The sequence below is a fragment of the Phytopseudomonas straminea genome, assembly GCF_900112645.1.
Taxonomy (GTDB): domain Bacteria; phylum Pseudomonadota; class Gammaproteobacteria; order Pseudomonadales; family Pseudomonadaceae; genus Aquipseudomonas; species Aquipseudomonas straminea.
This window is the reverse complement of the sequence record NZ_FOMO01000008.1, coordinates 1-57,671: the sequence shown is the minus strand read 5'-3', so window position 1 is coordinate 57,671 and position 57,671 is coordinate 1. Positions and strand designations below refer to the sequence as shown.

The following is a 57,671-nucleotide window of genomic DNA, read 5'->3' as shown; positions in this document are numbered from 1 at the left end:
AAAGGCCTGGGCAACGGCGTGCCCATCGGCGCCTGCCTGGCCAAGGCTGGCGCCGCCGATCTGTTCACGCCCGGCAGCCATGGCAGCACCTTTGGCGGCAACCCGCTGGCCTGCCGCGCAGCCTGTACGGTGGTGGACATCATCGAGCAGCAAGGCCTGGTGCAAAACGCGCGTGAACAGGGGCTGCACTTGCTCGAACGGCTGCGCGAGGCGCTGAGCGGACACCCGGCGGTGGTGGCCGTGCGCGGCCTGGGCCTGATGATCGGCATCGAGCTACGCAAGCCGATCCCCGACCTGGTCACGCTGGCCGCTCGCGATCACGGCTTGCTGATCAACGTGACACGGGGCCAGACCATCCGGCTTTTGCCACCCCTGATCGTGGGTGCGGCGGACGTCGAGGCGATCGTGCAGGGCATCGCCGATACCCTGAAGGGCGCCGAGGACGTTCGCGAATGAGCGCCTCAGAACAACGGCCGCGCCGCCAGTTCCAGGCCGAGCAGGATCAGGAACGCCATGAAGCACTGCCGAAAGCGCACGGGGCTGATCCGTGCGCGCAGCCGCTGGCCCAGCCACATGCCGAGCAACGCCGGGACGATGGCCGCGGTTGACGTGCCGAGCTGCCTGACCTGAAACGCGCCGTGCCAGTAGAGGCCGATGGCGAGCGCCAGGGTGGACACGCTGAAGGACAGGCCCAGCGCCTGCACCAGCTCGTCGCGGCTCAGGTTCAGCGAGCCCAGGTAGGGCACCGCCGGCATCACCAATACGCCGGTCGCGCCGGTCACCACACCCGTCGCCAACCCCACCACTGGCGATAACCAGCGCTCCAGCCGCGCCGACACGCGCAAGGCCGGTGCGAGCAGAGCGTAGAGCGCGTATACGATCAGCGCGATGCCCAACCAGAACCCCGACCAGAGCGGAGTGGCCACCACCAGCAAGGTCGAAGCGGCCAGCGTGCCGAGCACGATGCACAGCATCATCGGCCACAGCCGGCGCAGCAGTGGCGCCAGTGCAGGGCCGCTGAACAGTTGCCAGAGGTTGGTCACGAAAGACGGCACGACCAGGATCGCCGCTGCTGCCGCAGGCGCCATCACGGTACCCAGTAACCCCATGGCCACGGTCGGCAGGCCCATGCCTGTCACGCCCTTGACCAGCCCGGCGGCGAGAAAGGTGCCGAGCAGAAACAGCAAGTAGAAGGTGGCGTCGTGCATGGGGCAAGGCTCGATTGAGTGACCTGTGCAATTGAAGCCGCTCAGGGGACTCGGCACAATGCGGAAAACTCAGTGCAGCCTTCGGCAAAACCAGAGGCAGAGAGGCTCCGATGCGACTCGATCTGGCAGATTTGCAGCTGTTCCTGTGCATCGCCGATGCCGGCAGCATTACCGCGGGTGCGCAGCGGGCGAACCTCGCACTGGCCTCCGCCAGCGAACGGCTGCGCAAGATGGAACGTGCCGTCGGAGTAGCCCTGCTGGAGCGCCGCGCCCGCGGCGTGACCACCACCGAGGCTGGTGAGGCGCTGGCCCATCATGCACGGCTGATACTGCGCCAGCAGGACACCTTGAAGGGTGAGCTGCTGGACTACGCAGCCGGCGCCCGAGGCACCCTCCATCTGTACGCCAATACCGCCGCGCTGACGGTGTTCCTGCCCAACCTGCTGGCGCCGTGGCTGGCCGAGCGGCCGCGCCTGCGCATCGAACTCAAGGAGCGCACCAGTGTGGATATCGTGCGCAACGTGGCCAGCGGCCTGGCCGAGGCGGGCATCGTGTCCAGCGCCGTCAGTGCCGAAGGCCTGCACCTGCAGCCGGTGGCCAGTGACCATCTGGTACTGGTCGCCGCGCCCCATCACCCGCTGGCCGATCGCCGCAGCCTGGCGTTCGCCGAGGTGCTCGGCGAAGCGTTCGTGGGGTTGGCCCAGGGCAGTGCGCTGCAGGATCACATCAACGAGCACGCACGGGTGGCCGGTCGGCCACTGGATGTGCGCATTCGCATGAACAGTTTCGAGGCGCTTTGCCAGATGGTCGCCCATGGCATCGGCCTCGGCATCCTGCCCCTAGGCATCGCCCGGCTGCACAGGCGCCGCCATGGCCTCAGGGTGATCGCCCTGAGCGACGCCTGGGCCCGGCGCGAGCTGTGCCTGTGCTTCAGGGATTGGAGCGAGTTGTCGATGCCGATGCGCAGCCTGCTCGGCCATCTGGGTGGCCATCCAGGCCCCGCTGAAGCGGGCTGGCCTGCAGGCAGATAACCGCCGAAATACGTCGATTGCTTCCCCGGTAAATACGCCTCCGCATCCACTATCGGTGGGCTTTTCAGCCCACTGCAAGGCAAAGAAAAATACGTTTTTTTTACGCGCCTGATGGTTTTTCGCCCTCGATAATTCGCCCACTTCCCAACGACTTTTCACACCTCGGGAATTTCTATCCGGGGAGCGAGCGATGAATCATCTCCATGCCAACTCCCAGCCTCAGTCACTGGTCTGCCGCGTCGACGTGGCAGGAAGCTCCGATGAATGAGGCGCCGCGTGTGCTGCTGATCGACGATGACAAGTCGGTGCGCAAACAATTGCGCACCGGCTTGGCGAGTCAGTCGTTCACCGTGCTGGAAGCCGCTACTGGTGCCAGGGGCCTGACGCTGGCGGCCAGCCAGGCGCCACACCTGATCATTCTCGATGCCAGCCTGCCGGACATGGACGCCAGCCAGGTGCTGCGCGAGTTGCGTGCCTGGTCGACGGCGCCATTGCTGGTGCTGTCAGCACGCGAAGGCGAGGAGGAGAAGGCGCGCTTGCTCGACCTGGGTGCCACGGACTACGCCGCCAAGTCCGTCGCCATTCAGGAATTCGTCGATCGCGCCCGGGCGCTATTGAGCAATGCGGCTCAGGCCCTGGTGCTGCAACCCGCCGTGCGTTCGGGGCATCTGCACGTCGACCTATCCCGACGCCTCGTGACCCTGCGTGGCGAAGAGGTGAGCCTGAGCCGAAAGGAATATGCCGTGCTGGAAATTCTGGCCCGTAACCACGGGCGCATCATCGCCGCCGAACATCTGATCCGCCTGGTGTGGGGTGCCAGCCACCTGGGCGACAGCCGCAGTCTGCGCACGGTCGTCGGCCGGCTTCGCCACAAGCTCCAGAACGGCGCCGGCAGCGTGCGGGTGATTCAGACCATCGTGGGCGTCGGCTACCGCCTCAACGCCAAGGAGTGTTGAGTGCAGCGCACAGCAACCACCGGCATACCTGAGACAGCGGGACGCCTTATCGGCTACGCCCGCGCCAGCCGCGACGAGCCGGATGCGCAGGCGCAGGTGCTCGCGCTCAAGGCCGAAGGCTGCGCTGAGCTTTACGTAGAGCAAGGCCAGAACGCCTGGCGCAGCCGACCCGAGCTGGCGCGCCTGCTGGATGCCATCCAGCCCGGCGACACATTGATGGTCACCCGGCTCGACCGCTTGGCGCGTAGTACGCGGGACCTGCTGGAGATCGCCGAACACATTCACGCCACCGGTGCACGGCTCGCCAGCCTCGCCGAGCCCTGGGTCAGCGGTAATGCCGCGGTGCTGGCGGTGTTCGCCGGCATCGTTGCCTTCGAGCGCTCACTGATCGTCGAGCGCACCAGCCTCGGCCGGGAAGCCGCCAAGGCGCGCGGCGTGCAATTCGGCGCCAAACCCTGCCTGGCCGAGGAGCAGATATGCCTCGCCAACCAGATGATCGCGCAGGGCAGCTCGGTCAGCGAGGCCGCCAGCAAACTGGGCGTGCACCGTTCGACGCTTTACCGGGCACTGGGGCGAGTGAAACAGGCGGCACGCTGAGCGTATATCCACTTGCCGTGCCTCAGCGTTCGGATGCGTGACTAACGCACCGGCCCGGCCGCTTGGTTTTACCGGTAGAGCAGGGCGGTGCTGCCTTGCATCGCCCGGCGATCAGGCGTTCTCGTTACCCGAGCGGATAAACGAATAACGGTCGATATCGGTCCGCAGCTGCCAGCCCTGGCTTTGCCAGTAATCGGCCGCTGCCTGGTTGGTCCTGAGAACGTCCAGATGGCACTTGTGAACGCCGACCGCCTCCAGGCTCGCCAAACAACGTTCCACCAAGGCATTGGCGATTCCCTGGCGCCGATAGTCCGGGAGCACCAGCAGATGCTGCAGATACCCGCGCCGCCCGTCATGCCCGCACATCACGCAGCCGCACAGCACGCCCTCGACCGCGGCCACGAAACTCATACTAGGGTTACGCTGCAGATACCGCGCGGTCGCTTCTCGCGAGTCGGCATCGCGTAGCGAAATCCCGGGTGTCGAGCGCATTAGGGCGATGACGGCATCGTAATCGGCCAGGGTCATTTTGCGGATTCTGAGCATTGGGGCGGCCTCGGTCTAGGATGTTGTGACGGCGGTGTGGCATTGATGAGTGGCGGTGGGGGGTCAGAAGATGCGCGTTTGGCGGAAGTAAGCTCTAGCTCTCGTCTGCTTTCGGCCAGAAGTGGACATTCGAGGTCGGAAGGTTCTCTCCGTGCGCAATGAAATAGCCTGCAATGCTGCCGGGTTGAATCACCCCTGAGAGCCACGTTAAAATTCTGCTCACTATGGCGTGTGCTGCGTGCGCCCGGGGTTAGCCCCGTATACGGAGAACGATTAGTCGTTTTCCGTGAGGCTTTCCAGAGACATGCAGCAGTCCAACTTTTCATGGCAACGCCCCGCTTCTTTGAAGCTCCGCTGGGTACATCCTGCCAACTCAACATTCCGCATTCATACCGCTGACCAGCGTACTTCCTGGCCAGCGTTTCGCTGTATCCGCTATTTAACGGCTGCGTGCTCTGCGCGATACAGCGCCAGTTTTCATTCGCTAAAGGAGAATCCTGCGTGACCCAATCGTCATCCTCCCTAAGGCAGTCGGCGCTCAAGCGCTTTCTCGCTAGCGAGGCATCCGGTGGCGTACTGCTGATGATCGCGGCCGCAGCCGCCGTGATCGTTGCCAACAGCCCGCTTGCCAGCACCTACTTGCACCTTCTCCATGCTGAAACAGGCCCTATGCTCAGCGACAAGCTAGGCCCTATGACTCTGCATCTGTGGGTCAATGACGGCCTCATGGCCATCTTCTTTCTGCTGGTTGGCCTGGAAATCAAGCGCGAGCTGGTAGATGGACGTCTATCTTCTTGGGAGCAGCGCCGGTTGCCGGCCTTGCCAGCTCTGATGGGTATGGCAGTGCCGGCAGTAATCTATCTGACGCTAACCCAGGGCGACCCTCTGTTGACTAATGGCTGGGCCATTCCCGCCGCTACCGACATCGCTTTTGCCATCGGTGCCCTGGCTCTGCTGGGGCGCCATGCACCGCTATCTCTCAAGCTGATGCTGGTTTCCGTGGCTATCATCGATGACATGGGTGCAGTGGCCATCATTGCAGTCTTTTACACCTCCTCAATCAACCTAATGGCGCTGCTCGCAGCAGCAGTGACCATCGGCGTGCTGTTCGTGCTCAATCGCATGCGAGTGATGGTGCTCTGGCCTTATCTGATCGGCCTGGCCCTGCTTTGGTACATGACTCTTCTCTCAGGAGTGCATGCCACCATTGCAGGCGTCGTGGGTGCATTTCTGATTCCCTACATACCTTCACTTGGAGAGCCGGACGCCGCTAACTCGCCCTTGCACCGCTTGGAGCACGGCATCGCACCATGGGTGGGCTTCTTGATCGTCCCCGCCTTTGGCTTCGCCAACGCAGGAGTATCCTTCGCAGGCTTTTCCATGGCGGACCTTCTCGCGCCACTGCCGCTTGGCATCGCAGCAGGACTTTTTATCGGCAAGCAACTAGGGGTGTTCGGCGGCGTACTGCTGGCGGTGAAATCAGGTTTGGCGGCCAAGCCTCGCGGCTGCACTTGGTTGCAGATCTATGCGATATCGATGCTCTGCGGGATTGGCTTCACCATGAGCCTTTTCATCAGCGGCCTCGCTTTCCCTGGCCACCCTGAGTTAGTCGAGGAATCCAAAATCGGAATTATGCTGGGCTCGCTGCTATCCGCCGCTGTGGCTTGCCTGATCTTGCGCCTTGCACCCAAAGCGCAGGATCAGTTGCAGGAGGAGGAGCAACAGAAAGTCGAGATTCAACAGGACGGAGACGTGCAACGGATCTGATCCCGATGCCGAAAAGACCCGTCACAGACGGTTCTTTTCGCTGGGCTCTACGAGAGTTTGGCAGCCACGTAATAGCCGGCGAAGCTCATCAGCAACGAGCCCAGCACGTGTGTTGTTATTGTGACCGCCGCCCACCCTAAGCGCTCCTGCTGAAGCATGAACATCACTTCGGCAGAAAACGCGGAAAAGGTCGTCAGCCCGCCACAGAAACCAGTGGTGATCAGCAACTTCCACGCTGGGTCAAGATTCGGAAAACGGGCAAAAAACGCCATCGCCATTCCAATGATGAATCCGCCGATCAAGTTGACCATCAGAGTGCCCAGCGGCAGATTCGGAAACAGGTGGTTGAGCTTCATCGATAGAAGCCAACGACTCACGCAACCGAGAGATCCGCCGATGATGACGGCAAGCAGAGAACTATACATAGGCTTTCCAAAAGAGGGACTGGTACTGGAAAGCGCGCAATAACCTACGGCCCTTTCCAGGGTTCGTAGGCATCATTAGCCAGAGGCGGTTTGAGGAGGAATGCCATCTCCTTAACCAGATCTTAGTTGCAAATACATGCTAGATAAAGTGGTGCCAATGGCCGCTTTCGGCCGAAAGCAGGCACTAGCTACTGGTCTCAAGCAGCCTTCATTACCTCTCCCTAACTTCCCAACCGCAATACCGACCAATCACCTTCCCGGCGACCCGAAACCCAACCATACTCAGCAGGCCACGCCACCACTCCTCATTCCACCTTCACACAAACCAGTCTGCGGTCCACGAGCCGTAGCCGTTGGGAGATCCATTTGCTGACCGTTCCGATGGATCTCACCGCCGATGACCGCCTGTCTCATGTGCTCAGTGCCAGCGAGCGGCTGGCGATGGCGGCTTCGCTGGACGAGGTGGTTGCCATCCTGCGTGATACCGCGCGGGCCACGGTGGGCGCCGAGGGCATTGCTGTGATCATCGAGCAGCAGGGGCGCTGCGCCTATGTCGCCGAGGATGCGGCTTCACCACTTTGGCAGGGCCAGGAATTCGCGAGCGATGCGTGTGTTTCCGGTTGGTCGATGCTTAACCGTGAGACGGTGGCGATCCGCGATGTGCGCGACGATACGCGCGTTCCGCAAACGGCCTATACGGCAACCTTCGTGCGCAGCCTGGTGATGGTGCCCATCGGCCGGCCTGCACCTGTCGCGGCACTTGGCGCTTACTGGGGCGATGTGCGTGACCATCATCCCGATACCATCGCGCGGTTGGAAAGCCTGGCACGGCTGGCGACCATCGCCATCGAAAACGCGCGCCTGACCCAGGCGCGCAATCGCGAGACGGCCATCGGCGCTGCGCAGCACCGCATTCTGGAGCTGGCAGTCGCGGAAACGGCGCTCAGTGACACGCTCGACGGCGTCGTCCACGAAGTGGACGCGTTGTCCGTATCGGGTTTTCTGGGCGGCATCCTGCTGCTCAACGAGGGTGGCGAGCACCTGGAGCATTGCGCGGGGCCGAGCCTTCCCCGCGCCTACAAAGAGGCCGCCAAAGGCATCGCCATTGCCCCGAGCACCATCACCGCCGCGGCTGATATCGGTGGCGACCCTGATTGGGCCGCCTTGCGTGAGCTGGCCGGCAGGCATGGGCTGCACATCTGCTGTTCGATCCCGATCCGCTCGGCACAGGCTGCGCTGCTCGGGGCCTTCGTGCTCTATCACCCCAAGTGCCGCGAGCCGCTGGCGGCTGATACCGAGATCATCGACTTCGTGGTGCACACCGTGGGGCTGCTCGTGCATCGCACCCGCGCGGATTCGGCGATTCGTATCAGCGAGGCACGTTTGCGCCTGGCCGTCGACCATGCCGATGTGGGTTTCTGGGATGTGGATTTCGTGGACAACACGCTGGTCTGGCCGGTGCAGACCAAGACGATGTTCGGCATCTCGCCCCATGTGGATGTCACCCTGCAGGACTTCTATGACGGCTTGCACCCCGATGATCGTGAAGCGACGATTGCCGCCTTCACCGCTGCAGCCGACCCCGACCGACGCGCACTTTATGAGGTCGACTACCGCACCATTGGCCGCGAAGATGGCATCGTGCGTTGGGTTGCGGCCAAGGGGCGGGGCGTGTTCGACGCCGCGGGCAAGTGTTTGCGAGTGACCGGCACCGCCATCGACATTACCGCCCGCAAGGTGGCCGAGGAGGAGCTGCGCGAGCTTAACGACACCTTGGAAAAGCGCGTCACCGCGGCCATCGCCGAGCGTGAGGAAGTCCAGAAAGCGCTGCGCCAGAGCCAGAAGATGGAGGCCATGGGTCAGCTCACCGGCGGTGTTGCCCATGACTTCAATAACCTGCTAACGCCTATCGTCGGCACGCTGGACATGCTTCAGCGCCGCGGTGTGGGCGGCGAGCGCGAGCAGCGGCTGATCTCTGGCGCCATGCAGTCCGCCGAGCGTGCCACAACGCTGGTGCAGCGGCTGCTGGCCTTTGCGCGTCGGCAACCGCTGCAGACTGTGCCGGTCGATGTGGCCAAGCTGGTCAGCGATATGGGCGACCTGCTGGCCAGCACCACCGGGCCGCAGATCCGGGTGATCGTCGACGCGCCGGACAATCTGCCTGCGGCCATCGCCGATCAGAACCAGCTGGAGATGGCGCTGCTCAATCTTTCGGTGAACGCCCGCGACGCCATGCTCGAGGGCGGCACCATCCGTATCTCGGTGAGCCTGGCGACTGTCGACGACGGCCACCGCTGCAAACTGCCAGCGGGCGAGTATCTGTGCCTGTGCGTCGCCGATACCGGCACGGGTATGGAGGCGGCAACCCTGGCCCGCGCGGTGGAGCCGTTCTTTTCCACCAAGGGTGTGGGCAAGGGCACCGGCCTGGGCCTTTCCATGGTGCATGGGCTGGCCTCGCAATTGAATGGCGCGCTGACCATCCAGAGCGCGCCTGGGCTCGGCACCAGTGTGGAACTGTGGCTGCCGCGCAGCCTCGCCGAGCCAGCCGCTGCGCTGCGCCTGGTCGAGGTCGTCGAACCGGGACTGACCCGCGGCACTGCGCTGCTGGTCGATGACGAGGAACTGGTGCGCACCAGCACCTCGTACATGCTGGCCGAGCTGGGGTATCGGGTGATCGAGGCTGGCTGCGGCGAGGAAGCCATGCAGCGGGTGGCCAGTGGCGAGCCTTTCGACCTGTTGGTTACCGACCACCTGATGCCCGGCATCAACGGCACCGACCTGGCCCGGCTGGTGCGCGCCTCGCGCCCTGGCATCGACATCCTGCTGGTGTCCGGCTATGCCGAACGCGAAGGTCTCGACCCGGAACTGCCGCGGCTCACCAAACCGTTTCGCAAGAGCGAGCTGGCGGCGAGCCTGGCTCGGCTGCGCGGCGAGTCATGGGAGGAGGCGCCCGAGGCGCAAGCCGTGGCGCCCTGAGCCAGCGGCTCGCACTGCCACGTGACGGCAGGGGCGTATCACTGCCAGTCAGACCGGCCTGTCCCGTTCTTCCTGCCTTGGGGCTGCTGGTGCCGTCAAACGAATGATCTGCCTGGCCAAGAATGCCCCGGTGAGGATCACACCGAACAATCTCAGCGTTTGCATGGCCAGGACCAGGCCCGCGTCGGAGTGGGTTTCCACCGCGATGATCGCCATTGCATCCAACCCGCCGGGACTGGTCGCCAGGTACATCGACAGGAAGTCCGCTCCGGTCAGCGCAGCGAGCAGCCCGGCGAGCCCGGCGCAGAGCATGATCAGCACCAGGGCGCCGATGATCATCGATGGCAGGCGCCGCCAGACGTAGCGCAGGGTTTCGCGATCGAAGCGCAAGCCGATGTAGCAGCCGATGGCTCCATAGCCGAACGCCAGCAGCTCGCTGGGCAGGGTGATGGTCAGAAGGCCGGCCAGCTGCAGTGCGGCGCCGAGCAGCAAGGGCACCAGCAGCGCCCCGGCGGGCAGAAACGCACCGGCTGCAACGCCGGCCAGGATCACGCCGATACCCAGCACCAAGTTCCCATGGCTCGCCACTGCTGCGTTGGCGATGGCCTGGCTCACCCCGGTCGTCGCGCCCAGCAGGTGGCTGACCAGCGCGCCTACCATCACCACGCACACCACTCGTACGTACTGCATGGTGGCCACCAGACGCGAGTCGGCGCCGTAATCTTCGGCCATGGCAACCATCGCCGATGCCGCGCCGGGCGCAGTTCCCCAGGCGGCGGTATGGCCGGGGATGCCGCCGAACCGCACGGTACCCAGGCCCACCAGCGCACTCAGGCAGACCGTCAGCACCGTCGCCAGCAGCATGATGTGCCAGGAGGTCGCCAGCGACATCAGCACCGACCAGGTCATGGTATGGGCGACCAGCAGCCCAACGCAGCCCTGGCCAAACCGGAAGACGTTCTTGTGCAGGCGCAGCCCCGCACCACACACACCGAACACGATGGCCACCAGCATGGGGCCCAGAAATAGGCCCGCCGGCACCTCGACGGCATGCAGGGCTTGCCCGGCAACCGCGGCGCTGAGGCTCAGAGCGAGCCAGCGCAGTGCCTGGCCGGACGATGTGAGAGGGGGATTGGGCGCTGACATGGGCATCCTGTAAATCACGCGCGTGAACGCTTTGATGCAAATTATCGACAGGCCAATTCATCACGTCTATTTTCTAATTTTTCTTAAACGATAACTTTTGTGAATGAATTATGGATCTGCGTGACCTCGGTTATTTCGAAGCTATCGCCGAAATTGGCCATCTGGGCCGGGCTGCCGACAAGCTCAATCGCAGCCAGCCGGCCCTGACCAAGAGCATCCAGCGGCTCGAGGAGTCACTGGGTGCGCGGCTGTTCCAACGTGAGGGGCGGGGCATCAAGCTGACCGAGGTGGGCGAGCTGCTGCTGATCAGAAGCAAACAACTGCAGATGAGCGTTTCCGAGACACAGCGCGAGGTGCGGGACCTTGCCAACGGCCTGATCGGCAACGTGCGCCTGGGGTGCGCAGCCAGCATGGCCGAGTATCTGCTGCCGCAGTTGGCGGCTTCGTTGCTGGAGCGCGCTCCCGAGGTGCGGCTCAGCCTGTCGATCGCGCAGGACGACGTGTTGAAAAACTCGCTGAAATCCGGGCAATTGGATGCAATCATCAGCCCATTGCATGCCGAGGATCCGCAGTTCGTCACCTACCCGATCCTGCAGGATGAAGCGGTGGTGGTGGCCAGCGTCGATCATCCGATTTTCGCCGCGCCCTACGGCCTTGCCGATCTGACCCGCTACCGCTGGATATTGCCGTCGCCAGCGGTTTCGTCTCGGCGTTGGGTGGACAACGTGTTCGCCGCCCACAAGTTGGCCGCACCCGTAGTGCAGATCGAGACCAACACCATCTCCATGCTTCCCAGGCTGATCGCCCGCACCAACCTGCTGAGCTTTCTGGCCAGGGAGACGCTGCAGTTCAGCCAGGGCATGAACCGGCTACGGGAAGTGCAGTTGCCGGAAACCACCATGCAGCGAACCGTAGCGGTGACGGTCCGAGCAGAGGGCTATCTGCCGTCGGCGGCGGCTACCCTGGTCTCGATGCTGCGTGAAAATGGCCGTCAGTTCTTCAGTGGCGACTGAGCGACGGTCGAATAGGCAAGCGCCGTTGCCAAGGTCTTTTGGCGGCCGCTATCCGCTGCGCGAAAAAGAGTTTTCAGCTGATGCTTGACGAGGGAGAACGATCGTTCTACCTTTGGGCCATGAACAAGACTACGACCGATACACGCGAAAAGATCCTGGCCACCGCCGAGCAGCTTATCTATCAGAACGGCATCCATGCCACCGGCATGGACCTTCTGGTGAGAACCTCAGGCGTCGCCCGGAAAAGTATTTACCGCTACTTCGTAACCAAGGACGAAGTGGCCGAAGCTGCGCTGAAAGCCCGCGATATCCGCTGGATGTACTGGTTCAGAACCGAGTGCGACAAGGCGGATACACCCCAGGCGCGCATCCTGAGCATGTTCACCGTGCTCAAGGGCTGGTTCGAATCCGAGGGTTTCTGCGGTTGTGCGTTCATCAACACGGCAGGGGAGGTGGGCGACCCCGATGACCCCATCCGCCAGCTCGCCAAGCTGCACAAACAGAAGTTGCTGGATTACACGCTCGAGTTGACCGAGCAACTGGATATCGAGCAGCCGCAGGCGTTGGCCAGGCAGTTGCTGGTATTGATCGAGGGCGCAATCACCATGGCACGTGTGATGGGTGATTACAGCGCCGCCGACAGCGCAAGGGACGTTGCGCAGCTGTTGTTAAAACAGGCCTCGCCCTGACGGCCTGAGCTTCAAAGACGCTACCCCGACCGATCTATCCACGTTGCCTGGAGGCACTACCATGTCCGATGCCCAAACTCGCCCGCCACTTCCTCCTTTCACCCGCGAAACCGCCATCGAGAAAGTGCGACTCGCCGAAGATGGCTGGAACAGCCGCGATGCCGAAAAAGTCTCGCTGGCCTACACGCTGGACACCAAATGGCGTAACCGCGCCGAGTTCGCCACCAACCGTGAAGAAGCCAAGGGCTTTCTCACCCGCAAATGGAAGAAGGAGCTGGATTATCGTCTGATCAAGGAGTTGTGGGCCTTCACCGACAACCGCATCGCCGTACGCTACGCCTACGAATGGCACGACGATTCGGGTAACTGGTTCCGCTCCTACGGCAACGAAAACTGGGAGTTCGAGGCCGATGGCCTGATGCACCGCCGTTTCGCCTGCATCAACGACATGCCCATCAAGGAAAGCGAGCGCAAGTTCCACTGGCCGCTCGGCCGCCGCCCGGACGATCACCCAGGCCTGACCGAGCTGGGCCTGTAAGCGCGGGCTCGTCGGATAGAAAAAGCCCCCAACGGCAGTGCCGGTTGGGGGCTTTTTTACAGCTGCGAATTGCACGGTGATTCGCTCCGCTGCGAGAGTGGTCTGTCAGGCTCAGACGCTGCGGGTGACTCCGCCATCAACCCTGATGTTCTGCCCGGTGATATAAGCCGCGCCGGTGCTTGCCAGAAACGCGACGGTGGCAGCCACCTCGTCGCTGGTGCCGTAGCGCTGGAGCGGCACACCCTGGCGCCGCTCTTCGGTGGCCGGAAGGCTGTCGATCCAGCCGGGCAACACGTTGTTGATGCGAATGTTGTCCTTGGCATAGGTGTCGGCGAATACCTTGCTGAACGAGGCGAGGCCTGCACGGAACACAGCCGAGGTCGGGAACAGGTCGCTGGGCTCGAACGTCCATGCGGAGGAAATGTTGATGATCACCCCGTCCTGCTGTTTCTGCATGATCGGCGTGACCAGGCGCGCCGGGCGCACGGCATTCAGAAAGTAGGTTTCCATGCCTTGCTGCCAGTCTTCATCGGTAAGCTCCAGGATGGGCTTGCGCGGGCCGTGGCCTGCACTGTTCACCAGCACATCGATGCGACCCCATTTGGCGACCACGGCATCGACCAGGCGCTGGAGATCCTCGACCGCCTGGTTGCTCCCCGTCACACCGAGACCGCCCAGCTCGTTGGCCAGGGCTTCGCCCTTGCCTGATGACGAAAGAATACCGACTTTGAAACCGTCCGCCGCCAGACGCTTGGCGACGGCAGCGCCCATGCCACTGCCCGCTGCAGTGATGATCGCAACTTTTTCTTCAGGCATGCTGCCTCCCAGGGATGAAACTGCGGTAGTGCAGATAGATCCACACTAGCAGCCGACCGGCTTGCGAGGGAGCTAGCCTGGCTTCGTCTAACCAGTAGATTTGCTATCGGTAGTCTGATTCGCCATCGCCACGATCTGCTGCTTCAGGCTGGATGTCTTTGGAGGTGACTGCCAATTGGTATCGCGCGGTCGATGTTCCATACTTCGCCATCGTCTTGGAGGGTGGAGTTGATCATGCAAAAGCCTGGGGCTGGTACCCGAGCTGCTCAGGCAGACCGCACGCGCACGTCCATTCTCAAGGCGGCGGTCAAGGTGTTCAGTCGCCAGGGCTATGCCGGTGCGCGAACCGAGCAGATCGCCAGCCAGGCGCAGTGCAACGAGCGGATGATCTATTACTATTTCGGCAGCAAGGACGAACTGTTCGTCAGCGTGCTGGAGCATATCTACGCCCAGTTCAACCGCGCCGAGGCGCGCCAGCGCTTCGATCTGGCGCAGCCCCGGCAGGCGATCCGCGATCTGGTCGCCTTCACCTGGAATTACTACCTCAAGCACCCCGAGTTCATCACCATCCTGGGAACCGAAAACCTGCTGCAAGGCGTCCATGCCCGCAAGTCGAGCAACCTGCGGGCGTTGTCCGGGACTGCCGTGGGGATGCTCGAACCGATCGTCAGGGCAGGGCAGGAACAGGGGCTGTTTCGTGAGGACATCGACATCCGCCACGTGTATCTGATGATCGCCTCGCTCTGCTACTTCTATAATTCGAACCTGCACACCCTGAGCTGCTTTCTCGACGACGCGCTGGCGTCGCCGAGTGAAAAGCACAACTGGCTGGGCTTCATTTCCGACCTGGTGCTGCGCGGGCTGGCGCGAGGGGGCGAGGGCGCCTAGCTCGCGCTGGTAGCGTCAGTGGCTTCCCGGGTTGGCGCGCACATGGGCGACCCTCTCCGGCAGGTTTTTCCAGGCCGGTTGCTCGCCGGCGAAGTGCTGGCGCAGGTAACCGGCCAGGTCCGCCACCTGGCGGTCGCTGAGGTTGTCCTTGAACGCCGGCATGTAGCCCAGATCAGGCGTGGCCGGCTTGTCGATGCCATGCAGAATGACATTCAGCAAGTTGTCCGGGACGGCACTATGCACGTTGCTGTTGACCGCCATCGACGGGCTGACGCCGAACAGCTGGGGTCCGTTGCCGTCACTGTGACAGGCCTGGCAGGCACCCTCGAAGATCCGCTGGCCACGGTTGAGGGAAAGGGTGTCGACGTCCGTGGCGGCGGTCGCTTTGGTGGTTGCGCTGGCGCCGCTATCCAGTGACACCAGATAGTGGGCGATGGCCTCCACATCGCTTTTCGGCAAGGTTGCCAGTTCGCTGACCACCGGCCCCATGGGCCCGGCGGCCACGCCATGCTGGCTGGAGAAGCCGCTGCTCAGGTACTCGCTCAGCTCGGCTTCCGTCCAGGGCACGCCACTGCTGCTCAGGGCATTCAGGGCTGGCGCTTCCCAGCCATCGACCACGCCGCCAGCCAGAAAGGATTTACCGGTTTTCTCCGCGCCCAGCAGGTTGCGCGGCGAGTGGCAGGCGGCGCAGTGGCCCAGGCCGTTGACCAGATAGGCGCCACGGTTCCACTGCTCGGAGCGGCTGGTGTCGGCCTGGTATTCGCCGCGGCCGAGAAACAGCGTGTTCCAGCCGGCCATCAGCGGGCGGATGTTGAACGGGAAGCTCATCTGGTTGGCGGGAGCGGACTGCTTCACCGGATCCTGGGACATCAGGTAGGCATAGAGCGCCTGCATGTCGGGGTCGCTGATGTTGCGAAAGGCCGTATAGGGGAACGCCGGGTAGAGATGACGACCGTCGCGGCTGATGCCTTCGCGCATGGCGCGCTCGAAGGCGCCGAACGACCAGGTGCCGATACCGGTTTCCCGGTCCGGGGTGATGTTGGTGCTGTACAGCGTGCCGAACGGCGTATCCATGGCCAGGCCGCCGGCGTTGGTCGCGCCATCCGCTGCCGTGTGGCAAACGGCGCAATCGCCAGCCGCGGCCAGCAAGCGGCCACGCTCCAACGTCGCGGCGGACCAGGTGCCTGACGCCGCGGGCGCCACCGGGGCGATTTCGGCGCGCCAGGGCATGGCGGTGGCGAACAGCCCCAGTGCGGTACCGAACACACCGGCCAGGCCGCCCAGCCACCATTTGCTGCGTTTCTTGCCGGTTGTAGTGGTGGGTGCGTCTTCACTCGGTGAGTGGCCATTGAGAGCCGCTCTTACCCGTTCGGCGGTGATCGGCAGTTCGCGAAAGCGCAGGCCGGTGGCGTCATAGATCGCGTTGGCGATGGCGGCGGCGCTGGGCACCGAGGCTGACTCGCCACTGCCCATGGGTGGTTCGCTCTGGCGCGGCATCATCATCACGTCGATGGCCGGCACCTCCGGGAAAGTGAGGATCGGATAGGTGCCCCATTCGCTGCTGGCGACCCTGGACTCCTCGAATTGCACCTGCTCCTTGAGCACCCGGCTGGTGGATTGCACCACGTTGCCGTGAATCTGATGGCGCACTCCGTCGGGGTTGATCATCATGCCGGCGTCGTGGCCGATCACCACGCGGGTCACCGCAACCTCGCCGGTACGCTTGTCCACCGCCACGTCGGCGACCCAGGCTGCCCAGGCCGCGCCGAAGCCGGGAAACTTGCTGTGGATGTAGCGTGCGTAAGCGAAGCCGCGACCGCGCAACACGTCACCCTCGGGCGGGGTCTGCTGCGGCTGGGTGTGGGGTTGCCAGTCGGCGCGCTTGGCGGTGGCTTCGATCAGCTCGCGGGCTCTGGGATCTTCCAGATGCTGCAGGCGGTACTGAACGGGGTCAATGCCGGCGGCAAAGGCCAGCTCGTCGATATACGACTCATGGGCGAAGCTGTTGGGCAGCGCCGAGACGCCGCGCATCCACGAGGCACGCACCAGCGGCGCCATGTCGTTGATAGTCACGCGCATGTGTTCGTAGTCGTAGGGCGGTATCGAGGTGCGGTCGCCCATTTCGAACATCATCGGCAGCGGTTCGACCCGGCCGGTCAGCAGCAGGGCCAGGGTGGGCGCACCGTTGGACGGGTAGCTGGTCTGGAAATCATAGGCGCTGATGCTGCCATCGGCGTTCAGGCCGCCGTCCACTTCCATCAGTTGCGCGGTGCCCTTGGGCTCCCACACGTGTTCCTGTTCGCGGGTCAGCTGCACGCGCACCGGTTTGCCCACGGCGCGCGACAGCAGCAGGGCATCGGCGCAGACGTCGTCGGCACAGTTGCGGCCATAGCAGCCCGAGGCCTCCATGCGGATGATCTCGATACGGCGCTCGTCGCACTCCAGCAGCCAGGCCAGATCGGCACGCAGCAGGTGCGGGTTCTGCGTGCCGGACCAGACCCGCGAATGTTGCTCGCCGTAATCGGCCAGGGCGCAGGAAGGACCGATCGACGCGTGCAGCTGGTAGGGCCACAGGTAGGTGCGGGTGAGGCGTTGGTCGGCATCCTTCAGGGCCTGCTCGACGTCGCCCTTGTCCAGCACGGTACGGGCGATGCGCGGGTTGTCGCGAATGGCCTGGGCGACATCACGCAGGTCGGGCAATTGCTGCTGCCAGGGTTTCCACTCGATGCGCAGTTGCTGGGCGGCGCGGATGGCTTGCTCCTCGCGCTCGGCGACCACACCGACGAAGTCGCGGATCACCACCACGGCGACGATCCCGGGAAGGTCGGCGATGGAGCTTTCATCCACCGCCAGCAGGCTGTTGCCGACGAAATCGCCGCTGTCGTAACCGGCGTAGGGCGGGCGGATCACGCGACCGTGGAGCATGCCGGGCAGGCGCATGTCATGCACGTAGGTGAGTTCGCCGGTGGCCTTGGCCGGGATATCCACCCGCGCCGCGCCCTGACCGACCAGGCGGTATTCGCTGTCAGGCTTGAGCGGTGCGTCACCGCTGATCTGCAGGCGAACATGCCCGCCGGTGATCAGCTCACCGAAAACCAGCTGGCGGCCATCGGGGTGGGTGAACACACCGTCCTCGAGGGTCAGCTGTTCACCTGGGGTCTGCCAGCGCTCGCTGGCCTGCTGCCTTAGATGACGGCGGGCTTCGGCGGCGGCGTTGCGCAAGGGTACGGCGCTGATCTGGATGGTCGCGCTGGCGATGGTGGCGCCCTGGTTGGGCGCACGCTCGGTATCGCCCAGCACCATCTCGACCTGGTCCAGCGGCAGATACAGCTCTTCGGCGACGATCTGCGCCAGGGAGGTACGAATACCGGTACCCAGGTCCACGTGCCCATTGAAGGCGTACACCTTGCCGGCCCCGGTGATGGCCAGGAACAGGCCCAGCTCCTTGGGCTTGAGCGTGGCGCTCTGGCCCTTGGGCATGGGCCCGGAAGGCGGCTGGATGGTGTCGACGACCAGCAATACGTCGGGCTGGGCCAGCCATTGCTCGAGGGTCAGCTGCATGGGGTGTCTCCGTGCGGGGCGGCCGGGCGGCCAGCGGCGCGCAGGGCAGCGCGCATGATTTCGACGTGGGTGCCGCAGCGGCACAGGTTTGCCGACAGCTCGCGGCGCAGTTGTTCGTCGCTGGGGTTGGGATCGCGCAGCAGCAGGGCCTTGATGGTCATGATCATGCCGTTGAGGCAGTAGCCGCATTGCGCTGCCTGTTCGGTGATGAAGGCTTGCTGCACCGGATCAGGGCATTGCCGACTGCCGAGACCTTCCAGCGTGGTCACGCTGCGGCCTGTGGCGCCGCCGACGGGAAATACGCACGAGCGGGTGGCACGGCCATCGATGATTACCGTGCAGGCGCCACATTCGCCAAGGCCGCAGCCGTACTTGGGGCCATTGAGGGCCAGGTCGTTGCGCAGGATGTAGAGCAGCGGCGTCTGCGGCTCAGCGTCGAGCTGCACCGTCTGTCCGTTCACCTGCAGGGTCAGGGTCTTTTCCATGGGCCGCCTTTTCTGGCCAATTTCCAGCGTTACCGCAGTACCCAGGAAACAGGCGTTTTGTTCGTTAAGTGCTTACTTCATGAAATATGCTTTTGGGTACGCAAGGAATGGGCCAGGGCGAGTGATTTGGGTAAATCGGGGATTATTGCCACCAGCTAGCTGCCCGCGACTCCGAGGAGGATCTTGGATGCAATGTCTGCAGGGTGGAGGGAGCTGCGGTTGACCGGCATTTGTGGGAGTGCGCCATGCGCACGAATCGCGGGCATGGGCCGGCGGAACGGCCGGCGTTCCGGTCCGTCCTAAGGGCTGCCAGTTGATTGTTACGGTTGCGGGGCGACGGCGCGCCAATTGGTGGGCTGAAGCCCACCCTACCCGAAGGTGCGCGGATGTAGGGTGGGGCGGGCGGCGATCCGCTTCAGCCCACAAAATCGAATGGACGCCACCGCCTCACTATTGTCTCACCAGCGGGGGCGTGGGTGGACTGCGGCCCTACTCGCCGCTGTCGTTCATCTTGCGCAGCAGGTAGAGGATGGCGATGCGTTCGCCCGGGTTGAGGCTGCCCATGGTCAGCTCGCTGATCTGCTGGGCGCAGGGGATCATGTCGGCGAGCAGTGCGCTGCCGGCGGCGGTGAGCTCGACGATGACCTTGCGCTTGTCGCTGGGGTCCGGCGACAGGGCGACCAGGTCGCGTGCCTTGAGGCGATCGACGATGCCGCGGATGGTGGCCTGGTCGACCGCCGTGGCCTTGATCAGCTCGGCTTGGGAGCTGGGGCCATGGTCGCGCAGGGCGCACAGGGTGACGAACTGGATGGAGGTGAGTTGGGCGTCGCAGGCGTTCTGCTGGAAGATCGCGGTATGGCGCTGGTAAGCCTTGCGCAGCAAGTGGCCGATCTGTTCGGTGACCTGGTAGGTGGTGGCGGACGAATCGTCGATCGACATGGGAAAACTTCGCTGACAGGCGCTGGGCGCCGAGTATAACCGCGCAAGCCGGCGAGGTGTTCGCTGTGCCGGCTTGCGGGCGTTGGGGCGGTGGCTGACGCTGCGCTGCGGCGTTGTCAGTCGGCCTTGGATTCCGGCGGGTAGACCACGTCGCCGGCGAGCACCACGGCCCTGTCATCGAGGTAGATATCGCAGCCGCGCAGCGGGATGTCCAGGTGGCACGGCGTCTTGCGAGTACCGCCGACTTCGGTGTTCGGGCCAGTGGAGAACAGGAAGTTGCCGTAGAAGGCGCGGGCGTCCATGCACATGCCGTCGTTGCGGTCGTGCAGGCCCATGGCGGTCCACTGGGCGCGCGGCTGCAGGCCCCAGCCGATGTGGGAAATGCCGTAGACCTCGGGGTCCTTGAAGTACTTCAGGTAGTCGCGCAGGTACTCGGCCTCAAAGCCGCCGTGAATGCCGGTGATGAAGCCCTTGTCGATTTCCAGGGTAATGCGCTCGCGGCAGTAGTTCTTGAACGGCAGCACGATGTCACCGACATCCAGCACCAGGGTGCCCTGGGCTGTTTCTTCGTTGGGCCAACTGAACAGGAAGCCGCTGGGCCAGTGATCCCAGCGCCCCGGCTCGTCGGCGAAGCCATATTCGGTCACCGCCGGGTACTGCCCCAGCTCGGCGTGGAAGTCGCTGCCCGCCGCCGAGCGCACGTGAATGCGGCGAGCCTGCTTGAGCAGTGCCTCGCTGGCCAGCACGCGGCGCTTGTCGTCTTCGGTCGGCAGCATGCGCGCCAGCACTTCGGGCGGCTCCACGGCCAGCAGGATGCGGGTGCCGGTCTTGAGGATCTGCTCCTGCTCGGGCGAGTGCAGCAGCATCATGGTATCGACCACCAGGTCGGCGGCCTCCAGCGCACGTTGCGCCGCCAGGTTGCCGGTCAGGGCGGTGTCGCCGCAGTAGGCCGTCATGTCGTTACCCATGGCCCGCGGGTGGTTGAAGGACGGCAGCTCCACGGCATACACCTTGGCTTTCAGGCGCTGCGCGGCGTCCATCGCCGCACGCACGGTGCGCGGGTTCGAATAATGGCTCTTGAGGATGGCCACGCTCTGGGTTTCGTCGACCCGCGAGAGGGTCAGCACCTGTTCGAACATCTGGGTCAGTTCACTATCGCTTACCGGCATGGCAGGTCTCCTGGTCGCTCTGCTTTGGCTGTGCACCACGGTGAGTCGTGCTGCTGGATATTGGTGCGTTTTTATAGAGTGTTCACTCTATTTTTTTAAATAAAACCTCATGCAAAGCCGATTGGCAATCTTTCTGTTTTGGCGTTACCAATCTACACAAATGCCGTTTCATATGGCATTTGAGTGTTCTTAGATCTTTTTAAGACCCCTCGAATATTTTTGAAGAAAGCCTCTTCACTTTCTAAAAATATAGTGCATACACTGTAATTGTCTTGCGGGCACCGTCCCGCTTCGTAGCCAAGAAGAGGAGAGATGCCCATGGGCGCTCAGCAGAAAATCGCCATCGTCGGTGCCGGTCTCGGCGGGGCAGCGGCCGCCACCTTGCTGCAGCAGGCTGGCTTCGAGGTGACCGTTTACGAGCAGTCGCCGGAGTTCTCGCGTCTGGGAGCCGGTATCCATGTCGGCCCGAACGTGATGAAGATCTTTCGGCGCATGGGGCTGGAGCAGCCGCTGGAGCAGATGGGCTCGCACCCGGATTTCTGGCACAGCCGCGACGGCATCAGCGGCGACTACCTGTCGCGCATCCCCCTGGGTGAGTTCGCGCGCCGCGAATACGGCGCGGCCTACGTCACCGTGCACCGCGGCGACATGCACGACTTGCAGATCAACAGTATCGCGCCGGGCACGCTGCAGTTCGGCAAGAAGCTGGAGACCATAGTCGACGAGGGCGACCAAGTGCGCCTGACCTTCACCGACGGCAGCCAGGCCACGGCCGACATCGTGATCGGCGCCGACGGCATTCACTCGAAGATCCGCGAAGAGCTCTTGGGCGCCGAAGCGCCGATCTACAGCGGCTGGGTCGCGCACCGGGCGCTGATTCGTGGCGAGAACCTGGTACGCCATGCCGACGTGTTCGAGCCCTGCGTGAAGTGGTGGACCGACGACCGCCACATGATGGTCTATCACACCACCGCCAAGCGTGATGAGTACTACTTCGTCACCGGTGTGCCCCACGAGGCCTGGGACTTCCAGGGCAACTATGTGGACAGCAGCCAGGAAGAAATGCTGGCGGCGTTCGAGGGTTATCACCCCACGGTGCAGAAGCTGATCCGCTCCACCGAGGACATCACCAAGTGGCCACTGCGTAATCGCAACCCCCTGCCGCTGTGGAGCCGTGGCCGGCTGGTACTGCTGGGCGATGCCTGCCACCCGATGAAGCCGCACATGGCCCAGGGCGCCGGCATGGCCATCGAAGATGCCGCCATGCTCACCCGCTGCCTGCAGGAAACCGGGCTGACCGACTACCGCACCGCGTTCGAACTCTACGAGGCCAACCGCAAGGAGCGTGCGTCGCGCGTGCAGGCGGTTTCCAACGCCAACACCTTCCTGCGCACCCAGGAAGACCCGGCCTGGGTCTACGGTTATGACATCTATGCCCAGCCGCTGAAGAGCGGGGTAGCGGCATGAGCACGCTGATCGGCGGCGGTAACGTACAGGCCAACGGCATTCGCCAGCACTACCTGCGCTATGGCGGCAAGGGACCGGTGCTGTTGCTGGTGCCGGGCATCACCAGCCCGGCGATCACCTGGGGCTTCGTCGGCGAAGTGCTGGGCCGCCAGTTCGACACCTATATCCTCGATGTGCGCGGCCGTGGCTTGTCCTCCAGCGGGCCGCAGCTGGCCTATGACACCGACACCTGCGCCGCGGACATCATCGCCTTCGCGGCCGCCCTTGGTTTCGAGCGTTACAGCCTGCTCGGCCACTCGATGGGCGCGCGCTTCGCCATTCGCGCTGCGGCAATGGGCGCCGATGGCCTGGAGCGCCTGGTGCTGATCGACCCACCAGTGTCCGGGCCGGGCCGTCGCGACTATCCGAGCAAGCTGCCCTGGTACGTCGACTCCATTCGCCAGGCGGAGCAGGGCATGGACGGCGAGGCTATGAAAGCCTTCTGCCCGAGCTGGACGCCCGAGCAACTGCAGTTGCGCGCCGAATGGCTGCACACCTGCTACGAGCCGGCCATCGTGCAGGCCTTCGAAGAGTTTCACAGCGTGGATATCCATCAGCACCTGCCCTCCGTGCAGCAGCCAGCGTTGCTGATGGTGGCCGGGCGCGGCGGGGTGATCGAGGCGGTCGACGAGGCCGAGCTGCGCGAACTCAAGCCGGATCTGCAGATCGTGCGCGTCAGCGATGCCGGCCACATGATTCCCTGGGACGACCTGGGCGGCTTCTTCGCCGCCTTCGGCGATTTCCTCGGGCAACCCATTCACCACGAGGTGCTGCCATGAACACGCTCTACCGCATCGGCCAGATCGTGCCGAGCTCCAACACCACCATGGAAACCGAAATTCCGGCGATGCTCACCGCGCGCCAGGCCATCCGCCCGGAGCGCTTCACCTTTCACTCGGCGCGCATGCGCATGAAGCAGGTGAAGAAGGAAGAGCTGGCGGCCATGGATGCCGAGTCCGATCGCTGCGCGCTGGAGCTGTCCGACGCCAAGGTCGACGTGCTCGGCTATGCCTGCCTGGTGGCGATCATGGCCATGGGCCTGGGCTACCATCGCCAGTCCGAAAAACGCCTGCGCCAGGTGACCGCCGACAACGACGCCAACTCGCCGGTGATCACCAGCGCCGGTGCCCTGGTCGAGGCGCTGAAGGTGATGAAGGCCAAGCGCATCGCCATCGTCGCGCCTTACATGAAGCCGCTCACCGAGCTGGTGGTCGATTACATCCGCGAGGAAGGTTTCGAGGTGGTCGACTGGCGGGCCCTGGAGATCCCCGACAACCTGCAGGTCGCGCGCCACGACCCGGCCAACCTGCCGGGCATCGTTGCCGGCATGAACCTGGAAGGCGTCGATGTGGTGGTGCTGTCGGCGTGCGTGCAGATGCAGTCGCTGCCGGCGGTGGCCAAGGTCGAGGCGCTGACCGGCAAGCCGGTGGTCACGGCGGCCATCGCCACCACCTATTGCATGCTCAAGGCGCTGGATCTGGAGCCGATCGTGCCGGGCGCCGGCGCGCTGTTGTCAGGCGCCTACTGAGGAGACGACCATGAGCGCGCAGAGCCTTAGTGACAACTATCAGGGTGTGTGGGGCCAGCGTATAGGCTTCGGTGCGCGACCGGCCCTGTTGATGATCGACTTCATGCAGGGCTACACCACGCCAGGCGCGCCGCTGTATGCGCCGGGTGTGGTCAGCGCCGTGGAGCAGTCGGTGGCGTTGCTGGATGCGGCACGCCGGCTGGGCGTCTTGCTGGTGCACAGCAACATCCGCTACCACGCCGCCGATTGTGCTGACGGTGGTATGTGGGTGCGTAAGGCGCCGGTGATGAAGGACATGGTCGACGGCAACCCGCTGGCCGAGTTCTGCGCAGCGGTCGCGCCGCTGCCGGGGGAGCAGGTGGTGACCAAGCAGTACGCCAGCGTGTTCTTCGCTACCAGCCTGGCTGCACAGTTGCATGCCCAGGGTGTCGATACCCTGATCCTGGCGGGCTGTTCGACCAGTGGCTGCATTCGGGCGAGCGCCGTGGACGGCGTGCAGCATGGCTTTCGCACCATCGTCGTGCGCGAGTGCGTCGGCGATCGCCACCAGGCGCCCCACGAGGCCAATCTGTTCGACATCGACAGCAAGTATGGCGATGTCGTCAGCCTGGAGGAAACACTCGACTATCTGCAGCGGCTCGCCCGCTGATTCACCATAAGGAGCTGGCGGTACGCTGCCTGTTCCATTGATCGCCCCACCGAGGGCGGTCGCCATGCATGCATGGCACTGACGCTGCCTTGGGAAGTCGCCGTTGCGACGCTCAACGCGTCGACGACTGCTGGCTTCAACAAAAATCACAAGTCACCGCCAGGAGACACGCAATGCCTTACGTACCCGCTACCAGCACCGCCATGGGCAGTGCTGCCGACAGCTCGAACGAGCTGTACCGCAAAGTGACCTGGAAGCTCATTCCGTTTCTGTGCTTCTGCTACCTCGCCGCTTATCTGGACCGCATCAACGTCGGCTTCGCCAAGCTGCAGATGCTCAGCGACCTGCAATTCAGCGAGGCGGCCTATGGCCTGGGCGCCGGATTGTTCTTCGTCGGTTACATCCTCTTCGAGGTGCCCAGCAATCTGGTGCTGGAGAAGGTCGGCGCCAAGGTGTGGATCGCCCGCATCATGATCACCTGGGGGCTGCTGTCGGCCTGCACCATGTTCGTCACCACCACCACCGAGTTCTACATCATCCGCTTCCTGCTCGGTGCGGCGGAGGCCGGCTTCCTGCCGGGTGTGCTGTACTACCTGACCACCTGGTACCCGACCTACCGACGCGGGCGCATCATCGCCTTGTTCATGATCGGCCTGCCACTGTCCAGCGTGATCGGCGGGCCGATTTCCGGCTGGATCATGAACCACTTCGACCAGGTCAACGGCCTGCGTGGCTGGCAGTGGCTGTTCCTGCTCGAGGCGATTCCCAGCGTGCTGCTCGGCATCCTCACCTTCTGGGCACTGCCCAATCACTTCAACCAGGCGAAGTGGCTCAGTTCCGAGGAGAAGGCGCAATTGGCCAATGACCTGGCAGCCGACGACGCAGAAGGCAAAGACAGCAAGCACAGCTTTCGCGACGGCTTCTTCAACCTCAAGGTGTGGATGCTGGGCGGCATCGACTTTTCCATCCTGCTCAGCGCTTACGCCATGGGCTTCTGGATGCCGACCTTCATCCGCAACACCGGGGTGACCGACACCTTTCACATCGGCCTGCTGACCGCCATCCCCAGCCTGGCGGCGCTGGCCGGCATGCTGCTGATCGGCGCCAGCTCGGATCGCCATCGCGAGCGCCGCTGGCACATCATCGTACCCTTCATCGTCGGTGCCGCCGCCATGGCCAGCAGCACGCTGTTCAGCCATAACCTGGTGATGACCGTGACGCTGTTCGCCATCGCTTCGGCGGCCATCATCGGCGCCGTGCCGGTGTTCTTCAGCCTGCCGGCGACCTTCCTCAAGGGCACGGCTGCGGCGACCGGCTTCGCCCTGGCCTGCTCGGTGGCCAACATCGCCGGCCTGGTGAGCAACTCGCTGATGGGCCTGGTCACCGACCTGACCGGCACCAGTCATGCCGCGCTGTGGTTCTTCGCTGGCTGCCTGATTCTCAGCTGCCTGCTGGTGATCGCCCTGCCAGCCAAGCTGGTCAACCGCTAGCCGGACACTTCTCCTGGCGCTGCCGGTGGGTGTGAAGCCTCACACCCACCGGCTTTTACACCTCTGATTTTTCTTTTGCCCCGTTTGGATGTCGGTCTGCGTTGGTGCAATACCAGCGCGCTAGGCACTGCGACGATATCGACGGGATTCAATTGTGCGTAAACCGTCGATAGCTCCTAGGCTTAGGGCGACTGCGGCAAATCAAACCCTCACGAAGCCACTGCTACTAATGGATGAGTGCTAAATTGAATGGCAGGTAATAGCATAGTGCTATCTCGTCCCGTAGACCGCGCTTGATGCGGAGCGTGCACCATGGGTAGCAAATCGAAGGTCACTATCCGCTCGTGGATATGGAGCCTTTTCGTTCAAACGGCGTTGATACCGCTCATCCTGGTCGAAACGCTGTTGATTGCGGCTTATCTGCACACCAATGCGTCTATTCGCGACGCGCAGATTGCCAACCTGCGCTCGGTGGTGCTCGAGAACCTTGAGTCAACGTCGCGCCAGGAAGCGCAAATTCTGCAAGGCGAGCTCCACCATATCGCCAAGTTGACCGATACCTATGCTTCGCTCACCCAGGAAGCACTGAGCTCGGCTCACACTCTGCCAGCCGCCAAGCTGAGCGAAAGCGCCGATGGTGTTCGCTATAGCGAGCATGATGATGGTGGTTCTGCCTCGTTCTACTCCAATGCTACGCCGCTGGCGCAGCAGGATCTGCACAAGGTCGCTCGTTTGGCGCAGCTTGATCCGTTCATGCGCGAAACCGTTCGCAATAACGACCTGGTGTCGAGCATCTATTTCAATAGCTGGGATAACTACAGCCGCAGTTATCCGTGGATCGATACGCTGCATCAGTTTCCGCCAGGCATCGTGATTCCCGATTTCAACTTCTATTACCTCGCGACCGATAAGAACAACCCGCAGCGGCAAACCACCTGGACAGACGTTTATCTCGATCCGGCCGGGCAGGGCTGGATACTGTCGGCAATCGCCCCGGTGTTCCTGCGCGATTTTCTTGAAGGCGTGGTGGGGTTGGACATCACGGTCGATAAGCTACTCGAGCATCTCAATAGCCTGGATATGCCTTGGGGCGGCTATACCCTGATCGTTGATGAGCACATGGGAGTCATTGCGCTCTCCGAGGACGGCAAGACCGATCTCGGCTTGCCGGGCGCCAGGACAGACACCTCGTCATCGGATGAGCCTTCGTTTATTCCCGATGCCTTCAACTTGCTCGCACGAGCCGATACCCGCCCGTTGGCCGAGGCAATGGCCGGCCGTGAAAATGGTGTGCTGTCCATCTCGCTAAGTGGCCACGAACACCTGGCGGCCTGGGCCACGATCAAGGCGACCAATTGGCAGCTTCTGACCGTCGTCGAGCAACAACAGGTTTTCCAGCAAACCAACACCTTAGCCAGTCAGTACCGAACCATCGGGTATCTGCTGATCGCCGGCCTGGTAGCGTTCTATCTGGTGTTTTTCGCCATGATGTGGGGGCGAATCCGCATCCTCAGTGACAGGCTGAATACGCCGATCCTCGGCATCGATTCGATGCTCCAGGACATTGGGGCCGGCAAATGGCGTCCGCCGCGCCCCGACACGAATATCGTCGAGCTTCAGGGCATCATCGACAATGTGCTGGTCATGGGCGAAAAACTCGAATGCAGCTCGTCTCGCCTGGCCAGTGCCAACCAGGAGGCCGAACAGGGCAATCTGGCGAAGTCGCGCTTCATTTCCAGCATGAGCCATGAGTTGCGAACCCCGCTCAATGCGATACAGGGTTTCGCGCAGTTGATCCGAATGAAGGGCGGCACCCGATCAGAAAGCGGTGGCCAGGATTATCTGGAAGAGATACTCCTCGCCAGTCGCCACCTGAACCAGGTGTTGGGTGACATTCTCGATTGGTCGACGGCAGAAGGCGAACAGCTTCGTCTCGATATGCGCAAGGTCGACGCCACTGCGTTGATGCATGAGTGCGCTGAACTCGTGGCACTCGATACGACCGCCAATGGCCTGAGTCAGCAACTGGACCTGCCAGCTGAAGCACTCTACGTGAATGCCGACGTGCGGCGCTTGCGTCAGGTGCTTCTCAACCTGTTATCCAACGCCATCAAGTACACTACTCAGGGCTCAGTCAGCCTAGGTTGCTGTCTGCGCGATAGTGTCGTGCGGATGACGGTCAGCGATACCGGCCCAGGCATTGCGCCGCAGCACTATGAACGGTTGTTCGAGCCGTTCCAGCGGCTCGGTCAGGAGAAAACCTCGATACCAGGCACGGGCATCGGTTTGTCCATTTGCAGAGACTATGCGCGATTGATGGGCGGTGAGCTTGGCTTCCAAAGCCAAGTCGGTGTTGGCAGTCAATTCTGGATCGAACTGCCTCTCTATATCGAAAGCGCGCCGGAGCGAGCCAGGGCAATACGTGTCTATCTCGGTGACCAGGATCGGACCAACATCGAGGCGGTACGCAGCGCACTGCAGGGCATAGCGCTCGAGCAGTTTGATCGGGGACAGGATCTGCTCGAGGCACTGCTGCGCGAGCGTCCGGATCTGGTGCTCATCAGTGGCGATCTTGGTGGCTTGAGCGCAGCCGAGTTGCTGGGTGAGATCCGTCGAACGCCGCAGCTCTCAAGTGTGCCAATTGTTCTACTCTGCAGGGAGGATCAAGTCAGGCAAATGGTGGCGCTCGGCGCGAATGGGCTGTTGTCGGTACCTATCGATGGGCTGGAGCTCCAGCAACTGGTCGATGCCCTTACCAACAAGGAGGTGGGCGGTGCTCTCTAAGAACTTCAGCCATTGTCGTGTCGTCATCGTCGACGACGTGGTTGCCAATGTACGTCTGCTGGAGTCGAGCCTCAAGGCGTTCGGCCTGCGCAACACCATCAGCTTTTCCGATTCGGCCGCGGCCCTGCACTGGCTGAAGGAGAATCCCTGGAACCTGCTGTTGCTGGATATCGACATGCCGGCGCCGAACGGCTTCGAGATCCTTCGCCAGCTCGCGGACCGGGACCGCAGTGCCAGCCCGATAATGATCATCACCGCACTGGGAGATGCCGAAAACCGCCGTGCCGGCCTGGAGCTGGGCGCCAACGATTACATCGGCAAGCCTGTTGATCTGCCTGAAATCATTCTGCGCGTGGGTAGCAACCTGGCGCTGAGCGAGGCGCGAACAGCCTTGTTGAATGCCAAGGCCGGGCTCGAAGACCGAGTGCGTGAACGCACGGCCCAGCTCGACCAGAGTTATGGCGCGGTAATCCGTACGCTTACCCGTGCCGCAGCCTATCGTGACAACGAGACGGGCAATCACATCAATCGGATCGGTGAAACCTCCGCCCTGGTTGCCAGTGTCATGGGGATGGATGAGGCCTGGGTCGAGCTGCTCCGCCAGGCCGCGCCCATGCATGACGTAGGCAAGATCGGCATACCCGACAGCATCTTGCTCAAGCCGGGCGCTCTTAACGAGCAGGAGCGACTGATCATGAATGAGCATCCGCTCATCGGGTTCTCGATACTCAATGATGACCACCCATCGGCGCTTACGCAGATGGCTGCGGAGATTGCGCTCAATCATCACGAAAAATGGGACGGCAGTGGCTACCCCAATCGGCTGCAGGGCGAGCAGATACCGCTGAGCGCTCGCATCGTTGCGCTCTGCGACGTCTATGACGCCTTGCGAATGGAGCGCCCCTACAAATCGGCGTGGCCGGTCGAGCAGGCGCTCGCTCATATCCATGAGCAGTCAGGCCTGCATTTCGACCCTGCTCTCGTCGTCATTCTGGAGGCCCTGATTCCCGATATCGAAGCGATTCGTCAGCGCCTTGGGGATCCGTAACGCGATACCGATTTACCAGCAGTACCGGCAGAACCATCCATTACCGCGAGTATTAGATGATGAACTCAAGATCGATTTCCATCGCTCCGCGAGCCGCACTGGGCTTCTCGATTATTGCGCTTCTGGTCTTTGTCCTGGGCGGTTTCGCGCTCATGCAGATGTCGGTCATGCATCAGCGATCCAGCGAGGTCGAGCAGAACTGGGTACCCAGCCTCAATGCACTGAGTGATGTCTCGGAAGATATCCTGCGGCTCCGTGCCGCCACCCTGCGGCTGCTGCTGAGCGAAGATCAGCAGCAGCTGCAAAGCGGCTTCGCTACGGCCCAGACACTGCGCGAAGGACTGCAAAAAGCCCAGTCGGGCTATCGAAAGCTTGTCAGCTCCGCAGAGGAGGAGCAGCAGTTTCAGCGCTTCGAAATGGCCGAACAGGCGTACCTCGAATTGCAGCAGCAACTGACCAAGTATCTTGAGGAAGGCGATCGCTCAGCAGCACTGTCCATCGTCCACTCCGGATTGAATCAGCGTGCCGACGAGATGATCGCCGCACTGAACGAGCTGATCGCGCTCAATCGCGCGGGCGCTGCGGCGGCTGCCAAGGCCTCGAATGAAGCTTATAGCGTTGCACAGCATGGAACACTGTTGGCCATGGCGCTGGCGGCAATCGCTACCGTGATACTGGCGACCATGTTGACGCGGAGCATCGTTCGGCCGCTGGCCGATGCCGTGCAGGTCGCAGACTCGGTGGCTGAAGGTGACCTTACCGTGCAGATCGAATCCGAAGGCAATGACGAGCCTGCTCGGCTGCTCAAGGCGCTCCAGAGTATGCAGACACGCTTGCACGGTACCATCGGCCAGATTGCCCAGGCATCAAGCCAATTGGCCTCGGCGGCAGAGCAGCTTTCCACTGTCACGGAAAGCTCTGCGCGCAATCTTCACCAGCAGAGCCTTGAAATCGATCAGGCGGCTACCGCCGTTACCCAGATGAGTAGTGCGGTCGAGGAAGTTGCGCATAACGCGGCGAGTGCATCGAAGAGTTCTCAGGAATCTGATCGCGTCGCCAAGTTCGGCGACGAGCGTATTCGCCTGACACTGTCGACTATTACGCAGTTGGCTGAAAACGTTGGCTCGACATCGTCGAACGTCGATGTGCTTGCGAACAAGATAAACGGTATCAGCAAGGTGCTCGATGTCATCCGCAGCATCGCGGAGCAGACCAATCTGCTCGCATTGAACGCGGCCATTGAGGCTGCACGCGCAGGCGAAGCCGGTCGTGGCTTTGCGGTGGTTGCAGATGAGGTGCGGGCGCTCGCGCATAAAACCGAGCAGTCAACGCGTCAGATCGAGGCCATGATCGGCGACATCGAGGTGGATACCGCCAAAGCGGTTAGTTCGATGGATACCTGTAATGACCTCGCCAAACAGACTCAGGATGTGGCCCATGGTGCTGGGTCCGCTTTGCAGCAAATCATTGAGTCGGTCGCCAATATCACCGAGCGCAATCTGGTGATTGCCAGTGCTACCGAGGAACAAACCCATGTGGCACGAGAAGTCGACCGCAACCTGGTCAATATCCGCGACCTCTCTTTGCAGAACTCGGCGGGATCGGAGCAAGCCAGCCTGGCGAGCCGCGCGCTGTCGGATCTGGCGCTTGATCTGCAGGGGACGGTGGCGCGCTTCAAAGTCTAGAACCGCTTAAGCAAGGCCTGAAGCCCAATCATCGTCAAGCTGTCCGACACGCCAAGAGTCCGTAGCCCATGAACATTTCGTCACCCGCACGCATCACCCTCTGGATGGCTTTGGTGCTGCTGGTCGGCATCACCATCAGTTGGCTGGTCGAGCGTGAGCAGAACAAGGATGTCGACAAGCATGTGGAGAGGGCGCTAACCGATGCCAGCCGAGAGCTGGAAAACGATCTGGTGGCCCGACTGCGCGTCTACGAATATCGTCTCAGGGGCATGCGCGGCGCTGTGCATATGCTCGATGCGAACAACGTCAGCACCAATCTCATGCGTCGCTACAGCCGCGGTCGAAACCTGGATAAGGAATACCCGGGCGCCCGTGGCTTCGGGTTCATTCGGCGTGTCGTGCCGGCCCATGAAGCCGAGTACGTTGCGCAAATTCGTAGTGGCGGGCAACCAGACTTCAAGGTGAACCAGTTCAAGGCGCATGAGGGCGAGCGCTTCATCATTCAGTTCATCGACCCTGTCGAGCGCAATGCGCAGGCGATAGGGCTGGATATCGCCTCGGAGGCTTTGCGGCGCCGTGCCGCTATCGATTCGATGCGCAACGGCCAGGCCACGCTGACAGCACCGATAACGCTTCTTCAGGATACGGGCCAAAAGTTCAGCTCTTTCCTGTTTCTACTGCCGGTTTACAGTACGCCGGAAATGCCTCCCGAGTCGCAGCGAGAAGCCATGGCCATTGGTTGGACCTATGCGCCTTTGGTCATGCGTGAGGTGATGGGAAACCTCAATCTGCCTGATCACCGCCTGCATCTGAAACTCTACGATGTGGCCTCCACCGGCGAGCAGCTGATCTACGAAACTCAGGAAGACGGCCCTGAAACCGAGCTGTTGCATACCCGCTCGTTCGAGCGCGAAGTCTATGGCCGTCTCTGGCGACTCGAGGTAAGCGCGCATCCGCTTTTCGTCGAAGCTGTCGACCCGACGCCACCAGGACGCTTTTTCCTGATTGGCCTGCTGGCCAGCATTCTATTGACCGGCCTGGTCGGCACCTTGCTGGTCGCTCGCCAACGCAAGCAGCAAGTAGCCGCTGAGCAGGGCCGCTTGGCCACCATCGTGGAGAACTCCAGCGACGCGATCATTGGTGAGGCTCTCGACGGCCGAATCATCACCTGGAATCGTGCCGCAGAGGTGATGTTCGGGTATGCCGAGGCAGAAGTGCTGGGCAGACCGCTGGCACCTCTGCTGGTACCTGCCTCGAGGCTCGCAGAGGATGAGGAGTTGCTCGAACGCATTGGTCGGGGGGACCGCGGGGCACCGTTGGAAACTCAGCGCTTGCACAAGTCGGGACGGTTGATCGACGTGACCATCACCTGCAGTTTCATCAGGGAGGCTGATGGTCGGATCCTGGGCGCGGCCAAGATGATGCACGACATCAGTGACAGCAAGCGCGTGCAGCGTTATCTGATGGAATTCAATGCCGAGCTGGAGCAGCAGGTCAGCGAGCGCACGGCCGAACTGTCTCGGGTGGCCGGGCTGTTGCAAACGGTGCTGGACGCATCATCGGAAGTCTCGATAATCGCGACCGATGTGCAGGGCGAAATCATCGTCTTCAACCGCGGCGCGCAACTGCTACTTGGCTACAGCGCAGAGGAAACCATCGGCCGCAAGAGTGTTCTCGACTTTCATCTTCAGTCTGAAATAGGCGCGCGCGTAGAGGAGCTCGCTGCAGAATATGGAGATCCTTTGGAAGATGTGGATGTGTTTCGCTACAAGCCTGACAGGGAAGGGGCCGAAACACGCCAGTGGACCTATGTCCGCAAGGACGGCTCTCAGGTCCCCGTGTCGATGGTCGTGACGCCAATTCGCATGGACTCGGGCGAGCTCAGCGGCTATCTGGGCATCGCTCAAGACATAACCGAGCGGCTGCAGAGCAGCGAGCAGTTGCACGCAGCCAAAGCTCAGGCAGAGGCTGCCAACGCTGCAAAAAGTCTGTTCCTAGCCAATATGAGCCACGAAATCCGCACGCCAATGAACGCGGTAATTGGTGTCGCTCACCTGCTGCAGAACACACCATTGGACGACCAGCAGCGCATGCTGCTTGGCAAATTGCAGATCGCTGGGCGGTCGCTGCTGGGCATCATCAACGATATTCTCGATATCGCGAAAATCGAAGCCGGGGCGATGAAACTCGAGCATGCGCCTTTCAGTCCACGCCAGTTGATGGATGACCTCGTCCAGCTCTTCACCCCCCAGGCGGAACTCAAGGGGCTGCAATTTACCGTCGAAACGGCCGGGCCACTGCCAAATTTACTGCTGGGCGATGCGCTGCGAATCAATCAGATCCTCATGAACCTGATCGGCAACGCCCTCAAGTTCACCGCTAAAGGCAGCGTGAAAGTCACACTGGACTGCGACCAGCAGCGCGATGCTCGCTGCTGGCTGCATATCACGGTCGCTGATACCGGCTGTGGTATTGCCCATGACGTTGCCGAGCAGTTGTTCTCACCGTTCACGCAGGCTGATGCCTCTACAACCAGACGGTTCGGCGGAACCGGTTTGGGCCTGTCGGTGGTACGGGGCCTTGCCGAGCAAATGGGTGGGCGAGTGGGCGTGCACAGTCAGTTGGGTACTGGTAGCGAGTTCACTGTCGACTTGCCTCTGCAAATGGCGAGTGAGTCAGACGAGCATGCCAGGTCAGATAAAGCGCTCGATGTCTGGCTGCTCAGTGATGGTCTGAGTGAGACTCAGCAACTCACTCGGATCGCCAAAGACCTTGGTTGGCGCACGACTCATGTAGAAAGTCCGACCGATTTTCAGGCGCTTCTGGAACGGCCCGACACACAGGAGCATCGCCTGCCGGACGCTTTGCTTGCCCCTCTCGACCAGGTGCAGCTACTGCGGCAGGTGATGCAACGTTGTGGCTGCGAGAGGCTGCCGCTGGTGTTGATCATGGAGCACACGCAGCAATTGGCCATGCAACGCGAACCCCTTGAGCCTTGGCAGCGAGTAGTACCCAGCCCTGTGGACGGTGCGCGTTTGTTCAATGCCGTCAATGAGTGCCTGGTGTATCGCGATGGCGATACCACGCGGATCAATCTCGCCAGCGAGTTCGATACTTCTGTAGCCCGCTGGCTGGAGGGCATGGAGGTACTGTTGGTCGATGACAGCGCCATCAACCTCGAGGTCGCCAGCTTGCTGCTCGCCCAGCAAGGTGCCCAGGTGCAGACATGCAGCAATGGCCGTGAGGCCCTCGAACGTCTTGAGCGCCTGCCCGATCATTTCGATGCCGTACTGATGGATGTGCAGATGCCGGAAATGGATGGCTATGAAGCCACCCGCAGGCTACGCGACGAGCTTGGGTTGGCTCTCCTGCCTGTACTTGCCCTGACCGCTGGCGCCATGGCCGAGGAGCGCCAGCAGGCCCAGGCGGCGGGCATGGATGATTTCCTGACCAAGCCTCTGGAGCCTTCTGCCCTGATTCGTGCCCTACGCCTCGCTGTGGAGCGCAAGCGTGGGGGTCCGCTTCCGGTACTCGCACTGTCTTCGCCAAACAAGGGCCCGGACGACTGGCCAAGTATCCCGGGAATTGATGGCCAGGATGTCGCGAATCGACTGGGAGATGATCAGGCTCTTTTCATGTCTTCGCTGAAGCGGTTCTTTGCGGACTTCGTGGAGTTCGCTGACCATCGTCTCTTGTCACAGCCATCCCATGAGTTGGTAGCGCGCTTGCACAAGCTGCGTGGGACCGCGGCGTTGCTGGGAGCCAAGGAGCTCGCCGCCCGCGCGGGAAATGTAGAGCAATTGCTGCGTGACGGTGCGGCCGATGCGGCGACAAGACCTGCGCTCGAGGCCTTGTTGGCCGCTTATGCCGAACTGGACGGTCACACTCGTCTGCTCCGGGATAAGGCACCCTCGTTGCCAGTGGACGATATCGATCAAACCCAGGCGCAACAGGCACTCGCCATGCTTGAAGAACAATTGCGCAACCGCGACATGGCCGCATTGGACAGCTTTGCCCATGCTGCCAGCGCCATTCGCGAGATGGCAGGCGATTCTCAAGTAGCCGAGATTTGGCAGGCAATCGACAATCTGGATTACGCGTTGGCGCTGGTGTTACTAGACCAGGCCCGTGCCAAGAGCAAGGAGCGTTAGAACGATGGAGCGCGCTACGACGATATTGATCGTTGACGATGATGTTTCGGCTGTCCGAGCCCTCAGCAAGGCCATCTCGGGGCTTGGCCAGGTCTTGTTTGCCACCCAGGGCGACGCGGCTATGGAGTTGGCTCGTCAGCAACAGCCTGACCTCATACTGCTCGACGCGCAGATGCCAGGCATCAGCGGCTTTGAGGTCTGCCGCATTCTTAAAGGCGATCCGTCGACCAGCAGCATTCCAGTGATCTTCGTCACCGCCCATACCGAGGCGAGCATGGAAGAGGAGGGGCTGGAGCTCGGCGCCGTGGATTTCATCGGCAAGCCGATCCGTCCTGCCATCGTCGCCGCGCGGGTCAAAACCCATCTTCATCTGAAGCTGGCAATGGACCGATTGAATCGCCAGGCGCAGACCGACGGCATGACGGGGCTGGCCAACAGACGTGCGCTGGATCAGTCGATCGAGCGCGAATGGCAGTCGGTACTGCGCACGCAGCGTGCATTTTCGCTGCTGCTGCTCGATATCGATTTTTTCAAGCGCTACAACGACCACTATGGTCATCTGATGGGGGATGAATGCCTGAGTGCGGTGGCGCGCGTGCTTGCTCGCTGTGCAGAGCGCCCCATGGACCTGGCGGCACGGTATGGGGGCGAGGAGTTCGCGATCGTGCTGCCCGAAACCACGCGTGATGGCGCATGCCGGGTTGCCGACAAGGTCATCGAAAATGTACGCGCCTTGAACATTGCACATGCTACGAGTGAGCTTGGCGTTGTGACCGTGTCGGTAGGTGTTGCGAGTTTCGATGCACAGAGCGCCGGCTGGAGCCTGCTGAATCATGTATCAGCCAACCCGCCGGGGTTGTTGTTCAGCGCCGCGCAATTGCTCAGCGTGGCAGACAGGGCGCTCTATGCCGCCAAGCAATCCGGCCGTAACAGCAGTCGTTTCGAGGCCATAGAAGCGCGAGCACTCGATGCACCAGACAATCCCACGAACTCCAGCTGAGATGCATCTGGCGCGTAAGCCAGGCCACAGGCGATCCGGCCTCGCTCAGATCGCTTTCGAGTTGGGGTAAGTCGCCAGATACCGTGATAGCTCATCTCTACCAGGTGCCCGATAAGGCGCGCCTGGCCCATCGCTCGGGATGAAGTAAGTATCTGCGCTTGGGTACCTGTCCCGCGCTTTGGCAACGTTGTCCGGCGGTAGCCAAGGCAGGACTATCGAGCCCGACTGAAACGAACTGCAGCCACATAACGAGACAAGATGCACTGTTCTTTCCCCGCCATGCCTGAGAACCGTCACCTCGTGCTCATTGAGAAGCTGCTTTGTACCCATGGCGCCAAGAAGTTTCTCCAGAGGGACATTGAGGTTCCTCATGTCCCCAGGCACTGCCAGCAGGGTGTGGCGGTGTTTGTCCATCGCCAGGCCTAGAACTCGGGCGAGTTCGTCTGGGCAAATACCGTACTTGAGGGTGTGGTGCAGCATGCTTTGCATCCTTGCGTCGGTTGATCCTGATCCTTGAAGAGCCGAGATATTAGGTAGAGCCACTAGGTCGGATGAATCGCTTTTCCGGGCGTGATTCAGCCTGTCAGGATCTGCTGGTCTTTCGCGCTGATTTGCAATGATCACTTCCCGGCTATGTGATGGCTTGAGACTAGTGAAAGCTGCCTCGCGTGAGTAGCCGCAATGAGGCTTTCTACAGGCTATGACTTTGAGTATAGTAGCCGCCCTTGTTGGGGAGTAGCCTGCTCACGGCTTTGGTCGTAGAGCGTTCGTGTCAACATTATCGGCAACATGCCGTGGCACGAACACCTGCCGGTTGGCGAGACCAACGATGCATCCACACCTAAAGTCGGGCGTGTGGACGTGTCGTTGACTCATAGCCCGGCTGGTAGTTAACCGTGAATCCCATCTCTCTCCTGTTCCTCGCCTTGGCGATGTCGACCGACGCCTTTGCAGCAGCCATTGGCAAAGGCGCCAGCCTTCATAAACCTCGCTTTACCGAAGCCCTGCGCACGGGCCTCATCTTTGGCGCCATCGAAGCCATCACTCCCATCATCGGCTGGTTCATCGGCCAAGCTGCCGTCAGCTTCGCAGAGGAGTGGGATCACTGGATCGCCTTCACGCTGCTCGTGCTGCTTGGTATTCATATGATCTACAACGGCTTGCAGGAGGACGAAGAGGAGCAAGAGCGTTCCGGCCAGCACTCCTTCTGGGTTCTGGCCGTCACGGCATTTGCGACCAGCATCGATGCGCTCGCCGTTGGCGTAGGCCTGGCATTCGTCGACGTCAACATCTTGGTTGCAGCAGCTGCCATCGGCGTCGCTACGGCGGTGATGGTGACCCTTGGCGTGATGCTTGGGCGCGTCTTGGGAACCGTCGTCGGCAAACGTGCCGAGATCATTGGTGGTGTAGTGTTGATGCTGGTTGGCGCCGGCATCCTCTTTGAACATCTGTCAGCGGTGTGATCAATGAGCGAGGTGATGCGTGAACACAATCAGCCTACCGTCAGGGCTCGCCGTGTGCGTTTCGCTCTTTGCGGCTGCGCGCTATTGATCGCAGCTGCTTTGGCGTTTTTTGCCTGGCAGAACTTCTACCCGGTACAGGCTTCGGAGGGCTGGCGTTATAGCGTCGCCCATGATCGATTGCCCAAGGTCGCCTCGTTGATTCCCTTGGCAGATGGGGCACTGATCCTGTCGCAGGAGCTTGATCATGGACAGGGGAGCATCTTGCAGATAGCTCCTGACGGCAGCCAGAAAACCCTATTGAACAACCTGTCCAAACCCGACGGCATGATAGCGGCTCGGGGAGGCTGGGTTTACAGCCAGGAAGCTGAAGGTGCCGTGGTGCGTTACTTCAAGGATGGCGTATCCACCGATCTCTTCACGGGCCAGAAAGTGCAAGGCTTGTGGGACGACGGTGATTACCTGTATGCGATAGAGGACCGCAAGGGGGACGGGCGGCTGCTACGTTATCGGTGGAGCGATGGTGCCCTTGAGACGGTCCGTGATCACCTCGACGAAGCGGAATCCGTCACGCGCTGCGGCGATGGCAGGATGCTCTACACGGAAAAGCAGAAGGGCGTGGTACGTCAGTTGACCGACGATGGAAGCGATCCTGTCGTACTGGACAACCTGAACCAACCTACGTACCTGCTGTGCGACGGGCGCGGACTATGGATCGGCGAAGACGCCACGCACCGTGCACGTCTTCTGCTGCTCGACTCACAGGGGCGCCTGCAGACCGTACTGTCTTTCCTGAAGGCTCCCCAGATGCTTACGCCTACGCCCCAAGGCACTTACCTGCTTGCAGAGGGGGGCCGGGATCGAATCCTGGAGATCACGCCGCCAGGCGGTGATGACGATCACGCTCAGTAGCGCTCGTCATCCGCTCGGTGATGCATGTCAGTGCCTGGGAGGTATCTGCCCCAGGCAAAAGTAACCGCCTTGGATGTGCCTCAGACTACGAAGCGAGTCACCAGCTGGTTCAGATTGATGGCCAGCTGGGACATCTCGCCGCAAGCGCTGGCTGTTTGGCTGGCGCCTGCGGCGCTCTGCGAAGCAAGATCACGAATACGCAGAAGGTTCTGATCCACCTCACGCGCAACATGCGATTGCTCTTCAGATGCAGTGGCAATCTGCAGGTTGCGCTCATTGATGTGGGTGATCGCCGTTGCGATTTGATCCAGGGAGCTGCTTGCCTCCTGCGCGATGTCCAGGGATTGGTTGGCCAGGTCACGGCTGGTGCCCATCGCCTGAACAGCGTGTTCGGAATCAGTCTGAATGGCCGCAATCATCTGCTCGATTTCCTGGGTCGACATCTGGGTGCGATGCGCCAATGCCCTGACTTCGTCAGCGACCACTGCAAAGCCACGCCCCTGTTCACCAGCACGAGCCGCTTCGATTGCGGCGTTCAGGGCCAGCAGGTTGGTCTGTTCCGCGATACCGCGGATGACTTCCACGACCTTGGAAATATTCTGCGCGCGATCCGACAGCCCCTGAATCTGCTCGCTCGTCTGTTCCACGTTGCCGCTTAGGCGCTGGATTGATTTCAGCGTCTGCGACACGCGCTCCAGGCCAGCCTCGGTGAAGCCCTGGGTACGCTTGGATTCCTCAGAGGCGGACTCGGCATTGCGCGCCACTTCATCCACGGCAGCGCTCATCTCGGTGACCGCCGTCGCGGCCTGATTGACCTCGTCATTCTGAGCGACCATGCCGCGGCTGGAGGCCTCTGTGACCGCCGTCATTTCCTCGGCGGCGGAAGCCAGCTGAGTAGAAGAGTCGGAGATCTCCACGATGGTATGGCGCAGGTTCTGCTGCATCTGCGCCAGCGCCTTGAGCAGCCTGCCTGCCTCGTCGGTGCCACTTACGTGCACGTCCCTGGACAGGTTGCTGCCGGCGATTCGCTCTGCCACGGTCAACGCATCGTTGATCGGAGCGGTAATGCTCCTCACCAGCAGGGCGGCAAGCGCGATGGTCAACAGCACCACGGCGACGACTATGCCGATGGTAAGGGCCAGACCCGACGAATAGATTTCAGCCGCGTTCCGACCGGCTTGCGCCGCGCCCTCGTTGTTGAAGTCGGTGAGTGCCTTGATCTGTTCTTCCATCTTGTTGGTGAGCGGGCGGATACCCGAGCTGACGAGGCTGACTGCAGCGGTAATGTCGCCGGCCCTCAGCATGGGTTCGAGCAGGTCCAACTGCTTGGCATAGGCCTCGGCGCTGCCTTTAACGGCGGTGAATAACGTGCGCTCGGTATCGCTGGCTATCAGCGGTTCGTAATTTGCGACAGCATCGGTCAGCGCCTTGCGATACCCAGGGAAGCTCTCGATGGTGCGCTTGAGGCTTTGAGGATCGGCCAGGCCACGCTGGGTTTCGAGCCTCAGGCGAAGAGTCGCCGCGTTCATGACCCCAGTCTGGCGAACGCTGGCCATCCAGTTCTGCTCAACATCTATTTCGATATCGCGCAGCTTGCCCATCTGCAGCACGGCGACCACACCGAGCACGAATACGAGCCCTACGATCAGCGCGAAGAAGAGGGCGGCTCGGGGAGCTAGGTTGAGATTTCTAAGGCTCATGGGAAAGATTCCGGGCGTTGAAGGTGGATGACCTGAGTGAGCTATCGACCTTGCCCAGGGAATATTTAAATATCAGCGTGCGTTTCCGACGGGCTGCTAGGTCACTCGCTAGCAGCTGGATAGCTCGTCCGGCCGGAACATCTTTTTAGTGTTTCAGTAGCTGGTCGAGTGCGTCGGACTTGCCATGGATGGTGAGCGATCAACCAACGTAGCGTTGACTTGATTGAGCCTGTTTTAGATGTCGTATCAGATGGGGAAGGATGTATTCTGCATCGGGGCCTACACCTCGAAGCGTGGCTGACGCGAAGTTACGTTGTCGAGGCAAACCAACGAAGAACAGTCCCGGTAGTGTCTGAGCCACCCCATTTTTCTGCAGTAGGCGCCCATGCTGATCTCGTACTGGCAGGTTATCTAGAAAGGAAATGTTCGGCTGAAAACCGGTAGCGAAGATCAGGCTGTCGACGGTTTCGTGATGATCGTCTGCCCATATGACCCCATCTGAGGTAAGGCGGGTAAACATAGGCTTGCGCTGCAGCAAGCCAGACCTTATCGCCCGACGATATTTGCCCTGATCAAGCACAGGGGTTCCTTGATCAGTCAGCCAGCGCGTTTTCCCAAAACCGGTCCATTTCAACCATGTATGAAAGTCGACTCCCAGCATCCGCTGAGGGAAAAAGCGTATTTTTTCTCTTGTCGCCAAGGTGGTCACCGCAACGTTCGCAAGCTCGTAAGCGATCTGAACGGCCGAGTTGGCTGCTCCGATCACTACAACTCGTTCGCCATGGAAAGGGTATGTACTGCGATACTGAGCGCTGTGAATTACGCGTCCTTCAAACATGCCAAGGCCTGGGATGTCCGGGACGTACGGTCTGTTGAACCCGCCAGAAGCGACAACCACCGACTTCGCGCAAAGGCTCTCGCCGTTAGCAGTTTGTACTTCGAATCCTTGAGGGTGGGTTCGTACATGCGCCACTCGCGCGCCTTGGCGGATCGGCAGTCGGAAATGTTCTGCGTACCCCTCAAGGTATGCCACCACCTGGTCTCTGGTCGGATAGTTTTTTTGCGGGCCAGGGAAAGGTTGCCCTGGAAGAGCAGAGTACTCAGCTGGTGAAAAGAGCTGCAGGCTTTCGTAGTAATTTCGCCAGTTTCCGCCTGGTGCACCTTGTTCATCGATGATCAAGAATCTCAGGGCATGCTGCTGTAGCAACCGTCCGGCAGCAAGGCCTGCCTGGCCTGCGCCAATGATGATCGCATCGAGTTGCGGTTTTTTAATGTTCATATATGCGTACCTGTACACATAATGGCTTGAGCAAAATGGCCCTTAACTTGGGCAGCAGTGCGGCGCAATTTTCTTGATGTGATCAAGGATGGACTCAAGCCGAGTGATGATTGCAGAACCATTCACTTCGTAGAAAACTTGGCGGCCGCTCTTGGCTGCCCGAACGATGTCAGCCTCCAGCAGTATCTGCAGATGTCGTGAAACCACCGAGCGTTCTTGGGGGAGCCCTGCAGAGATTTCGCTCACGTCCGCGCGGCCCAACAGCATGACTCGCTTTAAAACGGCTATTCGCGACGGCTCGCACAGAGCTTTGAAGAATGCACTATCGAGCGAGGCGACGGCAGCCTCGATGGCTTGGGTTCGGGAAGTGGCGGCTGTTTTCATGGTTGTGAATATATGTGTGCAAGTATGCACATGTAAAGGAGTGCCTATTAACAAGCAGCGGTAGGTCAGGCTTGGATGCGGTCGTTGTGGCGCACTCATATGCATCTCATGATGCCGCGATCTCTTCAATATTTAGGGCGCACTAGCTAAGGGTTGGCTATATATGTGAATATCCGCATATTCGATTTTCCATGTATGTATATTTGCCATGCTGACTCCACCCGAAGCCTTCAAATGTTTGGCAGACGAGACCAGGGCTCGCGCAACCCTGTTGATTGCCGAGCATGGCGAGCTTTGCGTCTGCGAGTTGATGTGTGCGCTACACGACAATCAGTCCAAGATCAGCCGTCATCTGGCTCAGCTGCGAGCAGCCGGCGTGCTGCTGGATCGTCGGCAGGGGCAGTGGGTGTACTACCGGCTCAATCCCGGCCTTCCTGAGTGGTTCAAGGACGTGCTGCGCATTACCTGCGAAGGCAACGCTGCCTGGCTGAGCGATAGCACATCCCGGCTGAGCACGATGGATGGACGCCCGCAGCGCGCCGCCAGTTGCTGCTGAGGCCTGCCGTTTTTTGAAACCTTCGTTGAAGCCCGCCAATGGCGGCAGGAGTCAGTAATGCGAGTGCTTTTTATGTGCACGGCCAATAGTTGCCGGAGCATCCTTTCCGAGGCGATGTTCAACCACATCGCACCTCAGGGATTCGAGGCCGTGAGTGCCGGTAGTTTCCCCAGGGGGCAAGTGCTACCCCGCAGCCTGCAAACGCTACAAGAGGCAGCTATATCTACCGCGGGCTTGAGCAGCAAGGGGAACGATGCCTTCGAGGCGAACCCGCCGGATATCGTCATCACCGTGTGCGACAAGGCCGCGGGTGAAGCATGCCCGGTTTACTTCGGCCCGGCGCTCAAGGCGCATTGGGGGTTGGCAGATCCTTCCGACGTACAGGGTGACGACGCCGATATTTCAGCCGCCTTCAAGGCGACGCTTGCGCAGATCGAACGGCGTTGCCGCGCTTTTCTGGCGCTGCCTTTTGCCGACTTGAGCCGCGATGAACTCAAGCGCGAGCTGGATCGCATTGGCCGATTCTGAGGACTCCTTGCATGACCACTGAACTTCCCAACCTCGAACACAGCCTGATCGGCCAGTTCTCCTTCCAGATCGCACCCAGCGCTCACAAACCACGCATCCTGTTGCTGCACGGCTCCACCCGTGAGCGCAGCTTCAGCCGTCTGTTGGTCGAGGAAGCGGCGCGGCTGCTGCAACACTTTGGCGCCGAGACCCGTATCTTCGATCCATCGGGCCTGCCGCTGCCCGATGATGCACCGGTTGAGCACCCCAAGGTGCAGGAGCTGCGGGACCTGGTGATGTGGTCGGAAGGGCAGGTCTGGTGCTCGCCGGAGCGGCATGGCGCCATGTCCGCGGTATTCAAGGCGCAGATCGACTGGATTCCGCTGGCGTTGGGGGCGGTTCGACCCAGCCAGGGCAAGACGCTCGCCGTGATGCAGGTTTGTGGCGGGTCGCAGTCGTTCAACGTGGTCAACCAGCTGCGCGTACTCGGGCGCTGGATGAGGATGTTCACCATCCCCAACCAGTCCTCGGTACCCAAGGCATTCACGGAGTTCGACGCTGAGGGGCGGATGAAGCCGTCTGCCTATTACGACCGGGTGGTCGATGTGATGGAGGAACTGATGAGGTTCACCCTGTTGCTGCGCGACCAGAAGGACTTTCTTGTGGATCGCTACTCCGAGCGCAAGGAAACCGCAGAACAACTTTCCGCCCGCGTTAATCAGCGTTCAATCTGAGGTGCCGTAGAGTGATTGACGTGAGACTGGCATCCGCGTCGGATGCCGAGGCAATCCAGGCCATCTATTCACCTGTGGTGCTGAACACCGCCATCTCGTTCGAAGAGATCCCTCCGTCACTGGAGGATATGCGTAGGCGGATTGTGGCGACGCTTGAGACCTATCCCTACCTGGTCGCCGAGCAGGCAGGCGCCGTGGTCGGCTATGCCTACGCCAGCCAGCACCGCGCCCGGGCAGCGTACCGCTGGGCCGTGGATGTGACGGTGTACATTGCAGAAGATGCTCGTCGCCAGGGCGTTGGGCGGCGTTTGTATGAAGTCCTGCTGCCGATGCTCCAAGCGATGGGCTACCGCAGCGCCTATGCGGGTATTGCCCTGCCGAACGATGGCAGCATCGGGCTTCATGAGCGCCTCGGCTTCTGCCACATCGGCACCTTTCCGCGGGTTGGCTACAAACATGGCGCCTGGCATGACGTGGGCTACTGGCTACTCGAGCAGGGCGAAACTTCAGCGCCTCCGAGCGAGCCAATTACTCTTGCTGCTTACCTTGCAGGCCGTGACGAAGGTTTTCGCTGAAAACGGTCTAGTGCAATTGCAAACCTATGAAGCCGGCGTGATCCCATACGCCACTCGATGATTCCTGCCAGGAGATTTAGATGCTTGTTGCGGCTGCCGTATTCGTCTTCACACTGGTTCTGGTCATCTGGCAACCCAAAGGGCTCGGCGTCGGCTGGAGCGCGACGATTGGCGCGGTTCTGGCGCTCGGTGTCGGTGCGGTATCTCTGCAGGACATTCCCACGGTGTGGGCGGTGGTGTGGAATGCCACGGCGGCGTTCGTGGCGATCATCATCATCAGCCTGCTGCTGGACGAGGCCGGCTTTTTCACCTGGGCGGCGCTGCATGTAGCGCGCTGGGCCGGTGGCAGCGGCCCGCGCCTGTTCGCTTTCGTGGTGCTGCTGGGCGCTGCGGTTTCCGCGGTGTTCGCCAATGACGGTGCGGCGCTGATTCTCACGCCCATCGTCATGTCGCTGCTGGTGGCGCTGCGTTTTTCCAGCGCGGCGACCCTGGCGTTCGTCATGGCCGCGGGCTTCATCGCCGATACCGCCAGCCTGCCGCTGGTGGTCTCGAACCTGGTCAATATCGTGTCTGCCGACTTCTTCAAGCTCGGCGTGGCCGACTATGCGGCGGTGATGGTGCCGGTGAATCTGGTCAGCGTGGCGGCCACCCTGGCGGTGCTGTACCTGTATTTTCGCCGCAGCATTCCGGCCAGCTACCAGGCAACCGAACTACAGGCCCCGAGCGAGGCCATTCGCGATCGCACCACCTTCATCTATGGCTGGTGGGTGCTGGCTTTCTTGCTGATCGGCATTTTCGCCCTCGAACCCATGGGCGTGCCGATCAGCGCCGTCGCGGCGCTGTGCGCGGTGGTGCTGCTTGCCGTCGCGGCAAAGGGGCATGTGATCTCGACGCGCCGGGTGATGCGCGAAGCGCCCTGGCAGATCGTGATCTTCTCCCTGGGCATGTACCTGGTGGTGTTCGGGCTGAGCAATGCCGGCCTGAGCCACTACCTGGCGACGCTGCTCGACCGGCTCGCCGAGCAGGGATTGTGGGCAGCCGCCCTGGGCACGGGCTTTCTGGCAGCGTTGCTGTCGTCGGTGATGAACAACCTGCCCAGCGTGCTGATCGGCGCGCTGTCCATCGAGGCGAGCCAGAGCAGCGGCATCGTGCGCGAGGCGATGATCTACGCCAACATCATCGGCTGCGACCTCGGTCCCAAGATCACGCCCATCGGCAGCCTCGCCACCTTGTTGTGGCTGCATGTGCTGCAGCGCAAGGGCCTGCGCATCACCTGGGGTTACTACTTCAAGGTTGGCGCCTTGCTGACGGTGCCGGTGCTGCTGGTTACCCTGTCGGCGCTCGCGTTGCGCCTGAGCCTCTAGCGGCGTGCTCGGTGATCAGATCACGGGCTGGGCGCTTGGCAGGAAGCGCTCGATGTCGATGGCGTCGATCTGGTCCGGCTGCAGGTGGCGTTCGGCGTAGCGCATCGGCATTTCGCTGCGCAGGAACAGGGCGAACAGGTCGGCATCGATATGCCCCTTGTCGCGCAGCCGGGCGAGAATCTCGATGGATTCGGAGAGGGTCTTGGCCTGTTTGTAGGGTCGGTCGGCGGCGGTCAGCGCTTCGAAGATATCGGCAATGGCCATGATGCGCGCCGGGATCGACAGCTGGCTCTTGTCCAGCTTGCGCGGGTATCCGGTACCGAGCAGGGTTTCGTGGTGGGTGCCGGCATATTCCGGTACGCGCTTGAGGTTCGAGGGCAGCGGCAGGTTTTCCAGCATGACGATGGTCTGGATGATGTGCTCGTTGATCTTGAAGCGTTCTTCGGCGGTCAGGGTGCCCTTGCTGATGCTCAGGTTGTAGAGCTCGCCGTGGTTGTAGAGGTGCTCCGGCACGCTGATCTGGAAGCCGTACTTGGGGTCGAAGTCCTTGGTTTGCGGGCGCGGGAAGATGTGCTGCGGCTTGTCGGCCAGCAGCCGCTCGCGCGCCGGTAGCGGCTCGGCGGGCAGCGCGGCCATGTGCATCAATTCACCGTGGGACAAGCCGAGTCGATCATCGAAATGCCTGAGCCAGGTGCGCTCGGCGGCCTTTTGCAGGGTGCCGACGTGCTCAGGGTTCATCAGCTCGCTGCCGATGTTGCAGCCAGCGATAAAGGCGAATTCGTCCTGCAGCGCCTGGGCCGTCGCCTGGTACTGCGCGTCGGCTTGTGCGCGGTCCTGGCCGTCGAGCAGTTGCTGCAGCCGCTCGAGCTGGGCATCGCGCAGGAGTACCTCGAAGCGCATGCGCACCTCGTGGATGCGGTTGTAGATGGTTTCCAGCTTGGTGGCCTTGTCGACCACATGCTCGGGCGTGGTGATCTTGCCGCAGTCGTGCAGCCAGGCGCCGATACGGAATTCGCGCCATTCATCTGCCGTGGTGAAGCGGAAATTGGCCAGCGGCCCTTCGTTCACCTCGCTGGCCGCTTCGGCGAGCATCATCGCCAGCTCCGGCACACGCTCGCAGTGGGCGCCCGTGTACGGGCTCTTGGCATCGATGGCGCCGGCGAGAATTTCGATCATGCCGTCGATCAGCGCCCGCTGCGAATCGATCAGGTTGTGGTTTTCCAGGGCCACGGCGGCCTGGGAGGCGAGGGCGCCGATAAAGGCCACCACCGGCGGCGAGAAGGCGATGACCTCGCCGGTCTCGACGTCCAGGGCGTTCATGAACTGCAGCACGCCGATCACTTCGCCGCCGCGGGGCGCCAGGGGCACGGTAAGCATGGACACGGTGTGAAAGCCCGACTCGCTGTCGAAACGGCGGGTGCCGCTCAGATCGAAGCGGCTTTCGCCGTATACGTCGTCGATCACCACGGTTTCGTTGTGCAGCGCCGCGTAGGTGGACACGTGCCGCTCGTTGGGCAGGCCGGTATGCGGGTCGTGCAGGGGAATCTCGACCGTCGGCAGCTCATCGTCCATCGAGCGCAGGGCGAAGCGCAGCGTGCCGTGCTCGGTCTTCAGGTACATGGTCGCCGCCTGGGCGTTACAGGTGCGCTTGCCCTGCATGAGGATGTGGCGCAGCAGCGCGTCGCGGTCGCGCTCCGAAGACAGCAGCAGACCGTTCTCCACCAGGCTGGCGAGCTTGAGCTGGGAAGCCTGCAGCGCCTGGGTCTGGCTCTGCAGCGCGTCCTTCATCTCGATGTGGTTGCGGTTTAGCGTCTCGATCTCGGCGAACAGCGAGGCCGGCGGCAGTTCACCGGAGAAATCCATCTGGCGGATTTTTTGTGTGTCCTGCACCAACAGATCGATGGTGCGATCTATGCTCTGCATACCGCCCAGCACCAACGGCATGGTGCACAGCAGGATGCCGACGGACAGGCCCAGTACCAGCAGCGAGGGAGCGCCCAGCGTGAGGGCGAGCAGCGGCGCCAGCTGCAGGAGCAGGAACAGGCCGACGACCAGGCTCCTGCTTCTGAACCGCAGTCGGAATCGCTGCTTGATTTGCCCTGATGACATACTGCAACCTGCGCTACGGTCCCATCGCGTATTTCACGTACCATCCGACCAGGCAACGGTGCTGCGGCTGGATGTGCAACGCTCAGTTCGACTCAGGGAATGAGATTAAAAAAGGAGAGTACTGTGTTTGCACCTTTCAGGATATGGCCACTTGCTGGCGTATTGCTAGCTACTTCACTTTTCGCCGCGGAACCTGGCTCGTCGATCGGCTACGTGATGAAGGTACAGGGTGAGGCTAGCGTCATCCGCGACGGCGCGACGGTGCCTGCGACGATCGGCACGCCGCTGTACGTCGGCAGCACGGTGAAGACCGGCCCGGCGGGCTCCATGGGCGTGACCCTGGAGGACAACACGGTGATGTCCTTCGGCCCCAACAGCGAGCTGACTCTGGACGAATTCATCTTCGACCCGGCCCAGGACGATCTGAAACTGAGCGCCAAGATCACCCACGGCACGCTGGATTACATTTCCGGCACCATCGCCAAGCTCAAGCCCCAGGCCGTCGAGATCAACACCCCGACCGGCACCATTGGCGTGCGCGGCACGCACTTTCTCGTCAAGGTGGATTGAGCTCGCATGTTTGCCAATCCATTGCGCCTGATCGGTCTGTTGCTCTGCGCGCTGCTGGCCAGCGGCTGCGCGTCGAAATCCTACGTGGTGCTGGTGGAAAGCCCGGACGGCAGTACCGGCGCCATCGAGGTCAAGACCAACAAGGGCATGACCCGCGTCGACCAGAAAGGTTATGCGGTCAATCTCGATGGCAGCAGCGCCGCGCCGTTCCAGGTCGAGCAGCCCAGGGTCGAGAAGGATTTCTCTGCCGCCCGCGCCGCTCAGCCAGCACTGCCGAAAAGCTACCTGCTGTATTTCAGGACTGGCGGTGCCAAGCTGACCGCGAAATCCCAGGCGGAGATCCCCGAGATCCTGCAGACCGTGCGTGACCGCGGGCCGTCGGCGGTTTCGGTGATCGGTCATACCGACACCGTCGGCAGCAAGATCGATAACGAGGATCTGGGCCTGCTACGTGCCCGGGCCATCGCCCGACAGCTGCAGGATAACGGCCTGCAGGCGATTGAGCTGGTGGTGACCTCCCACGGCGAAGGCAACCTGCTGGTGAAAACCCCGGACAACACGCCGGAGCCTGCCAACCGCCGGGTGGAAATCACCATCCGCTGAGGTCTTACTTGCTGGCCATCACCAACCGGTTGCCGTGCTCGCCACTGCGCAGGCGCTGCAGGTGATAGGCCACCAGTCCATCTTTGGGGCGCTGCGCAGCCAGCGCCTCGAACGCCGCCAGTGCCTCGGGCGCGCGGCTTGCCAGCAGGTGGTAGGCCGCTTCGTAATCCTCATCACAGTCATTCATCGGCACGGCCATGGCTTCCAATGGCTCGAACACTGCGACGGCCTCGGCCTTGCCCTTGAGCAATACCTCGCCGACCGGGCGCATCGGCACCTCGGGGCAGTGCTCGCGGATCGCGCTGGACACGCAGAGCAGGGTGCCGACCTGGCCGTTCAGGCTCTCCAGGCGCGAGGTGGTGTTCACCGGGTCACCGAGGGCGCGGTAATCGAAGATCACCGAGCCACCGAAGTTGCCGACCACTACCTCACCGCTGTGCACGGCGATGCGCGTGTGGCCGAAGGCGATGCCGCGTTCGGCCAGGGCGGCGACGTAACCCTGGGCGAAACGGTTGATCTCCAGGGCGCAGGCCAGGGCGCGGCGTTGGTGATCGGCCTGGGGAATCGGCGCCGAGAACATGATCGCTACCGCGTCGCCGACGATGCGATCCAGGGTGCCCTCGTGGCGAAAGGCGATACCGATCACCTGTTCCAGATAATCGTTGAGCAGGCTGACCGCCGCTTCCGGTTTCTGACGCTCCATCATCGTGGTGAAGCCGGTGATGTCGGTGAACACGAAGCTGCAGCTTTGCCGCTGCCCGCCGAGTGCCAGCTGCTCTGGGTGCGCGACCAGATGATTGACCAGGTTGGGCGATACGTAGCGCGAAAAGGCTTCCTGGATCCAGCGCTGCTCACGCTCGGCAGCTATGTGGCGCACGATGCTGGCGGCGCCGTAGACCAGCAGCAGACCCAGTGACGGGGTGAACAGGTCGAGCAGCATGCGATGAGCCACGAAGCCGTACCAGGCCGCCGCATTCAGCACCGCTACCAGGGCCAGCATCAGCAGCGCCGACAACAGGGCCCGTGCGTACAGCCCCAGCAAACCCAGTATTAGGCCGCCCAGCAGCAGAGCCAGGCCTTCCACCGCCGTGGCCCAGCCGGGGCGCAGCAGCAGGGTGTCGGTCAGCACTTGCTCCAGGGCCTGGGCGTGCACCTCGACGCCGGGAATGATCCCGCCTAGCGGGCTGAAACGCAGATCCTGCAGGCCCTGGGCGGACGTGCCGACCAGAACGATGCTGCCGGCAACCGGCGGCGCCGAGCCATCCAGCACCTGCCAGGCGGGAATACTGCGACTCGCCTGGGGCCGGGTGAAATACACCCACAGCTCGCCGCTGGCCGCGGTGGGAATCTGCACGCGGCCGATATCCACACGCTGCACGCCGGCCTCGCTGCTGACGATCCGGTAGCGCCCGGTGCGCTGCGCCACGCGTAGCGCCTCGGCCACCAGTGAGGGGCGCAACTCACCGCCCAGCGACACGAACAGCGGTACCCGACGCACCACGCCATCGGCGTCGGGTCTGAAGGTCATGGCGCCAAGCCCGCGGGCGGCCTGTTCCAGTTGTGGCAGTGGCCGCGCGGCGCCCTGGAAACCGGGCACGAAAGCCAGTGGCGAGGGGCCTTGTTGTACCAGGCCAAAGCGGCTCATTGGCGGTCCGCCATCGCGGGGGCTTTGCTCGGCGGCGAAACCGAGCACGACATTGCTGCGTTTGAGCACCTCGGCGAATTGTTCGTCATGGTCTGGCAGGGCGGCCAGTTGGGTGGCCAGCGTCGGCGGCAGCAGGTTGCCGCGCAGCAGTTGCTCGGGCGAGGTGCGGTCAGGCTCGGCGAACAGCACGTCGAACACCACCGCCGCCGCGCCGGCCTGCTCGAGGCGCTGTACCATGTCTGCCACCTGGGTACGCGGCCAGGGCCACTGGCCGATACGCTTGAGGCTTTCCTCGTCCAGGTCGACAACGCGCACCGGTACTTCCTGATAAGCCCGCGGCTGCAGGCGTTGATACTGATCGAACACTGCGTTACGGGCCTTCTGCACTGGCACCGGGTCGAGCAGGAACACCACGCAAAGGCCCAGCAGCATGGCCAGGCAGAAGGCGCCGCCGGAGGAAATCAAGCGAGGTCTAGGCACGCGGCAAGGCTCCGGGAGGTGAGAGGCAGAAGGTGCATTGGATTACTGTGTACGGGCTGGGCCAGCGTAGCATTTCGGAACGCCATGAGATGTGCGCCCATTGGGGCCATCGGGTATGCAGATGATTGGCCGTCAGGTTTAAAGTAGCGGCGAACGGCCACTCGAACTGATGGATTGTGCTTGAGGACCGACCCGAATAGCGAAATATTCGAACCGATCGCCTACCGCAGGAGTATCCGCAGTGAATGAGCCCCTTCCGACAGGCATACGTATGGACGGTGGTGTGGTGGCCTTTCCCGTGCACTCTATGCGCGGCGGCACCTCGACCGGCCTGGTGATCGATGAGCGTGTCGCGCCCCAGGACATCGCCCTGCGCGAAGAACTGCTGCGCCACCTGATGGGTGTGCCACTGCACGGCGAGGCGCCCGGCAACCGCCAGCTCACCGGCCTGGGTCGTGGCCCGGCGACCAGCAACAAGGTGTTCTTCGTCGAGCTGGAAAACGTCGAGGGCAAACTCCGGCTGGTCAGCACCCTGGCGCAACTGGCCGCCAGCCACTCGGCCATCGACTGGAGCGTGAACTGCGGCAACATGTCGTCGGCGCTACCGCTTTGGGCGCTGGACATGGGTCTGGCTGACGGCGCGAACGGTGATTTCGAGATCGATATCCGCAACACCAACACCGGTGTGATCACCACCGGGCGGGTGCTGCGCGATGCCGACAAAGCGCTGCGCAAGGTGGCGATTCCCGGTGTGCCGGGGCAGTTTCCCGGTGTCGATCTGTTCCTGCATCACCCGGTCGGCGCCAAGACCGGTGCCTTGCTGCCGACCGGTAATGTGGTGGATGTCATCGATGGTCACGCGGTGTCCTGCGTGGATGTGGCAGTGCCGATGGTGATCATCGACGCAGCATCCTTCGGCAAGACGGCACGCGAGCCGCTCGCCGAGCTGGAGGCCGATAGCGCCTTCATGCAGGCGCTGCGCGAAGTGTGGATCGAGGTGGGGCTGCGCATGGGCCTGAAAAAACGCAGCGGCGAGCCAATGAGCCGCGACGACATCAGCCGCAGCGAGACCATCCCCAAGGTGTGCATCATCGGCCCGGCCGCGAACGGCGGCACGCTCTCGGTGCGCTACTTCACCCCGCAGACGCTTCACGCCTCCATGGCTGTGTCCGGCGGCTGCTGCCTGGCCGCTGCCACCTTGATACCGGGCACCGTCGCCGCCCGCCTGGCCGCCGCTACACCGCAGGTCGGCGAGCAATTCGCCGAATACGCCGTGGCCATGGAAAACCCTGCCGGCATCCTCGACGCCACGGTGGTGGCCCGCGATGCTGGCGCCGGGCTGGAAGTCAGAACCGTGGCCTACCGACGCAGCGCCCAGGTGCTGCAGCGTGGGCATGTGCCGCTGTACAACGCTTCTGAGGAGTTGGTCGCGGCGCTGGAAGCGCTGATGTAAGGCGCCCGGGGCGAACGACCGGCTGGATCTTCGTGAGACAAGGCCTGCGCCTGTATATGGGCATTGTTCATTGCTGAGTCAGAGCCTTGTAGCGTGCTGATCATTATATTGGTGATGGCTGGCGGAATTGCTGACTCAGCCAAACTCGCCACCATTGGCCACACCATCGAGCAGCCACTGCCGGAACACGCCCAGCGCCGGCAGCACGGCATTGCGTTTGGGGTAGGCGAGAAAGTAGGTGCGGCCACTGGCAACCGGTGTGCCGGTGGTGCGCAGCTGGCCCTGGCGCAGTTCTTCCTCGACCAGCACCTGGGGCACCAGGCCGACGCCGATACCGGCGCGCACGGCCTGGATCAGGTGCGAGGTCAGCTCGAAGTTGGGGCCGTCCTGCAGTTGCCCGCTGTTCACGCCATGCCGAACGAACCAGGTCGACCACATCGGCGGGTGGCTGGCGACCTGTAGCAGCAACTGCCTGGCCGCCAGCTCGGGCGTCAGCGGCTCGCCGGCCGCGAGAATCGCCGGGCTGGCGATCAGCACCATGGATTCCTCGAGCAGCGGGTGGGCCACCAGTTCCGGCCAGGCGCCGTCACCCACGCAGATCGCGGCGTCGAGCTGACCGTCGCTGAAGTCGGCGTGGATGCGCGAATGGATGTGCACCTGTACGCCCGGGTTGGCGGCGTAGAACTCGTGCAGCCGCGGCAGCAGCCATTTCGAGCCGAAGGTCGGCAGCAGCGCCAGGCGCAGGGTGCCGCCACCGGAGCCGTAGTCGATGGCCTGCAGCGTCGCGTTGCGAATGCGCGCCAGGGCGTCGGACAGGGTGTCGGCGTACAGCCGGCCCACGTCGGTGAGCACCACGTTGCGGCCTTCGCGCTGGAACAGGGTGATGCCCAGGAAGGCTTCCAGCGCCTGCACCTGGCGGCTCACCGCGCTCTGGGTCAGCGACAGTTCAGCGGCGGCACGGGTATAGCTCTGGTGGCGCGCCGCCGACTCGAAGGCCAGCAGCAGGGACATCGAGGGCGTCAGTCTGCGTAGATTCATTCATAAAACTCATGGGTTGATACGGCGAATACCCTTGTAGCACAGGCGCAGGCTGCCGAAAATGCTGCCATTACCTGAACTGTCTGATGCAATCGCCCGTTAGAGGCGTGTAGCTCAATGGGAGATAACCGATGATCGCCAGCCTGAGTGCTCCACAACCGACCCAGGCCCTTTACCTGGCCTTTCTCGACGCGCTCGGCGCCGCCGGCTTTCGCGGCGAGATCGCCCGTGACCACGCCAGCCGCACGGTGCTGGCGACCGACAACTCCATCTACCAGCGTCAGCCCCAGGCGGCGGTGTTCCCCCTCGATGAGGACGACGTGCAAGTGTTGGCGCGAGTGGTCAGCGAGCCTGCGCACCGCAGCGTCAAGCTGACGCCACGGGGCGGCGGCACCGGCACCAATGGCCAGTCGCTCACCGATGGCGTGGTGGTCGACCTGTCGCGGCACATGAACCGCATCCTGGAGATCAATGCCGAAGAGCGCTGGGTGCGGGTGCAGGCCGGGGTGGTCAAGGACCAGCTCAACGCCGCGCTCAAGCCCCACGGGCTGTTCTTCGCGCCGGAGCTGTCGACCTCCAACCGCGCGACCATCGGCGGCATGATCAACACCGACGCCAGCGGCCAGGGCAGCTGCACCTACGGCAAGACCCGCGACCACGTGTTGGAGCTGACCACCATCCTGCTCGGCGGCGAACGCCTGCACAGCCACCCGGTGAGCGAGTCGACCCTCAGCGAACAGCTGGCCCGCAGCGACCGCACCGGTCAGGTGTACCAGTGCGCCGAGCAGATCCAGCGTGAGAAGGCGGCGCTGATCGAGGCGACCTTTCCGAAGCTCAACCGCTGCCTGACCGGCTACGACCTGGCGCACCTGCGCGAGGCGGACGGGCGCTTCAACCTCAACAGCGTGCTGTGCGGCTCCGAGGGCTCCCTGGGTTTCATCGTCGAGGCGCGCCTCAACGTGCTGCCGATTCCCCAGTACTCGGTGCTGGTCAACGTGCGCTATGCCGGCTTCATGGATGCGCTGCGCGATGCGCGCAACCTGATCACCCTGCAGCCGCTGTCCATCGAGACTGTGGACTCCAAGGTGCTGCTGCTGGCGATGAACGACATCGTATGGCACGGCGTTGCCGAGTACTTCCCCGAAGACCCCCAGCGGCCGACCCTGGGCATCAACCTGGTGGAATTCAGCGGTGACGATCCGGATGAGGTCAACGGCCGCGTCGAGCGTTTCATTCAGCACATCCAGCAGGACACCAGCGTGGTGCGCCTCGGCCACACCCTGGCCAGCGGGCGGGCGGCGGTGTCGCGGGTCTACGGCATGCGCAAGCGCGCGGTGGGCTTGCTCGGCAACGTCGAGGGCGAGGTGCGCCCGCAGCCGTTCGTCGAGGACACCGCAGTGCCGCCGGAAAACCTCGCCGACTTCATTGCCGAATTCCGCGCGTTGCTCGACGGCCATGGCCTGACCTACGGCATGTTCGGCCACGTCGATGCCGGCGTGCTGCACGTGCGCCCGGCGCTGGACATGAAGGACCCGAAGCAGGCCGCGGCCATCCGCCCGATTTCCGATGCGGTGGCGGCCCTGACCCAGCGCTACGGCGGCCTGCTGTGGGGCGAGCACGGCAAGGGCGTGCGCTCGGAATACGCGCCGGCGTTCTTCGGTGAGCTGTATCCCTCGCTGCAGGCGCTCAAGGCCGCGTTCGACCCCTACAACCAGCTGAACCCCGGCAAGATCGCCACGCCCCTGGGCAGTGACGAGGCGCTGCTGAAGATCGACGAAGTGACCCTGCGCGGCGACCTCGACCGGCAGATCGACGAGCGTGTGTGGCAGAGCTACGGCACCGCGGTGCACTGCAACGGCAACGGCGCCTGCTACAACTTCGACCCGGACGACGCCATGTGCCCGTCCTGGAAGGCCACGCGCCAGCGCGTGCATTCACCGAAGGGCCGGGCCTCGCTGGTGCGCGAGTGGCTGCGCCTGCAGGGCCAGGCCGGCGTCGACGTGCTGGCACCGATCGCCAGCGGCCCGCTGGATTTCCTGCGCAGCCTGCCGAGTCGCTGGCGCCATTCCCGCGCAGGCGATGACGACTTTTCCCACGAGGTCTACGAGGCGATGGCCGGCTGCCTGGCGTGCAAGTCCTGCGCAGGGCAGTGCCCGGTGAAGGTCAACGTGCCGGAGTTTCGCTCGCGCTTCCTGGAGCGCTACCACCAGCGTTACCTGCGCCCGCTGCGCGACTATCTGATCGGCTCGCTGGAATTCAGCCTGCCGCTGTTCGCCCGCATGCCGCGGCTGTACAACGGAGTGATGGGTTCGCCCCTGGTGACGCGCCTGCTGGCCGAGCACATCGGCATGGTCGACAGCCCGCTGCTCAGCGATTTCGACTTCAAGGCCCTGGCGGCGCGCCATCGCCTGGCGACCGCCACGCCGGCCGAGCTGGCGCGGCTGAGCGCGGCGCAGCGGGGCAAGAGCCTGATCCTGGTGCAGGACGCCTTTACCCGCTATTTCGAGACGCCGGTGTTCGCCGCCTTCATCGAACTGGCCAGCCGGATGGGCTATCGCGTATGGCTGGCGCCGTTTATGGCCAACGGTAAGCCGCTGCACGTGCAGGGCTTTCTGCCGGCCTTCGAACGCACCGCACGGCGCACCGCGAAAGGCCTGCAGGCGCTGGCCGGCTTCGACATCCCGCTGGTGGGGCTGGATCCGGCAATGACCCTGGTTTACCGCCAGGAATACCGCAAGATCGCCGGCCTGCAATGCCCGGACGTGCTGCTGCCCCAGGAATGGCTGCTCAAGGCCCTCGACGGCCAGCCCAAGCTGGCGGCCAAGAACGTGGCGTTCCGGTTGCTGGGCCACTGCACCGAGAAGACCAACGCGGCGCCGAGTGCGGCGATGTGGGTGAAGGTGTTCGAGCAGGCCGGGCTGCAGGTGTCGGCCGAGGCCACCGGTTGTTGCGGCATGTCCGGCACCTACGGGCACGAGGCGCGCAACCTGGAAACCTCACGGACGATCTTCGCCCAGTCCTGGGAACCGGCGCTGAATTCCGGCGCCGCCGCCGAACCGCTGGCGACCGGTTATTCGTGCCGCAGTCAGGTGGCGAGGCTGAAGAACGCCACGTTGCGCCATCCGATCCAGGCGTTGCTGGAGCATCTGCAGTAGGAGGAGGAGTAGTGGCGATTCCTGTGGCTAGGTAGGGCAGGGAGCATCGCTGCAGGGCTGGAATTTTCGCGGGCACGGCCCGCTCCCACGAGAGAATGCAGTCGTAGGATGGGTGAAACCCATCGCAATTGATGGGTTTCACCCATCCTACGATCTAAGCGGCGGAAGCGGCCGGTCGCTTAATCGGTAGGAGATTCTATGGTTTAGGACAATGCCTTTATGTCCTTCTGCTGATGTACTCGCCTTGAGTTTTCATCAAGGCGAATGCGACTCTGGCGAGCTTTCTAGCCAGGATGACCAAGACCTGAGTGGTTGCTTTGCCTTTGCTGCGGTAATACTCGTATAGCTCTTTCCAGGCTGCAGATTTGCTGGCGGCCATAGCGGCGTTATGCAGCAGTCTGCGCACTTCCGAACACCCTCGTTTGGTCAAACGGCGACGCCCAGACTTTTGGCCTGAATCTGCGACTTTCAGATCCATGCCCAAAAACGCGATGTATGCATCACTGCTTCTGAATTCGCCACGGATGAACGCAGTGACTAAAGCGACAGCGGTCAG

The 57,671-nt window shown here is 62.4% G+C and carries 47 protein-coding genes and 2 riboswitches (1 of these 49 running past the window's edge); of the genes, 31 read left to right on the top strand and 16 right to left on the bottom strand.

Annotation, left to right across the window (positions count from 1 at the left end):
* A protein-coding gene (locus tag BM279_RS18085) for an aspartate aminotransferase family protein (RefSeq protein WP_093505988.1) crosses the window boundary here: on the top strand, positions 1 to 456 show its 3' end. The gene continues 735 nt to the left of window position 1, outside the view; 456 of the gene's 1,191 nt are visible here — the last part of the coding sequence; its start codon lies beyond the left edge, outside the window; its stop codon occupies positions 454 to 456.
* A gap of 5 nt (positions 457 to 461) precedes the next feature.
* Here the strand turns inward: BM279_RS18085 and BM279_RS18080 are convergent, their stop codons facing one another.
* Positions 462 to 1,208, bottom strand: coding sequence for a sulfite exporter TauE/SafE family protein (locus BM279_RS18080; protein WP_093505986.1), 747 nt, complete (start codon positions 1,206 to 1,208; stop codon positions 462 to 464).
* Positions 1,209 to 1,318: 110 nt separating this feature from the next.
* Here BM279_RS18080 and BM279_RS18075 point away from each other — a divergent pair, with 110 nt between their 5' ends.
* The 3 genes from BM279_RS18075 to BM279_RS18065 all read left to right on the top strand — a co-directional run bounded on the left by BM279_RS18075 (position 1,319) and on the right by BM279_RS18065 (position 3,792).
* Positions 1,319 to 2,239: a LysR family transcriptional regulator gene (locus BM279_RS18075; RefSeq protein ID WP_093505984.1), complete on the top strand. Its 921-nt coding sequence runs from the start codon at positions 1,319 to 1,321 to the stop codon at positions 2,237 to 2,239.
* 260 nt (positions 2,240 to 2,499) lie between these two features.
* Entirely contained in the window at positions 2,500 to 3,195 is a 696-nt protein-coding gene (locus BM279_RS18070) for a response regulator transcription factor (RefSeq protein ID WP_093505982.1), read from the top strand.
* Positions 3,196 to 3,792 carry a recombinase family protein gene (locus BM279_RS18065; RefSeq protein ID WP_093505980.1) on the top strand — a complete coding sequence of 199 codons (597 nt, stop codon included), beginning with the start codon at positions 3,196 to 3,198 and terminating at the stop codon, positions 3,790 to 3,792.
* A 111-nt stretch (positions 3,793 to 3,903) separates the two neighbouring features.
* Here BM279_RS18065 and BM279_RS18060 read toward each other — a convergent pair whose 3' ends face one another.
* Complete coding sequence (locus tag BM279_RS18060; RefSeq protein ID WP_093505978.1) at positions 3,904 to 4,338, bottom strand: GNAT family N-acetyltransferase; 435 nt, start codon at positions 4,336 to 4,338, stop codon at positions 3,904 to 3,906.
* Positions 4,339 to 4,839: 501 nt separating this feature from the next.
* Between BM279_RS18060 and nhaA the strand changes: the two genes are divergently transcribed.
* Positions 4,840 to 6,105: a Na+/H+ antiporter NhaA gene (gene nhaA, locus BM279_RS18055; protein WP_093505976.1), complete on the top strand. Its 1,266-nt coding sequence runs from the start codon at positions 4,840 to 4,842 to the stop codon at positions 6,103 to 6,105.
* Between the two features lie 47 nt (positions 6,106 to 6,152).
* Here nhaA and crcB read toward each other — a convergent pair whose 3' ends face one another.
* Entirely contained in the window at positions 6,153 to 6,530 is a 378-nt protein-coding gene (crcB, locus tag BM279_RS18050) for a fluoride efflux transporter CrcB (protein ID WP_093505974.1), read from the bottom strand.
* A gap of 59 nt (positions 6,531 to 6,589) precedes the next feature.
* Positions 6,590 to 6,650: riboswitch (Fluoride riboswitch) on the bottom strand.
* A 246-nt stretch (positions 6,651 to 6,896) separates the two neighbouring features.
* On the opposite strand from crcB, the gene BM279_RS18045 reads away from it, so the two are divergent.
* Positions 6,897 to 9,506: an ATP-binding protein gene (locus BM279_RS18045; protein WP_244154186.1), complete on the top strand. Its 2,610-nt coding sequence runs from the start codon at positions 6,897 to 6,899 to the stop codon at positions 9,504 to 9,506.
* A gap of 48 nt (positions 9,507 to 9,554) precedes the next feature.
* Here BM279_RS18045 and BM279_RS18040 read toward each other — a convergent pair whose 3' ends face one another.
* Positions 9,555 to 10,652 carry an AbrB family transcriptional regulator gene (locus BM279_RS18040; protein ID WP_093505972.1) on the bottom strand — a complete coding sequence of 366 codons (1,098 nt, stop codon included), beginning with the start codon at positions 10,650 to 10,652 and terminating at the stop codon, positions 9,555 to 9,557.
* A gap of 110 nt (positions 10,653 to 10,762) precedes the next feature.
* Here BM279_RS18040 and BM279_RS18035 point away from each other — a divergent pair, with 110 nt between their 5' ends.
* The 3 genes from BM279_RS18035 (at position 10,763) to BM279_RS18025 (ending at position 12,892) form a co-directional block, all read left to right on the top strand.
* The gene (locus tag BM279_RS18035; RefSeq protein ID WP_093505970.1) at positions 10,763 to 11,665 is read left to right on the top strand and encodes a LysR family transcriptional regulator; all 903 of its coding nucleotides are present in this window, start codon (positions 10,763 to 10,765) and stop codon (positions 11,663 to 11,665) included.
* A gap of 119 nt (positions 11,666 to 11,784) precedes the next feature.
* Entirely contained in the window at positions 11,785 to 12,354 is a 570-nt protein-coding gene (locus BM279_RS18030) for a TetR/AcrR family transcriptional regulator (RefSeq protein WP_093506241.1), read from the top strand.
* 61 nt (positions 12,355 to 12,415) lie between these two features.
* Positions 12,416 to 12,892 carry a nuclear transport factor 2 family protein gene (locus BM279_RS18025; RefSeq protein ID WP_013790358.1) on the top strand — a complete coding sequence of 159 codons (477 nt, stop codon included), beginning with the start codon at positions 12,416 to 12,418 and terminating at the stop codon, positions 12,890 to 12,892.
* 111 nt (positions 12,893 to 13,003) lie between these two features.
* Here the strand turns inward: BM279_RS18025 and BM279_RS18020 are convergent, their stop codons facing one another.
* Complete coding sequence (locus BM279_RS18020; RefSeq protein WP_093505968.1) at positions 13,004 to 13,708, bottom strand: SDR family oxidoreductase; 705 nt, start codon at positions 13,706 to 13,708, stop codon at positions 13,004 to 13,006.
* Between the two features lie 234 nt (positions 13,709 to 13,942).
* On the opposite strand from BM279_RS18020, the gene BM279_RS18015 reads away from it, so the two are divergent.
* Positions 13,943 to 14,596, top strand: a complete 654-nt coding sequence (locus tag BM279_RS18015; protein WP_093505966.1) for a TetR/AcrR family transcriptional regulator — start codon at positions 13,943 to 13,945, stop codon at positions 14,594 to 14,596.
* Positions 14,597 to 14,611: 15 nt separating this feature from the next.
* On the opposite strand, the gene BM279_RS18010 is transcribed toward BM279_RS18015, so the two are convergent.
* The 4 genes from BM279_RS18010 to BM279_RS17995 all read right to left on the bottom strand — a co-directional run bounded on the left by BM279_RS18010 (position 14,612) and on the right by BM279_RS17995 (position 20,750).
* Positions 14,612 to 18,157: a molybdopterin cofactor-binding domain-containing protein gene (locus tag BM279_RS18010; RefSeq protein ID WP_093505964.1), complete on the bottom strand. Its 3,546-nt coding sequence runs from the start codon at positions 18,155 to 18,157 to the stop codon at positions 14,612 to 14,614.
* On the bottom strand, positions 18,148 to 18,642 hold the full coding sequence (locus BM279_RS18005; protein WP_093505961.1) for a (2Fe-2S)-binding protein: 495 nt from the start codon (positions 18,640 to 18,642) through the stop codon (positions 18,148 to 18,150). Before BM279_RS18005 ends, BM279_RS18010 begins: the two co-directional genes overlap by 10 nt.
* Before the next feature lie 489 nt (positions 18,643 to 19,131).
* Positions 19,132 to 19,581 carry a MarR family winged helix-turn-helix transcriptional regulator gene (locus BM279_RS18000; protein ID WP_093505959.1) on the bottom strand — a complete coding sequence of 150 codons (450 nt, stop codon included), beginning with the start codon at positions 19,579 to 19,581 and terminating at the stop codon, positions 19,132 to 19,134.
* Between the two features lie 116 nt (positions 19,582 to 19,697).
* On the bottom strand, positions 19,698 to 20,750 hold the full coding sequence (locus tag BM279_RS17995) for a 2,5-dihydroxypyridine 5,6-dioxygenase (protein WP_093505957.1): 1,053 nt from the start codon (positions 20,748 to 20,750) through the stop codon (positions 19,698 to 19,700).
* A 318-nt stretch (positions 20,751 to 21,068) separates the two neighbouring features.
* Between BM279_RS17995 and BM279_RS17990 the strand changes: the two genes are divergently transcribed.
* The 12 genes from BM279_RS17990 to BM279_RS17935 all read left to right on the top strand — a co-directional run bounded on the left by BM279_RS17990 (position 21,069) and on the right by BM279_RS17935 (position 38,963).
* Positions 21,069 to 22,217, top strand: coding sequence for an FAD-dependent monooxygenase (locus BM279_RS17990; RefSeq protein ID WP_093505955.1), 1,149 nt, complete (start codon positions 21,069 to 21,071; stop codon positions 22,215 to 22,217).
* Positions 22,214 to 23,035, top strand: a complete 822-nt coding sequence (locus BM279_RS17985; protein WP_093505953.1) for an alpha/beta fold hydrolase — start codon at positions 22,214 to 22,216, stop codon at positions 23,033 to 23,035. Before BM279_RS17990 ends, BM279_RS17985 begins: the two co-directional genes overlap by 4 nt.
* Positions 23,032 to 23,784 (top strand): maleate cis-trans isomerase family protein, encoded by a 753-nt coding sequence (locus tag BM279_RS17980; protein WP_093505951.1) that lies wholly within the window; start codon positions 23,032 to 23,034, stop codon positions 23,782 to 23,784. The genes BM279_RS17985 and BM279_RS17980 overlap by 4 nt, the downstream gene beginning before the upstream one ends.
* Positions 23,785 to 23,794: 10 nt before the next feature.
* Positions 23,795 to 24,433 (top strand): N-carbamoylsarcosine amidohydrolase, encoded by a 639-nt coding sequence (locus BM279_RS17975; RefSeq protein WP_075930846.1) that lies wholly within the window; start codon positions 23,795 to 23,797, stop codon positions 24,431 to 24,433.
* 173 nt (positions 24,434 to 24,606) lie between these two features.
* The gene (locus tag BM279_RS17970; protein WP_075930847.1) at positions 24,607 to 25,923 is read left to right on the top strand and encodes an MFS transporter; all 1,317 of its coding nucleotides are present in this window, start codon (positions 24,607 to 24,609) and stop codon (positions 25,921 to 25,923) included.
* A 312-nt stretch (positions 25,924 to 26,235) separates the two neighbouring features.
* Entirely contained in the window at positions 26,236 to 28,707 is a 2,472-nt protein-coding gene (locus BM279_RS17965; protein WP_093505949.1) for an ATP-binding protein, read from the top strand.
* Positions 28,697 to 29,755 (top strand): HD domain-containing phosphohydrolase, encoded by a 1,059-nt coding sequence (locus BM279_RS17960; RefSeq protein ID WP_093505947.1) that lies wholly within the window; start codon positions 28,697 to 28,699, stop codon positions 29,753 to 29,755. The genes BM279_RS17965 and BM279_RS17960 overlap by 11 nt, the downstream gene beginning before the upstream one ends.
* 59 nt (positions 29,756 to 29,814) lie before the next feature.
* Positions 29,815 to 31,440 (top strand): methyl-accepting chemotaxis protein, encoded by a 1,626-nt coding sequence (locus tag BM279_RS17955; RefSeq protein ID WP_093506239.1) that lies wholly within the window; start codon positions 29,815 to 29,817, stop codon positions 31,438 to 31,440.
* A 68-nt stretch (positions 31,441 to 31,508) separates the two neighbouring features.
* Positions 31,509 to 35,591 (top strand): CHASE domain-containing hybrid sensor histidine kinase/response regulator, encoded by a 4,083-nt coding sequence (locus BM279_RS17950; RefSeq protein WP_244154185.1) that lies wholly within the window; start codon positions 31,509 to 31,511, stop codon positions 35,589 to 35,591.
* Between the two features lie 4 nt (positions 35,592 to 35,595).
* Positions 35,596 to 36,591, top strand: a complete 996-nt coding sequence (locus BM279_RS17945; RefSeq protein WP_093505945.1) for a GGDEF domain-containing response regulator — start codon at positions 35,596 to 35,598, stop codon at positions 36,589 to 36,591.
* Positions 36,592 to 37,314: 723 nt separating this feature from the next.
* Positions 37,315 to 37,479, top strand: a riboswitch (yybP-ykoY riboswitch).
* Positions 37,480 to 37,487: 8 nt separating this feature from the next.
* On the top strand, positions 37,488 to 38,054 hold the full coding sequence (gene mntP / locus BM279_RS17940) for a manganese efflux pump MntP (protein WP_093505943.1): 567 nt from the start codon (positions 37,488 to 37,490) through the stop codon (positions 38,052 to 38,054).
* Between the two features lie 3 nt (positions 38,055 to 38,057).
* Entirely contained in the window at positions 38,058 to 38,963 is a 906-nt protein-coding gene (locus tag BM279_RS17935) for an SMP-30/gluconolactonase/LRE family protein (RefSeq protein WP_244154184.1), read from the top strand.
* An 80-nt stretch (positions 38,964 to 39,043) separates the two neighbouring features.
* On the opposite strand, the gene BM279_RS17930 is transcribed toward BM279_RS17935, so the two are convergent.
* The 3 genes from BM279_RS17930 to BM279_RS17920 form a co-directional block, all read right to left on the bottom strand.
* Positions 39,044 to 40,663, bottom strand: coding sequence for a methyl-accepting chemotaxis protein (locus BM279_RS17930; RefSeq protein WP_093505941.1), 1,620 nt, complete (start codon positions 40,661 to 40,663; stop codon positions 39,044 to 39,046).
* Positions 40,664 to 40,862: 199 nt separating this feature from the next.
* Complete coding sequence (locus BM279_RS17925) at positions 40,863 to 41,942, bottom strand: flavin-containing monooxygenase (RefSeq protein WP_081729540.1); 1,080 nt, start codon at positions 41,940 to 41,942, stop codon at positions 40,863 to 40,865.
* A 42-nt stretch (positions 41,943 to 41,984) separates the two neighbouring features.
* The gene (locus tag BM279_RS17920) at positions 41,985 to 42,326 is read right to left on the bottom strand and encodes an ArsR/SmtB family transcription factor (protein WP_013790362.1); all 342 of its coding nucleotides are present in this window, start codon (positions 42,324 to 42,326) and stop codon (positions 41,985 to 41,987) included.
* A gap of 208 nt (positions 42,327 to 42,534) precedes the next feature.
* Between BM279_RS17920 and BM279_RS17915 the strand changes: the two genes are divergently transcribed.
* The 5 genes from BM279_RS17915 to BM279_RS17895 all read left to right on the top strand — a co-directional run bounded on the left by BM279_RS17915 (position 42,535) and on the right by BM279_RS17895 (position 46,062).
* Positions 42,535 to 42,882 (top strand): metalloregulator ArsR/SmtB family transcription factor, encoded by a 348-nt coding sequence (locus tag BM279_RS17915; protein WP_093505939.1) that lies wholly within the window; start codon positions 42,535 to 42,537, stop codon positions 42,880 to 42,882.
* A 57-nt stretch (positions 42,883 to 42,939) separates the two neighbouring features.
* The gene (locus BM279_RS17910; protein ID WP_013790364.1) at positions 42,940 to 43,410 is read left to right on the top strand and encodes an arsenate reductase ArsC; all 471 of its coding nucleotides are present in this window, start codon (positions 42,940 to 42,942) and stop codon (positions 43,408 to 43,410) included.
* Positions 43,411 to 43,421: 11 nt separating this feature from the next.
* Positions 43,422 to 44,123 carry an arsenical resistance protein ArsH gene (gene arsH / locus BM279_RS17905; protein ID WP_013790365.1) on the top strand — a complete coding sequence of 234 codons (702 nt, stop codon included), beginning with the start codon at positions 43,422 to 43,424 and terminating at the stop codon, positions 44,121 to 44,123.
* An 11-nt stretch (positions 44,124 to 44,134) separates the two neighbouring features.
* On the top strand, positions 44,135 to 44,698 hold the full coding sequence (locus BM279_RS17900; protein WP_093505937.1) for an arsinothricin resistance N-acetyltransferase ArsN1 family B: 564 nt from the start codon (positions 44,135 to 44,137) through the stop codon (positions 44,696 to 44,698).
* Between the two features lie 80 nt (positions 44,699 to 44,778).
* Positions 44,779 to 46,062 carry an arsenic transporter gene (locus BM279_RS17895; RefSeq protein ID WP_093505935.1) on the top strand — a complete coding sequence of 428 codons (1,284 nt, stop codon included), beginning with the start codon at positions 44,779 to 44,781 and terminating at the stop codon, positions 46,060 to 46,062.
* 15 nt (positions 46,063 to 46,077) lie between these two features.
* On the opposite strand, the gene BM279_RS17890 is transcribed toward BM279_RS17895, so the two are convergent.
* Positions 46,078 to 48,171, bottom strand: a complete 2,094-nt coding sequence (locus tag BM279_RS17890; RefSeq protein WP_093505933.1) for an HD domain-containing phosphohydrolase — start codon at positions 48,169 to 48,171, stop codon at positions 46,078 to 46,080.
* A 216-nt stretch (positions 48,172 to 48,387) separates the two neighbouring features.
* Here BM279_RS17890 and BM279_RS17885 point away from each other — a divergent pair, with 216 nt between their 5' ends.
* A complete protein-coding gene (locus tag BM279_RS17885) occupies positions 48,388 to 48,741 on the top strand; it encodes a FecR family protein (RefSeq protein WP_244154187.1) in 354 nt (117 codons plus the stop codon).
* 6 nt (positions 48,742 to 48,747) lie between these two features.
* Positions 48,748 to 49,344, top strand: a complete 597-nt coding sequence (locus tag BM279_RS17880; protein WP_093505930.1) for an OmpA family protein — start codon at positions 48,748 to 48,750, stop codon at positions 49,342 to 49,344.
* A 4-nt stretch (positions 49,345 to 49,348) separates the two neighbouring features.
* On the opposite strand, the gene BM279_RS17875 is transcribed toward BM279_RS17880, so the two are convergent.
* Positions 49,349 to 51,469, bottom strand: a complete 2,121-nt coding sequence (locus BM279_RS17875) for a CHASE2 domain-containing protein (protein ID WP_093505928.1) — start codon at positions 51,467 to 51,469, stop codon at positions 49,349 to 49,351.
* 241 nt (positions 51,470 to 51,710) lie between these two features.
* On the opposite strand from BM279_RS17875, the gene BM279_RS17870 reads away from it, so the two are divergent.
* Positions 51,711 to 52,922 carry a PrpF domain-containing protein gene (locus tag BM279_RS17870; protein WP_244154183.1) on the top strand — a complete coding sequence of 404 codons (1,212 nt, stop codon included), beginning with the start codon at positions 51,711 to 51,713 and terminating at the stop codon, positions 52,920 to 52,922.
* A 135-nt stretch (positions 52,923 to 53,057) separates the two neighbouring features.
* Here BM279_RS17870 and BM279_RS17865 read toward each other — a convergent pair whose 3' ends face one another.
* On the bottom strand, positions 53,058 to 53,960 hold the full coding sequence (locus tag BM279_RS17865) for a LysR substrate-binding domain-containing protein (protein WP_093505924.1): 903 nt from the start codon (positions 53,958 to 53,960) through the stop codon (positions 53,058 to 53,060).
* A gap of 131 nt (positions 53,961 to 54,091) precedes the next feature.
* On the opposite strand from BM279_RS17865, the gene ydiJ reads away from it, so the two are divergent.
* Positions 54,092 to 57,115: a D-2-hydroxyglutarate dehydrogenase YdiJ gene (gene ydiJ / locus BM279_RS17860; protein WP_093505922.1), complete on the top strand. Its 3,024-nt coding sequence runs from the start codon at positions 54,092 to 54,094 to the stop codon at positions 57,113 to 57,115.
* 217 nt (positions 57,116 to 57,332) lie between these two features.
* Here the strand turns inward: ydiJ and BM279_RS17855 are convergent.
* Positions 57,333 to 57,671 (bottom strand): transposase (locus tag BM279_RS17855; protein ID WP_143103614.1); only part of this gene is annotated, 339 nt, incomplete at its 5' end.

What these genes read in the sequence shown, in the direction of transcription:
- BM279_RS18080 (WP_093505986.1), bottom strand. Translation starts at nt 1,208, where the DNA reads ATGCACGACGCCACCTTCTACTTGCTGTTTCTGCTCGGCACCTTTCTC.
- BM279_RS18075 (WP_093505984.1), top strand. Translation starts at nt 1,319, where the DNA reads ATGCGACTCGATCTGGCAGATTTGCAGCTGTTCCTGTGCATCGCCGAT.
- BM279_RS18070 (WP_093505982.1), top strand. Translation starts at nt 2,500, where the DNA reads ATGAATGAGGCGCCGCGTGTGCTGCTGATCGACGATGACAAGTCGGTG.
- BM279_RS18060 (WP_093505978.1), bottom strand. Translation starts at nt 4,338, where the DNA reads ATGCTCAGAATCCGCAAAATGACCCTGGCCGATTACGATGCCGTCATC.
- crcB (WP_093505974.1), bottom strand. Translation starts at nt 6,530, where the DNA reads ATGTATAGTTCTCTGCTTGCCGTCATCATCGGCGGATCTCTCGGTTGC.
- BM279_RS18040 (WP_093505972.1), bottom strand. Translation starts at nt 10,652, where the DNA reads ATGTCAGCGCCCAATCCCCCTCTCACATCGTCCGGCCAGGCACTGCGC.
- BM279_RS18035 (WP_093505970.1), top strand. Translation starts at nt 10,763, where the DNA reads ATGGATCTGCGTGACCTCGGTTATTTCGAAGCTATCGCCGAAATTGGC.
- BM279_RS18030 (WP_093506241.1), top strand. Translation starts at nt 11,785, where the DNA reads ATGAACAAGACTACGACCGATACACGCGAAAAGATCCTGGCCACCGCC.
- BM279_RS18025 (WP_013790358.1), top strand. Translation starts at nt 12,416, where the DNA reads ATGTCCGATGCCCAAACTCGCCCGCCACTTCCTCCTTTCACCCGCGAA.
- BM279_RS18020 (WP_093505968.1), bottom strand. Translation starts at nt 13,708, where the DNA reads ATGCCTGAAGAAAAAGTTGCGATCATCACTGCAGCGGGCAGTGGCATG.
- BM279_RS18015 (WP_093505966.1), top strand. Translation starts at nt 13,943, where the DNA reads ATGCAAAAGCCTGGGGCTGGTACCCGAGCTGCTCAGGCAGACCGCACG.
- BM279_RS18010 (WP_093505964.1), bottom strand. Translation starts at nt 18,157, where the DNA reads ATGCAGCTGACCCTCGAGCAATGGCTGGCCCAGCCCGACGTATTGCTG.
- BM279_RS18005 (WP_093505961.1), bottom strand. Translation starts at nt 18,642, where the DNA reads ATGGAAAAGACCCTGACCCTGCAGGTGAACGGACAGACGGTGCAGCTC.
- BM279_RS18000 (WP_093505959.1), bottom strand. Translation starts at nt 19,581, where the DNA reads ATGTCGATCGACGATTCGTCCGCCACCACCTACCAGGTCACCGAACAG.
- BM279_RS17995 (WP_093505957.1), bottom strand. Translation starts at nt 20,750, where the DNA reads ATGCCGGTAAGCGATAGTGAACTGACCCAGATGTTCGAACAGGTGCTG.
- BM279_RS17990 (WP_093505955.1), top strand. Translation starts at nt 21,069, where the DNA reads ATGGGCGCTCAGCAGAAAATCGCCATCGTCGGTGCCGGTCTCGGCGGG.
- BM279_RS17985 (WP_093505953.1), top strand. Translation starts at nt 22,214, where the DNA reads ATGAGCACGCTGATCGGCGGCGGTAACGTACAGGCCAACGGCATTCGC.
- BM279_RS17980 (WP_093505951.1), top strand. Translation starts at nt 23,032, where the DNA reads ATGAACACGCTCTACCGCATCGGCCAGATCGTGCCGAGCTCCAACACC.
- BM279_RS17975 (WP_075930846.1), top strand. Translation starts at nt 23,795, where the DNA reads ATGAGCGCGCAGAGCCTTAGTGACAACTATCAGGGTGTGTGGGGCCAG.
- BM279_RS17970 (WP_075930847.1), top strand. Translation starts at nt 24,607, where the DNA reads ATGCCTTACGTACCCGCTACCAGCACCGCCATGGGCAGTGCTGCCGAC.
- BM279_RS17965 (WP_093505949.1), top strand. Translation starts at nt 26,236, where the DNA reads ATGGGTAGCAAATCGAAGGTCACTATCCGCTCGTGGATATGGAGCCTT.
- BM279_RS17955 (WP_093506239.1), top strand. Translation starts at nt 29,815, where the DNA reads ATGAACTCAAGATCGATTTCCATCGCTCCGCGAGCCGCACTGGGCTTC.
- BM279_RS17950 (WP_244154185.1), top strand. Translation starts at nt 31,509, where the DNA reads ATGAACATTTCGTCACCCGCACGCATCACCCTCTGGATGGCTTTGGTG.
- BM279_RS17945 (WP_093505945.1), top strand. Translation starts at nt 35,596, where the DNA reads ATGGAGCGCGCTACGACGATATTGATCGTTGACGATGATGTTTCGGCT.
- BM279_RS17935 (WP_244154184.1), top strand. Translation starts at nt 38,058, where the DNA reads ATGAGCGAGGTGATGCGTGAACACAATCAGCCTACCGTCAGGGCTCGC.
- BM279_RS17930 (WP_093505941.1), bottom strand. Translation starts at nt 40,663, where the DNA reads ATGAGCCTTAGAAATCTCAACCTAGCTCCCCGAGCCGCCCTCTTCTTC.
- BM279_RS17925 (WP_081729540.1), bottom strand. Translation starts at nt 41,942, where the DNA reads ATGAACATTAAAAAACCGCAACTCGATGCGATCATCATTGGCGCAGGC.
- BM279_RS17920 (WP_013790362.1), bottom strand. Translation starts at nt 42,326, where the DNA reads ATGAAAACAGCCGCCACTTCCCGAACCCAAGCCATCGAGGCTGCCGTC.
- BM279_RS17915 (WP_093505939.1), top strand. Translation starts at nt 42,535, where the DNA reads ATGCTGACTCCACCCGAAGCCTTCAAATGTTTGGCAGACGAGACCAGG.
- BM279_RS17910 (WP_013790364.1), top strand. Translation starts at nt 42,940, where the DNA reads ATGCGAGTGCTTTTTATGTGCACGGCCAATAGTTGCCGGAGCATCCTT.
- arsH (WP_013790365.1), top strand. Translation starts at nt 43,422, where the DNA reads ATGACCACTGAACTTCCCAACCTCGAACACAGCCTGATCGGCCAGTTC.
- BM279_RS17895 (WP_093505935.1), top strand. Translation starts at nt 44,779, where the DNA reads ATGCTTGTTGCGGCTGCCGTATTCGTCTTCACACTGGTTCTGGTCATC.
- BM279_RS17890 (WP_093505933.1), bottom strand. Translation starts at nt 48,171, where the DNA reads ATGTCATCAGGGCAAATCAAGCAGCGATTCCGACTGCGGTTCAGAAGC.
- BM279_RS17885 (WP_244154187.1), top strand. Translation starts at nt 48,388, where the DNA reads ATGAAGGTACAGGGTGAGGCTAGCGTCATCCGCGACGGCGCGACGGTG.
- BM279_RS17880 (WP_093505930.1), top strand. Translation starts at nt 48,748, where the DNA reads ATGTTTGCCAATCCATTGCGCCTGATCGGTCTGTTGCTCTGCGCGCTG.
- BM279_RS17865 (WP_093505924.1), bottom strand. Translation starts at nt 53,960, where the DNA reads ATGAATCTACGCAGACTGACGCCCTCGATGTCCCTGCTGCTGGCCTTC.
- ydiJ (WP_093505922.1), top strand. Translation starts at nt 54,092, where the DNA reads ATGATCGCCAGCCTGAGTGCTCCACAACCGACCCAGGCCCTTTACCTG.